General features: G+C 68.7%; 30 protein-coding genes. 18 read left to right on the top strand and 12 right to left on the bottom strand.

The genetic code is table 11. The annotated features are described in order from the left end of the window. Nucleotides 1-1514 (bottom strand): alpha-glucuronidase family glycosyl hydrolase (locus ABIS05_RS26945; RefSeq protein WP_348009746.1); only part of this gene is annotated, 1514 nt, incomplete at its 3' end. 217 nt (nucleotides 1515-1731) lie between these two features. On the opposite strand from ABIS05_RS26945, the gene ABIS05_RS26940 reads away from it, so the two are divergent. From ABIS05_RS26940 to xylB, 4 genes are all read left to right on the top strand, one after another. Beyond that, a complete protein-coding gene (locus tag ABIS05_RS26940) occupies nucleotides 1732-3396 on the top strand; it encodes a glycoside hydrolase family 43 protein (RefSeq protein WP_348009745.1) in 1665 nt (554 codons plus the stop codon). A gap of 64 nt (nucleotides 3397-3460) precedes the next feature. Then, entirely contained in the window at nucleotides 3461-4981 is a 1521-nt protein-coding gene (locus tag ABIS05_RS26935) for an MFS transporter (protein ID WP_348009744.1), read from the top strand. 41 nt (nucleotides 4982-5022) lie between these two features. Then, nucleotides 5023-6339, top strand: coding sequence for a xylose isomerase (gene xylA / locus ABIS05_RS26930; protein ID WP_348009743.1), 1317 nt, complete (start codon nucleotides 5023-5025; stop codon nucleotides 6337-6339). A gap of 169 nt (nucleotides 6340-6508) precedes the next feature. Further along, on the top strand, nucleotides 6509-7972 hold the full coding sequence (xylB, locus tag ABIS05_RS26925) for a xylulokinase (protein WP_348009742.1): 1464 nt from the start codon (nucleotides 6509-6511) through the stop codon (nucleotides 7970-7972). A gap of 18 nt (nucleotides 7973-7990) precedes the next feature. On the opposite strand, the gene ABIS05_RS26920 is transcribed toward xylB, so the two are convergent. From ABIS05_RS26920 to ABIS05_RS26910, 3 genes are read right to left on the bottom strand one after another with little or no spacing between them, the layout of a single operon-like run. Beyond that, entirely contained in the window at nucleotides 7991-9034 is a 1044-nt protein-coding gene (locus tag ABIS05_RS26920) for a PEP-CTERM sorting domain-containing protein (protein ID WP_348009741.1), read from the bottom strand. Between the two features lie 43 nt (nucleotides 9035-9077). Beyond that, complete coding sequence (locus tag ABIS05_RS26915) at nucleotides 9078-10058, bottom strand: tripartite tricarboxylate transporter substrate-binding protein (protein WP_348009740.1); 981 nt, start codon at nucleotides 10056-10058, stop codon at nucleotides 9078-9080. Continuing rightward, nucleotides 10055-10909 carry a class I SAM-dependent methyltransferase gene (locus ABIS05_RS26910; protein WP_348009739.1) on the bottom strand — a complete coding sequence of 285 codons (855 nt, stop codon included), beginning with the start codon at nucleotides 10907-10909 and terminating at the stop codon, nucleotides 10055-10057. The genes ABIS05_RS26915 and ABIS05_RS26910 overlap by 4 nt, the downstream gene beginning before the upstream one ends. Nucleotides 10910-10972: 63 nt before the next feature. On the opposite strand from ABIS05_RS26910, the gene ABIS05_RS26905 reads away from it, so the two are divergent. Then, a complete protein-coding gene (locus ABIS05_RS26905; RefSeq protein ID WP_348009738.1) occupies nucleotides 10973-11884 on the top strand; it encodes a LysR family transcriptional regulator in 912 nt (303 codons plus the stop codon). A gap of 8 nt (nucleotides 11885-11892) precedes the next feature. Here the strand turns inward: ABIS05_RS26905 and ABIS05_RS26900 are convergent, their stop codons facing one another. From ABIS05_RS26900 to ABIS05_RS26885, 4 genes are all read right to left on the bottom strand, one after another. Further along, entirely contained in the window at nucleotides 11893-12216 is a 324-nt protein-coding gene (locus ABIS05_RS26900; protein WP_348009737.1) for a plasmid stabilization protein, read from the bottom strand. Between the two features lie 109 nt (nucleotides 12217-12325). Beyond that, complete coding sequence (locus tag ABIS05_RS26895) at nucleotides 12326-13924, bottom strand: TonB C-terminal domain-containing protein (RefSeq protein WP_348009736.1); 1599 nt, start codon at nucleotides 13922-13924, stop codon at nucleotides 12326-12328. Nucleotides 13925-13998: 74 nt separating this feature from the next. Continuing rightward, on the bottom strand, nucleotides 13999-16590 hold the full coding sequence (locus ABIS05_RS26890; protein WP_348009735.1) for a zinc-dependent metalloprotease: 2592 nt from the start codon (nucleotides 16588-16590) through the stop codon (nucleotides 13999-14001). Between the two features lie 94 nt (nucleotides 16591-16684). Beyond that, a complete protein-coding gene (locus tag ABIS05_RS26885) occupies nucleotides 16685-20470 on the bottom strand; it encodes a glycosyl hydrolase family 8 (protein WP_348009734.1) in 3786 nt (1261 codons plus the stop codon). A 255-nt stretch (nucleotides 20471-20725) separates the two neighbouring features. On the opposite strand from ABIS05_RS26885, the gene araD reads away from it, so the two are divergent. From araD to ABIS05_RS26870, 3 genes are read left to right on the top strand one after another with little or no spacing between them, the layout of a single operon-like run. Beyond that, complete coding sequence (gene araD / locus ABIS05_RS26880) at nucleotides 20726-22450, top strand: L-arabinonate dehydratase (RefSeq protein ID WP_348009733.1); 1725 nt, start codon at nucleotides 20726-20728, stop codon at nucleotides 22448-22450. Nucleotides 22451-22461: 11 nt separating this feature from the next. Continuing rightward, nucleotides 22462-23172, top strand: a complete 711-nt coding sequence (locus tag ABIS05_RS26875) for a ribonuclease activity regulator RraA (RefSeq protein WP_348009732.1) — start codon at nucleotides 22462-22464, stop codon at nucleotides 23170-23172. Nucleotide 23173: 1 nt separating this feature from the next. Further along, the gene (locus tag ABIS05_RS26870; protein ID WP_348009731.1) at nucleotides 23174-24328 is read left to right on the top strand and encodes an ROK family transcriptional regulator; all 1155 of its coding nucleotides are present in this window, start codon (nucleotides 23174-23176) and stop codon (nucleotides 24326-24328) included. Between the two features lie 293 nt (nucleotides 24329-24621). Here the strand turns inward: ABIS05_RS26870 and ABIS05_RS26865 are convergent, their stop codons facing one another. Together ABIS05_RS26865 and ABIS05_RS26860 are read right to left on the bottom strand one after the other, a co-directional pair. Then, nucleotides 24622-25797, bottom strand: a complete 1176-nt coding sequence (locus ABIS05_RS26865; RefSeq protein ID WP_348009730.1) for a hypothetical protein — start codon at nucleotides 25795-25797, stop codon at nucleotides 24622-24624. Nucleotides 25798-26170: 373 nt separating this feature from the next. Next, nucleotides 26171-27007 (bottom strand): hypothetical protein, encoded by an 837-nt coding sequence (locus ABIS05_RS26860; RefSeq protein WP_348009729.1) that lies wholly within the window; start codon nucleotides 27005-27007, stop codon nucleotides 26171-26173. 349 nt (nucleotides 27008-27356) lie between these two features. Between ABIS05_RS26860 and ABIS05_RS26855 the strand changes: the two genes are divergently transcribed. The 3 genes from ABIS05_RS26855 to ABIS05_RS26845 are packed head-to-tail and all read left to right on the top strand — an operon-like array spanning nucleotide 27357 to nucleotide 29502. Next, nucleotides 27357-28418, top strand: coding sequence for an alpha/beta hydrolase (locus tag ABIS05_RS26855; protein WP_348063370.1), 1062 nt, complete (start codon nucleotides 27357-27359; stop codon nucleotides 28416-28418). Then, nucleotides 28415-28984 (top strand): sigma-70 family RNA polymerase sigma factor, encoded by a 570-nt coding sequence (locus tag ABIS05_RS26850; protein ID WP_348009727.1) that lies wholly within the window; start codon nucleotides 28415-28417, stop codon nucleotides 28982-28984. The genes ABIS05_RS26855 and ABIS05_RS26850 overlap by 4 nt, the downstream gene beginning before the upstream one ends. Continuing rightward, complete coding sequence (locus tag ABIS05_RS26845; protein ID WP_348009726.1) at nucleotides 28984-29502, top strand: hypothetical protein; 519 nt, start codon at nucleotides 28984-28986, stop codon at nucleotides 29500-29502. The genes ABIS05_RS26850 and ABIS05_RS26845 overlap by 1 nt, the downstream gene beginning before the upstream one ends. Here ABIS05_RS26845 and garD read toward each other — a convergent pair. Beyond that, nucleotides 29480-31069 (bottom strand): galactarate dehydratase, encoded by a 1590-nt coding sequence (garD, locus tag ABIS05_RS26840; RefSeq protein WP_348009725.1) that lies wholly within the window; start codon nucleotides 31067-31069, stop codon nucleotides 29480-29482. The two genes, ABIS05_RS26845 and garD, sit on opposite strands and share 23 nt — an antisense overlap. Before the next feature lie 109 nt (nucleotides 31070-31178). Between garD and ABIS05_RS26835 the strand changes: the two genes are divergently transcribed. The 5 genes from ABIS05_RS26835 to ABIS05_RS26815 all read left to right on the top strand — a co-directional run bounded on the left by ABIS05_RS26835 (nucleotide 31179) and on the right by ABIS05_RS26815 (nucleotide 36877). Then, the gene (locus ABIS05_RS26835) at nucleotides 31179-31904 is read left to right on the top strand and encodes a FadR/GntR family transcriptional regulator (RefSeq protein WP_348009724.1); all 726 of its coding nucleotides are present in this window, start codon (nucleotides 31179-31181) and stop codon (nucleotides 31902-31904) included. Between the two features lie 147 nt (nucleotides 31905-32051). Then, nucleotides 32052-32963 carry a 5-dehydro-4-deoxyglucarate dehydratase gene (gene kdgD, locus ABIS05_RS26830; protein ID WP_348009723.1) on the top strand — a complete coding sequence of 304 codons (912 nt, stop codon included), beginning with the start codon at nucleotides 32052-32054 and terminating at the stop codon, nucleotides 32961-32963. Nucleotides 32964-32996: 33 nt separating this feature from the next. Beyond that, the gene (locus tag ABIS05_RS26825; protein WP_348009722.1) at nucleotides 32997-33968 is read left to right on the top strand and encodes a tripartite tricarboxylate transporter substrate binding protein; all 972 of its coding nucleotides are present in this window, start codon (nucleotides 32997-32999) and stop codon (nucleotides 33966-33968) included. An 8-nt stretch (nucleotides 33969-33976) separates the two neighbouring features. Then, the gene (gene gudD / locus ABIS05_RS26820; RefSeq protein ID WP_348009721.1) at nucleotides 33977-35308 is read left to right on the top strand and encodes a glucarate dehydratase; all 1332 of its coding nucleotides are present in this window, start codon (nucleotides 33977-33979) and stop codon (nucleotides 35306-35308) included. Between the two features lie 129 nt (nucleotides 35309-35437). Continuing rightward, nucleotides 35438-36877, top strand: a complete 1440-nt coding sequence (locus ABIS05_RS26815; RefSeq protein ID WP_348009720.1) for an aldehyde dehydrogenase family protein — start codon at nucleotides 35438-35440, stop codon at nucleotides 36875-36877. 26 nt (nucleotides 36878-36903) lie between these two features. Here ABIS05_RS26815 and pelA read toward each other — a convergent pair whose 3' ends face one another. Continuing rightward, entirely contained in the window at nucleotides 36904-38223 is a 1320-nt protein-coding gene (gene pelA / locus ABIS05_RS26810; RefSeq protein WP_348009719.1) for a pectate lyase, read from the bottom strand. Between the two features lie 92 nt (nucleotides 38224-38315). Here pelA and ABIS05_RS26805 point away from each other — a divergent pair, with 92 nt between their 5' ends. Both ABIS05_RS26805 and ABIS05_RS26800 read left to right on the top strand, forming a co-directional pair. After that, nucleotides 38316-39728 (top strand): metallophosphoesterase, encoded by a 1413-nt coding sequence (locus ABIS05_RS26805; protein ID WP_348009718.1) that lies wholly within the window; start codon nucleotides 38316-38318, stop codon nucleotides 39726-39728. Nucleotides 39729-39924: 196 nt separating this feature from the next. Next, nucleotides 39925-41355, top strand: a complete 1431-nt coding sequence (locus ABIS05_RS26800; protein WP_348009717.1) for a S41 family peptidase — start codon at nucleotides 39925-39927, stop codon at nucleotides 41353-41355. The last annotated feature ends 426 nt before the right edge of the window (nucleotides 41356-41781 follow it).

Raw genomic sequence — 41781 nt, 5'->3', positions numbered from 1 at the left:
CGGGCGATGGCGTCGCGTGCGGCCGGGCGGGTGGTGAAGGTTTGGGCCACCCAGTCGCGAGCAACGACGGCCGAGGCCAGGTCAGGGTCCCAGGCCATGCGGCCGAAGGCATACCAGTTGGCCTGGTCGAACTGCGAACCGCTCCAGTTGCGGTCCTGGCCGATGTTGGCGACGCCGGCGATGGCTTTCACGACGCGCGACACGGTGGCGCCATGGCCGGTGTCGGCCTGCAGCACCTCCTGGAACAGCGGGCCGAGGTGCACCAGATGCGTCGAGAAACCCAGGTATTCCTTGGTGATCTGCAACTCCAGCGCCAGCGGCGTCTTGGGCATGGCGCCGAACAGCGGGTGGAAAGGCTCGCGCGGCTGGAAGTCGATGGGGCCGTTCTTCACCTGGACGATGACGTTGGCGGCGAACTGGCCGTCCAGCGGCTGGAACTCGGCGTAGGCCTGCTTGGCGCGGTCGCTCGCGTCGGCCGCGTAGACGAAGGCCCGCCACAGCACGACGCCGCCATGCGGCGCCAGCGCCTCGGCCAGCATGTTGGCACCGTCGGCATGGTTGCGGCCGTAGTCCTGGGGGCCGGGCTGGCCCTCGGAGTTGGCCTTGACGAGAAAGCCGCCGAAGTCGGGAATCGTCTGGTAGATCTCATCGGCCTTGGCCTGCCACCAGGCGCGCACGGCCGGGTCCAGCGGGTCGGCCGTCTTCAGGCCGCCCAGGTCGACGGGCGCCGAGAAGCGCGCCGACAGATAGACGCGGATGCCGTAAGGCCGGAACACATCCGCCAGCGCCGCCGCCTTGGCCAGGAAAGGCGCCGTCATCGACTCAGCCTTGGCGTTGACGTTGTTCAGCACCGTGCCGTTGATGCCGAGCGACGCATTGGCGCGGGCGTAATCGACGTAGCGCGCATCGAGGATGTCGGGCAGCTTCCACCAGTCCCACAACGACGCGCCGGCATAGCCGCGCTCGACGTGGCCGTCCAGGTTGTCCCAGTGGTTGAGCAGGCGCAAGGCCACCTGTGGCGCGGAGCGCTGGTCCAGCCGCGTCAGGTCGGCCCCTGTCTGGGCGGCGCGCAGCCAGGCAAAGCTGCCGTAGAGCAGGCCCGCGTCGCTGTTGGCGGCGATGACGGTCACCGCTCGGCCCTGCAGCTTGAGGCTGCGCAGCGCGTAGCCCTCGCGGCCCAGGTCGTCCCAGCGCACGTCGAGGCCGGCCGGCGCCTGGGCACGAGTAGCCAGCAACAGCGCGCCAGGCTTGATGCGCTGCGTGAGCGGGAGCTCACGTCCAATCAACCCTTTCACGCCGCGCTGCAGTTCGGTGAGCGCGGCCTGGGTCGTCGCGGAAGGCGTGGCCGCAAGCACGACGGCGCTCACGGCGGCCTGCGCCCTGGCCTGCCCGGCCAGCGGCCGGTAGCGCAGCCACAGCTCATGGCCGTCCTCGGCCACGGCCCAGGTGGGTAGCAACGCCAGCAGCAACGCCAGCAACGGCGCCATGCCCAGCCGTCTGAAACTTGTCCTCATCTTGTCTCCCCGCCATTCGGCGTGCTTCTTCCACGCAATCCCGGCTTGCGCGAATGTAAATGGTAGCGCTACATTTCGTTCCCGCAAGCCCGTCGGCCGCATGAATTCCGCCAGCTTTCCCTTCGGAGACAAGGTCTTGTAACCCGGGACCCTCTCGCTAGCGCTACCACCGTCCACACGACTGCTCCACGCACACCGCTTTTCTCCAGCCATGACGATGATCGCCAATCCCATCCTGCCGGGCTTCCACGCCGACCCGTCCATCTGCCGCGTTCCTGGTGAGGGCGGTGACGACTACTACATCGCCACCTCCACCTTCGAGTGGTGGCCGGGCGTGCGCATCCACCACTCGCGCGACCTCGTCAACTGGCGCCACCACAGCTATGCCGTCACGCGCACCAGCCAGCTCGACCTGAACGGCCACCCCGATTCGGCCGGCGTCTGGGCGCCCTGCCTGACCTATTCGCATGGCCAGTTCTGGATGATCTACACCGATGTGCGCAGCACCATCGGCGCGTTCAAGGACACGCACAACTACCTCATCACGGCGCCCAGCATCGACGGCCCGTGGAGCGAGCCCATCTACCTGAACAGCTCGGGCTTCGACCCCAGCCTGTTCCACGATGCTGATGGCAAACATTGGTTGATCAACCAGCAGTGGATCCACTGGCCCGGCAAGCACCACTTCAACGGCATCCTGCTGCAGGAGTACGACCACGAGGCCAGGAAGCTCGTCGGCCCGATCAAGAACATCTATGCCGGCACGGAGCTGGGCGTCGTCGAAGGCCCGCACCTCTACCACCGCAATGGCTGGTACTACCTGCTGACGGCCGAGGGCGGTACCTTCTACGAACACGCCGTGACGCTGGCCCGCTCGCGCCAGCTCGACGGACCCTACGAAACCCTGCCCGGCAACCCGCTGCTGACGGCCTGGCAAAAGCCCACCGATGGCCTGCAGCGCAGCGGCCATGCCAGCTGGGTCGAGACGGGCAAGGGCGAATGGTTCATGGCCCACCTCTGCGGCCGCCCGCTGGAGTGGACCGGCCCGAACGCACACCAGAACTTGCCCGAAGGCGGCTATGCCGGCCTGCACTGCCCGCTGGGCCGCGAGACGGCGCTGCAACGCCTGCACTGGCGCGATGACGGCTGGCCGGAGGTCGTCGGTGCAAATGGTCAGGCGGGCCAGCAGCCGAGCATGAGCGTCGCGCTGCCCGACCTGCCGCCGCATCCCTTCCCTGCCGAGCCCCCGCGCGACGACTTCGACTCGACCACCTTCAACGGTCACCTGAACTCGCTGCGCAAGCCCTTCGACGAGAGCTGGGCCTCCCTTACCGCCCGCCCCGGCCACCTGCGCCTGACGGGCCGCGAGTCGCTGATGAGCCTGTTCGATCAGAGCCTGGTCGCGCGCCGCCAGCAGCACTTCAACTGCCGCGTCGAGACGCGTGTCGATTTCGAGCCCGACAGCTTCCACCAGATGGCCGGCCTCGTCGCCTACTACAACACGCGCAACCACGCCTACCTGCACGTCACGCGTGAGCCGGACAGCCACCAGCGCGTCGTCTACCTGACCGTCAACCGCGACGGCGCGATCAGCGGGCCCGCCACGCCCGTGCCGCTGGCCGCCGGCCCGGTGGACCTGGCCGTCGAGTTCAGCCACGACACCTACCAGTTCTCCTTCAGGCAGGATGGCCAGTCCTGGCAGGCCCTCGGCCCGGCGCTGGACGCAGCCATGCTCAGCGACGAGTTCGCGACCCGCTTCATCAACGGCTTTGCCAACAGCTTCGGCTTCACCGGCAATTTCATCGGCATCGCCTGCCAAGATCTGGCCGGCACCCGCACGACCGCCGACTTCGACTACCTGAGCTACGAAGCCAAGGCCTGATCTGATGCCCCCCGAGCGCGCGCCTGCCCGGGCGGCGCCCGTCTAAAAACAGAAGAGGAGACCTATGACCACCCACCAGCCCCTTTCCTTCATGGAGAAGGCGGGTTACAGCTGCGGCGACGCGGCTGCCAACTTCGTCTTCATGACCATGGTGCTGTTCCAGCTGAACTTCTACACGGACGTGTTCGGCCTGTCCGCCAGCACAGCCGCCGCCATCCTGCTGTGGCCGCGGCTGTGGGACGCCATCTTCGACCCCCTCATGGGCGTGATGGCGGACCGCACCAACACGCGCTGGGGCAAGTTCCGCCCCTGGGTGCTTTGGACGACCGTGCCCTGGTGCGTCGTCATGATCCTGGCCTACACCACGCCCGACCCGGCCTGGGGCTGGAGCACCGGCATGGTCATCGCCTACGCGGGCATCACCAACACGCTGCTGATGACGCTGTACTCGATGAACAACATGCCCTACTCCGCTTTAGGCGGCGTCATGACGGGCGACCTCAACGAGCGCACCAAGCTCAACTCCTACCGCTTCGTGTCGGTCAACGTGGCGCAGTTCATCGTCGGCGGCTTCACGCTGCCGCTGGTGGCCAAGTTTGCGCAAGGGCATGACCGCGCCCACGGCTGGCAGGTCACGATGACGATCTGGGCCGCCGTCTGCCTGGTGCTGTTCCTCGTCACCTTCTTCACCACCAAGGAGCGCATCAAGCCCATCGTCGAGACGCACAGCTCGCCGAAGCAGGATTTCTCCGACCTGCTGAAGAACGGCCCGTGGATCGCGCTGGTGCTCTACACCGTCTTCAACTTCGGCATGCTGGCCCTGCGCGGCGGTGCCCACTACAACTACTACCACCACTACGTCGACAAGGGCGCGATGTTCGACTTCGTCGCCGCTTTAGGCCTGACGACACCCGACGCCGCCGGCACGGGCAGCATCGCCGACTCGCTGGGCTACATCGTGCACGGCACGCGCGACCAGCTCGCTAGCTCCAATGCGGCCGACGTGTTCAACAGCATCCTGAACATGGCCGGCTTCGCGACGACCATCGTCGTCATCATGCTGTCGGCGGGGCTGTCGGCGCGCTTCGGCAAGCGCACCGTCGCGACCGTGGCCTTCGGGCTGTCGACGTTGCAGGCCTTGGCCATGTACGTGCTGCCGCCTGACGCCGTCTGGGGCATGCTCGGCCTGCACATGCTCGGCGCCATCTTCTACGCCCCGACCATCGCCGTCATGTGGGCCATGTACGCCGACGCCGCCGACTACTCGGAGTGGCAGACCGGCCGCCGCTTCACCGGCATGGTGTTTGCCACCATCGGCTTCTCGCTGAAGGCAGGCCTGGCCCTCGGGTCGGCCAGCTTCCTGTGGCTGCTGGCGCACTTTTTTGGCTACGACACGCAGCTGCCGGCCGCGCCCAACGCCATCGAGGGCTACCGCGTCATGTCCAGCTTCGTCGTTGGCGCGCTGTTTGCCGGCTGCTTCTTCAGCCTGCTGTTCAACAAGCTGGACAAGCACACGACACTCAAAATGTCCGAAGAGCTTGCCGAACGCCGGCTCAGGGCTGGCGCTGCGCCCAACGCCGTCTAGCCTCATCATCACCACCTCTCCCGCTAGTCAAGGACCTTGCCATGAGCACCGCCTATTCCGATCTCCCCGTCGTTCAATACGAAGGCCCCCAGTCCACCAACCCGCTGGCCTACCGCTGGTATGACGCCAAGCGCGTCGTCATGGGCAAGACCCTGGCCGAGCATCTGCGCCCGGCCGTCTGCTACTGGCACAACTTCTGCTGGAAGGGCGAAGACATCTTCGGCCTGGGCGCCACCGCCCACTCGCGCGACTGGTTCTGCGAAGCCGACCCGGTCAAGGCGGCGCAGATGAAGCTGGAATCCGCCTTCGACCTGTTCGGCAAGCTGGGCCTGCCCTACTGGTGCTTCCATGACCGCGACGTGGCCCCCGAAGGCGCGACGCTGGCCGAGTCCAACCGCATCCTCGACGGCCTGCTCGAAGCCGCCGCCAAGAAGATGCAGGACAAGAACATCGGCCTGCTCTGGGGCACCGCCAACCTGTTCTCCAACCCCCGCTTCATGAGCGGCGCGGCCACCAACCCGGACCCGGAAGTCTTCGCCTACGGCGCGGCGCAGGTCAAGCACGTGCTGGAGTGGACGAACCGCCTGGGTGGCCAGAACTACGTGCTGTGGGGCGGCCGTGAAGGTTACGAAACGCTGCTGAACACCGACCTCAAGCGCGAACTGGCCCAGTACGGCCGCTTCCTCAGCGCCGTTGTCGAGCACAAGCACAAGATCGGCTTCAAGGGCGCCATCCTCATCGAGCCCAAGCCGCAGGAGCCCACCAAGCACCAGTACGACTACGACAGTGCCACGGTCTACGGCTTCCTGAAGACCTACGGCCTGGAGAACGAGGTCAAGGTCAACATCGAAGTCAACCACGCCACGCTGGCCGGCCACAGCTTCGAGCACGAAGTCGCCACCGCCTGCGCCCTGGGCATCTTCGGCTCCATCGACGCCAACCGCGGCGACGAGCAACTGGGCTGGGACACCGACCAGTTCCCCAACAACCACGCCGCGCTGGTGCCGGCCATGCTGGAGATCATCCGCGCGGGTGGCTTCACGACCGGCGGCACCAACTTCGACGCCAAGGTGCGCCGCCAGTCCATCGACCCGACCGACCAGCTCGAAGGCCACATCGGCGGCATGGACACGATGGCCCGTGCCTTCCTGAATGCGGCCGCGCTGTTCGAGAGTGGCCAGCTTGAGAAGGCCGTGGGCGACCGTTACGCAGGCTGGGAAGGCGACCTGGGCAAGAAGATCGCCGGCGGCGCCAGCCTCGACGATCTGGCCACGATCGTGCACGCGCAAGGCATCTCGCCAGTGGCCCGTTCCGGCCGCCAAGAGCGCCTGGAAAACATCGTCAACAACTTCGTCTAAAACTGTTGACCCCTCGCCCAGCTCGCCTCGCTGAACGCGGGCGAGTCTGGTCGATCCCCCGAGGGGATGACGATGCTTGCCGGATTGACCGGCAAGCACATCGTCAGGCGGGCCGGCTTGGGAGCGGCCCGGCGCTCGGCCCAAAACGCAATACAAAATCAAACGCACCATGTTCCTCGGCATCGACCTCGGCACCTCCGAGCTGAAGCTGCTGCTGCTCGACGAGCAGCACCGCATCGTCACCACCACCGGTGTTGCGCTCACCGTGCAGCGCCCGCAACCGCTGTGGAGTGAACAAGACCCCGCCGCCTGGTGGGCCGCGCTCGATGCCGGCATGGCCAAGCTGAAGGAAGAGCACGGCGACGCGCTCGCGCAGGTGCGCGGCATCGGCCTGTCAGGCCAGATGCACGGCGCCGTCACGCTGGACGCCGCCGACCAGGTGCTGCGCCCGGCCATCCTGTGGAACGACGGCCGCAGCGGCCCGCAGTGCGCCGAGATGATGGCCGCCTGCCCCGAGCTGCCGGCCATCACCGGCAACCTGGCCATGCCCGGCTTCACGGCGCCCAAGCTGGCCTGGATGCGCCAGCACGAGCACGAGCTGTTCGCGCGCGTCGCCAAGGTGCTGCTGCCCAAGGACTGGCTGCGTCTGCAGCTGAGCGGCGAGTACGTCAGCGAGATGAGCGACGCCGCCGGCACGCTGTGGCTGGACGTCGGCCGGCGCTGCTGGTCGCCCGAGGCGCTGGCGCTGACCGGCCTGACCGAGGCCCACATGCCCCGGCTTGTCGAAGGCAGCGAAGCCAGCGCCACGCTCAAGCCCGAGCTGGCCGCGCGCTGGGGCTTGCCGGCTGGCATCCCGGTCGCGGGCGGCGGTGGCGACAACGCGGCCAGCGCCGTCGGCATGGGCGTCGTCAAGCCCGGCGACGGCTTTCTGTCACTCGGCACCTCGGGCGTCATCTTCCTGTGCAACCCCGCCTTCAGCCCTAACCCGGCCCGCGCCGTGCATGCCTTCTGCCATGCACTGCCCGACACCTGGCACCAGATGAGCGTCGTGCTCAGCGCCGCCAGCTCGCTGCGCTGGGTCACGCAGTTACTGAACGAGCCCAACGAGGCAACGCTGATCGACAAGGTCGCCGCACTGAGCGACACGCAGCGCCAGCAGGCGCCCATCTTCCTGCCCTACCTCAGCGGTGAACGCACGCCGCACAACAACGCCAACGCCAAGGGCGTGTTCTTCGGCTTGACGCACGAGCATGACGCGGCAGCGCTGGGCTACGCCGTGCTCGAAGGCGTCGGCTTCGCGCTGCTGGACGGCTGGCAGGCGCTGCAAGCCGGCGGCGGCTCGGCCGAGCAGCTGTGGCTCGTCGGCGGCGGCGCGCGCAGCGAGTGGTGGGCCAAGTTGCTCGCCTCGCTGCTGAACGTGCGCCTCGTCAACGGCGTCGGCGCTGAAGCCGGTGGCGCCCTCGGCGCGGCGCGCCTGGCCTGGCTGGCCTGCGGCGGCACGGTGGACGAGGTCTGCCGCACGCCCGACATCGCCCGCGTTGCCGAACCCGACCCCGCGCTGGCTGCCGCTTTGCAGCCGCGCTACGAACGCTTCAAGCGCCTGTTTGAGGCGCTGCGCAGCGAGTTCGTCTAACGCCTTTCTTCACCGCGCTCAAGCGCGGCGGCGCCACGCCAGCAGCCCGAGCAAGCCCGCACCCAGCATCAGCGCGGTGCTGGGTTCGGGAACCGGCATGACGCCGCCCGGGCCGTACAGCGTGCCGGAGCCCGAGGTGATGGTGAAGTCCTTCATCTCGGTGCCCGCGCCATCAAAGAGTTGGATGCCCGTCAGCTTGAGCGAGCTGTAGAAGCTGGCGTCGCCGCCGCTGGGCGTCAGCAGGCCGGCACTGGAGCTGGGCAGGGACGCGGCCCACATGCTCATGCCGAGCTCCTGATCCACGCCCAGCAGAACCGGGATGGACAGCGAGAACGTCGTCTGGCCGGCCAGCGTGAAGCCGGTGGCCGTGCTGCCGGTGAGCGAGATGCCAGGCAACGACGGCTGGTAGACGCCGTTGACGTACATCGTGACGGTGCCGCGCTGGTTCATCAGCCGAAAGACCTGGACGGGCGCCGCCGCTCCGACCGAATAGCTCACCTCGATTTCCGTCTCGCCGCGGCCGATGTTGAACAGCGAACCATCGATGGTGAACGTCGGCACGTAGGTGCCGTTGCCGCTGCCGGGGAACTTCATCACGTCGATCTGCCGCGCCCCCGCCTGCGAGCCGGTAACGGTGCCGCTGTCCGTCGTGCCGCTGTAGGCGGACCCGGCACGCACCCCGAGGTTGCCAAAGCCCGCGCGGGCCTGCGCCTCGCCGGTGAAGGTGCGGATGTCGGGCGACTTGCCCCAGCCCACCGCCAGCGGCGCCGCCGTCTGGATCGCGCCGCCGACGGCGCTGACGGCGCGGCGCTCGCTCGCAACGCCGCAGATCGATCCGTCAGTTGGCAGACTGACCTGCAGCGTGGCGCCGAACATCTTGGTGATGCTGTCCGGCCCAAAGGTGGAGCAGCTGAAGGGCATGCCGGGGATGACGCCGAACGCCGAGTTGCCGCCGGCCGTCATGGCATAGACGTCGAGCCCAGGCGCGGCGGACGCAGCGCCCGACAACACAGAGGCACCAAACAGGGCAGCCATGGCCAGCCGTGACAACATCATTCGCATGGGAACTCCTTGGGGGGATGAGGATCAGGATCGGGCGCGCAGCTCAGTCGGCCCGGATGCCGTGGGCTTGCAGCACCGGCTTCCAGTAACGCTGCTCGGCGCCGATGCGGGCGGTCAGCGCTGCCGGCGAACACGACAAAGGCGTCATGCCGGCCTTGCTGAAGACCGCCTCGATCTCGGGGCGGCCGAGCGCAGTTTGCAGCGCGGCGGCCAGCCCCGCTACTGCATTGCTAGGTGTCCCACCGGGCGCAAACACCGCGAACCATTCCTTCACGACCAGCCCGGGGTGGCCCTGTTCGGCAAAGGTGGGCACCTCGGGCAGATAGGCGCTGCGTGCCGCGCCCGACGTGGCCAGCACCCGCAGCCGGCCGGTGGCGTGATGCTGGCGCAGCAGGCCCTCGGGCAGCACGAGCGCGGCAATCTGCCCGCCGAGCAGGTCGTTCACCGCCGGCGGCCCGCCGGAGTAGGTGACGTGCTGCCAGGCCACGCCCACCTCGCTGAACAGCATGGCTTCGAGTAGATGCGGCAGCGTGCCGGCACCGGGCGAGCCGATGTTGGCCGCCGCCGGGTGGCCGCGCAGCCAGGCGATGAAGTCCGCCAGCGTCGCCACCGCCGAGGGCACGGCCGGGCCGACGGCCAATGCCAGCGGCATCTCACTGGCCAGCGACACCGGCTTCAGATCCACATCAGGGTCGTAAGCCAGGTGCGTGTAGAGGGCGGGGTAGACGGTGGCGATAGCGCCCTGGGCGACCAGCAGCGTCGAGCCGTCTGCGGGCGCGGCCTTCAGCGCGCCCACGCTCAACTGGCCGGCGGCGCCGGGGCGGTTGTCGACGATGACGCGGCGGCCGAGCGCGAGCGCCAGCGGCTCGCTCAAGGCGCGGGCCACGATGTCGGGGATGCTGCCCGCCGGGCCGCTGCACAGCAGCCGCAGCACGCCGTCAGGCGCCGCTTGCAGGGGTTGTGCAGCCGCCAGCGCGGCACCGGCCAGGCCTTGCAACAGGTCGCGTCGCGTCAGTTCGGTCATGGCTTGCGCGCTGCGGTCAGCAGCAGTTCGCTGGGGCTGGCCCAGCCCGTGGGCGTGCTGAAGGCCAGCAGTTGCTCGCGGATATCGGCCCAGGCAGCGCGGGCGCGGTCTTCGCCCAGGCCTGCCAGGATCTGCAAGATCGGGCTGGCCGAGCTGCGGATGAAATGGAGATAGGCGTCGACGGAGGGCATGGGAAAGACCGAATCGATCGCCGTCGTCGCGACATCGCGAAAGCCGGCCTCGTGGAACAGGCCATCGATCTGCCCGGGGCGCGACAGGCTGAACAACCCCCCCGGCGTGGCGGGGTCGCGGGGTGGCAGGCCGGCGTGGCGCAGCGCCGTCGACATCAGCGTGGTGATGCACGGGTTGCGCAGCGGCGCCGAGAACACCACGGTGCAGACGCGCCCGCCGGGGCGCAGCGCGCGGTGCATCTCACGCAGGCCTTGCAGCGGGTCGGGGAAGAGCATCAGCCCGAGCCGACAGACCGCCGCGTCGAATGATGCCGACTCCACCGGCAGCGCCTCGCCGTCGCCCACGCAGCAACGCACCTGCGCGAAGCCGGCACGGCGCGCGCGCTGCTCGGCCAGCGCCACGAGGGCCGGTGACAGATCGACCGCCACGACGGCGCCTGCGGGCCCGACACGCTCGGCCAGGTCCAGCGTCTGGTCGCCCGCGCCGGCCGCCACGTCCAGCACACGCGCGCCGGGCTGCACGCCGGCCATGGCGATCATGGCGTCGGTCGTCTGACGCAGCCATGCGTGGAGGGCCGGCGTATGCTCGTCCCAGCCTTGGGCGGCGGCGTCCCAGTGGGTGCGCGCAGCGGCCTTGAAGTCAGTTCCGGTTGAATTCATGCCTTCAGCCTACGGCTCGGCGCACCATGGCGTAAGCCGCAAATCTGCAGAACGGGAGCCGCAATGGCGCATACCCCCCAAGACTTCGACTGGGACGACCTGAAGCACCTGCTCGCCGTGGCACGCCATGGCAGCACGCTGGCCGCCGGCCGCGCGCTGGGGTTGGACCAATCGACCGTGCAACGACGCCTGACCCAACTGGAGAAGCGCTTCGGCCTGGCCCTCGTTCAACGTGAACCCAGCGGCTACCGACTGACCGAAATCGGCCAGGCGCTGCTGCCCCATGCCGAGCGGGTTGAAGAGGCAGTGGCGCAGTTCAGGCAGCAACTGGCTGCGGCGGCTGCCGAGGTCTCGGGCGTCATCCGCGTGACCTGCCCGGAGCCCATCGTCTACCGCATCACGCAACTTGACCTGCTGCAACGCTTCAACGCGCGCTACCCGGCGCTGCAGGTGCACTTCGTCATGAGCGACAAATACGTCGACCTGGCCGCGGGCGAGGCCGACGTGGCGCTGCGCTCCGGCGACACCGATGACGGCGCGCTGGTGGGCCGCAAGATCGGCAACTCGGTGTGGGCCGTCTACGCCAGCACCACCTACATCGAGCGCCACGGCCGGCCGCACCGCGTGGAGGACCTGGCGCAGCACGCCCTCGTCGGCTTCGACGACACGATGGCCAAGCACCGCATCGCCGCGTGGCTGCGCACGGTGGCGCCGGCCACGTCCCTCGTCGCCCGAGCCAACAGCGTGCTGGGCCTCATCTACTCGGCCAAGGCGGGCGTCGGCGTGGCGCCGCTGCCGATGCCGCTGGGCGACGCCGAACCGGACCTCGTGCAGGTGATCGGCCCGGTGCCCGAACTGACGCGCATCTGGCGCCTGCTGACGACGGCCGAGCTGCGCCACACGCCGCGCGTCGCCGCCTTCTTCGACTTCATCGTCGAAGAGATCGAGACGCTGCGGCCCATCCTCACCGGCTGACCCTCGCGTCAGTGGTGCGCGCGCGCCCGGGCGGCCGCGTTGCGCTTGCGGGTTTCGGCGCCCTTCTTGGCCGACGCCGAGCGCTCGGCCGCCGTGCGCCCGGCAGCCGCCTTGCCGCCCAGGCGGCCGCCCTTGCGCGAGGGCTCGTGGTTCTCCGGCTGGCCTCTGCCTGAGCCGGACTTTTTGCCGCCGCCGGTCTCCTTGTTCACCGTGGCCCAGGCGCGGGCTTCGGCTTCTCCCTTGGGCACGCCGCGATCCTCGTAGCCGGCTTCGATGTGCTCGGCCTGGCGTTTCTGCTTGTCGGTGTAGGTCGACTTGTCACCGCGGGGCATGGCGCTCTCCGGGAGTGGAAAAACGCCACCTTGCTACTGCTGCGTTCGAGCGGTCGTAGGACGGCGCCCTGCTTACGCCCCGCGCCGCCGCTTTGATGGCCTCAGCAACTCAGTAAAGGCGCACGGCGCTGTCGAAGTGCCAGGTGCGGCGGATTTCGACCACGTCGAAGTCGCGCAGCAGCGCCGGCGCAAAGGCCGGGTAGTTCTCCTGGCCGCGCACGATGCGGGTGATGGCCTCGTCGACCGCCGGCACACCGCTGGAGCGCACGAAGGTGATGGCCTCGACCGAGCCGTTACTGCGCACGGCCACCGTGACGATGGCGTCGGTGTGCGGCTGCCTCGTCACCTCCCGCGCCGTGTCGGGCGACAGATTGTTTTCGATCTTGCGCGCCCAGGTCTCGCCGTAGGCCGCCAGCTCCGCATTCGCATCCGTACGGCCGAACAGGCGGCCACGGCGGGAGGGCGCCCAGTCGGGTCGCTTGCGCTCGGCGTCGCGTTGCAGGTCGCGTTGAGCCGCCTCCGCGTCCAGCTGGCGGCCGATGGCGCGCTTGCGGGCTTCGCGTTGCTCATCCTCGGCCTTGGCTTTTTCCTGAGCTTGGGCCTGGGCCGCCGCCAGCCTGGCCGCGTCGATGCGGCCGGCCTCCAGTCGCACCGACTCCGCGCTCGCCGCAGCTTGCCGCCCCGCTTCCTCGCGTGCCTCACGCGCAGCATCCCGGCGCGCCGCCTCGGCTCGCGCGGCGTCCTGGCGGGCGGCCTCCTGCCGGGCTGACTCTTGCGCGGCGGCGGCCTGCCGAACGGCTTCCTGGCGGGCGGCCTCGGCCCGTGCGGCCTCCTGGCGAATCGCGTCCTGCCGCGCGGCCTCCTGGCGCGCCGCCTCCATCTGCTGGATTTGCTGGGCGCGCTGCTGCGCCTGCTGACGGGCGGTGTCGAGCTGGGCCAGCTCCGTCATGCGCTCCCGGTCGGTGGTCACGCGCAGCGAGTCGCTGGCACCACGCAGCCGCTGCAGGGCCGGGCTGGAGGCGGCACCAAAGGCCGCCACGGCGGCGGCGGGCTTGGCCGCATCGAGCTGCGCCAGTTCGGCGCTGCGTTCCTTGTCTGCGGCCGGCCGCTGCACAGCGGCCGGCCGGCGCAGCTTCTCCACAGCCGGGCTGGACGCGCTTGAAAGTGCTGCGACCACCGCGCCCGGCTTGCTGTCCAGCTGCGCCAGCTCGGCAACGCGCTGCTGCACCTCTCGGTCGCTGGTCGGCCTCAGGTTGTCGGCAGGGCGGCGCAGCGACTCGACCACCGGCGTCGACGCGGCACTCAGCGGCGCGATGGCGGGCATGGCCGGCATGACCACGGCCGACGCTGCCGGCACTGCCCAGGCCGCCGGCCGTTCCACGGCCAGCAGCGCCAAGCTGCTCACGGGCGGCGGCGGCTCGGGCGGCTTGCTGGGCTGGGCGTCGGCAACGGCGCGCGATTCGGGCGGCGCGGGGGCGGCCTCGGGCGCCGGCAATGCAACAGCGGCAGGCGCAGCGGGCGCCAGCACGACACGCAGATCGGGCAGCGCCAACTCCGACAGCGCTGCGCGCCCGCCGCCAAAGGTCAGGCTCAGCAGCAGCGCATGAACCAGCAACGAGGCGAGCATCGCCGGCGGCAGCCGCCGGCGGGGCCAGCCGCGCGGCGCAGCAGTCATGTCCACGTCGCTGCCTTCCTGAATGTCCTGCATGCCATCGCGGCGATTGTCGACGCGCGGACGCGCCGGCCCGGGCGCGGGCGCCCCCTCAAAGCCGGGTCTCGGCGTCAGTCCGCGCCCTGCCCCGCCACATGTTCATTGCCGGGCCAGCAGGCCTGCGAAGCCGGGTCTTCTTCGGCCTGGTTGCCGATCAGGCGCAGCAAGGCCGCAGCCGGGTTGGCGGCGGGCGCGAACCGGGGGTCCAGGGCCTTGGCGATGGTGTCGGCCAGGGCCTGCAAATGGGCCCGCCGCGTGCGGTCACCCCGAGCGGCACCGGCAGCGATCAGCCCCTTGAGCTCTACCAGCTCGGCCCGCATGCCGGCTTCGCCGTCGTCCTGGCCCATCAGGTTGATGCCGTTGAGGCGGGCGGCCAGCGTGTCGACATAGTTGCGCTGCAGGCTGCGCCGCGCGGCCGGGATCGGCGCGGCGCCGCCCAGTTCGGTGAACACGCTGCGGCGCAGGTCGGCCAGCAAGTCCTCCAGCCGGTAGGCGCGGGCGCCGAGCTGTGCCTCCTGGGCCATCAGGCGCTGCGTGCGTGACGGGGCCAGCAACTGGCGCAGCAGGCCGCGCTGGTTCATGCCCAGCGTCAGCGCCTGCTCCGACGCGGTCAGGCGTTGCACGATGGCCGGGTCCAGCAGCCACTGCGGCATCGCCAGCCCCTGGTCGGTGAGGAACTTCACCGCCTGCAGCTGGCGCTCGCGCGGTACCGGCACGGCGATGGCGCCGGGCTGGTCGTTGTGCTTGTTCTGCACGTCGTAGCCGCCGACGATGGACGCGACATGGCCAATCTCGCGCGACCACTGCTGCCAGGTCGCGCGGTACAGGCGTTCCAGCAGTTGGTCGTCCTTGCCGTCCTGCGGCACGACGTCGGGCAGCATCTTCATCACGCGCTGCAGGTTGCGCAGGCCCAGGCCGGTGGCCGTCACCGCATCGGCATCGCCCACGGCTTCAGCGTTCTGGCCAAAATCTCCGCCCATGGCCTTGGGCGAGTCGAAGCGCAGCCACGGCGTGGCCTGCTGCTCGCGCGCCCACAGGTTGAGTTGCTGGCGCTCCTCTTCAGGCGTCTTGGCACTCGGGATGGGCGTGTAGCCCCAGCGCGTGGCGAACACGTCGTACGGCCCGATCTTCGGGATCAGCAGCGCTGGGTCGACCTTGTCCTCGGGCTGCGCGACGTAGTTGAAGCGGCTGTAGTCCATCAGCGACGGCGTGTGCCCCATCGCCTTGAGCCACTGCGGGTCGCGCAGCTTGGCCACCGGGTAGAGCGAGCTGCTCTTCATGTTGTGCGGGAAGCCCAGCGAGTGCCCCACCTCGTGCGTCACGACCATGGCCACCAGGTCGCCCATCAGGTCGTCCGGCAGCGGCAGCTTGCGGGCGCGCGGGTCCAGCGGCCCGACCTGCGTGACATACCAGTCCTGCTGCAGCTGCACGATGTTGTGGAACATCACGACGTTGGCGTTCAGGATCTCGCCGCTGCGCGGGTCGGCCAGGTGCGGGCCGTAGGCATTGGCGATGGGCGAAGGCACCCAGCGGATGACGCTGTAGCGCACGTCCTCGGGGTCGAACTCGGGGTCCTCCTCGGCTGTGGGATAGGGCCGGGCCTGCACGGCGTTCTTGAAGCCGGCCGCCTCGAAGGCCGCATTCCACGCCTCGATGCCCTTCTTCACATGAGGCACCAGCGCCGTGGGCGTGGCGCTGTCGATGTACCAGACGATGGGCTTGACCGGCTCGCTGAGCGCCGCGTCGGGGTCCTTCTTCTCCAGGCGCCAGCGGGTGATGAGGCGCTCGCGGCGGGCCTCCTGTAGGCCGTCGCCGAAGTCCGTGCGGCTGATGCTGAAAAAGCCGACGCGGTCGTCATGCAGGCGCGGCTTCATGGGCTGCTGCGGCAACTGCACGATGTTGTAGGCGAGGTTGAGCGACACACTGCGCGAAGGTTGCATCTGCGGCACGATCGGCACGCCGGGCACCGTGGGCGTGGGCACGGGACCGACGGTGTAGGTCTGCACGGCGTCTACCCGAATGCTGCCCGGGAAGGCCTTGGTCTTCTCGACGTAGCTGCGGCTGGCGTCCACCGAACCGCGCACCAGCGTGCGGGCGCTGAAGTCGCCGATCTCCGAGCTGAACAGCCGGGTGACTTCGATCACCGGCGCGCCGCCCTTGCCGAAAGCCTCGACGGGGAACACCGCCAGGATGGCGTCGCGCTGCGATTGACGCACCGCATCGGCCAGCACATTGCCGGGTGCGGTGACGGCGCCGTGGGACACCAACTGCAGCAGCACGCGGTTCTGGTGCAGCACGAAGCGCAGCACGTCCTGGTTGAGCGCGAGGCCCACGTGCTCGAGGCCGGCCGGCACGGCCGTGGCGTTGGCCACCATCAGCAGCGGCTGTTCCAGCAGCGCCTTGGGAATCTCGAAGTACAGCTTGTTCTTGAGGCTGTGGACCGCGAAGAGGCCCCGCTGCGTCTTGGCCTCGGCGGTGATGACCTTGTTGAAGGGCTTGGGCTCGGCCGGGTCTGGCAAGACCACGGGGGGCCGCACGGCCGCTGTGACTGCGGACGCGGCTGACGTTGGAGGCGCAGGCGGTGTCTGAGCGAAGGCCTGGCCGGCGGCCAGGACGAGGGTCATCAGTGCGAGCCGGACTCGGCCGCAGTTGTCGTTGTTCATTGCCATCCCTTGGTTATCGCACCGCGATGTTAGGGATGCCAGCCACCCTCAATGAGTCACCGGCTTGAGATTCTTCACGTCGGGCGCGGCGGCTTCACCAGGCCTTGAACCGCCCCGTGATGTGCAGCATGGCCATGAACTGCAGCAGCCCGTCGTAGTAGCGCCATTGGCCGGTGGGCGGCGCCAGCGCCCAGAGGTCGTCGACGAAGCGCTTGGCCATGGGCTTCTCCACCAACAGCGCCGCGACGGCGTTGCTGGCCATCAGCCCCTTGCTCGGCTCGTCGTTCAGCGGCTTGCCATCCACCGTGTAGAGGTGTGTGTAGGGCTGCTTCTGGGCCGTGAAGAAGCTCAGCAGCCTGGTGCTGAGGCCGGCGGCGGCGGAGTTTTTGCCCCACCAGGCCTGGTCCACGCTCCAGTTCACCGCCGTGCGGAAGGCGTCGTAGCGGAAGTCCTCATGGCCATCCAGCACCTTGGGGCGGCCGTCGAACTCGGCGTAGTCGGGCGTCAGGCCGGTGCTGGGGTGCGCGGCCTTGTTGAAGTAGGCGCGGCTGATGTCGGCGATCTCGCTCCAGCGCTGGCGGTCCTCGGGCTTGGCGGCGCGCCGGGCCCAGATCTCGTAGAAAGCCGGCAGGTGGTAGGACGGGTCGCTGAAGTCTGCGGCCCTGCCCACCGGCACGAAGACGACCTGGCCGTGCTGGGGCGAGAACATCGAGCGGGCGCCCTCCTTCACGCCACCGTTCATCGTCTCCTTGTGCAGCATGGCGGTCAGGATCTCCTGCGCCTGGGCGTTGTAGTCGTAGGACCCATTGCCATTGCCCCAGCGCGCGGCGGCCATCAGCAGCGCGGTGGCGAAATACTCCTCGCCGTCCGAGGCCGGCACAGCGTCCTTGTCGCAGCCGGTGGGCTGGCATTGCCAGCGGAAGTAGCTCTGGCGCGGGCCTGCGGCATAGCGCATGTGCGTCCAGGCCCAGTTCCACAGCGCGTCGAACTCGGCCTTGCGGCCCATCTGCACGGCCACCATCATTCCGTAGGACATGCCTTCGCTGCGCACGTCGGCATTGTTCACATCCAGCACATAGGCCGCCGGGCCATTGGGCGTGGGCGCTGCGGCGAAGACGATGCGCTGGTCCTTGCCGCCCTCGAACAGCGACTTCCAGTAACCGTCCAGCTTGGCGGTGATGTCGGCCTCGCTGATCTCGAGGCGGACCTCGCGCAGCAGGTTTCGGTAGTTGCCGGTCAGCGCCGCGCCGGCCGGCGCCGAGGCACTGATGACGGGCACCAGCTCCAGCTTCTGCAGCACGGCGTTGTCGTCCAGCCGCCAGATCCGGATGACGTGCTTGCCCGCCGGCAGCGTGACCGCATCGGCGCGCAGCACGAACTCGTTGTTCATGACGGCGCGGTACCAGTCCTTCTTCTCCTTGGTATTGGCGTCGTTGGGCGTGGGGGTCAGGTTTAGCGTCAAGGTCTGCGCCGGACGCTCGCCGATGGCGACGGCAATGCGGACGCCGCCGGTCTTGCCCACGTCCAGCGTGGGCAGCATGTGCAGCTGCAGCTGCCAGGTGCCGGGCTGGGCCAGGTCCACGTCGTACTCCAGCCGCACGTCGTCGGCCACCGTCGTGGGCGCGCGGCCCTGCGGCAGCGCCACGACGGCGCCCTGGCCGTGGCCGAGGTTGGGGATGGCCGTCCAGGCCAGGCCCTTGGCGCTGGTGGCGCGGGCGAACTGCGTGGCCTCGATGACGCGCGCGCCGGTCGCCCCAGCGCTCGCCGTGACGGTCAGCTGCCGCGCGACGGCGCTGGCGTCCGCCGTGCCGGCCAACCTCTGCACGGCCGGCATGGTGTTCTTCCTCGGCTCTTGCCAGTTGGTGTAGCCGATGTGGGTCTGCAGCATCATGCCGTCCCACTTGCCGCCCGCGAGGGCGTGGTACTGGTCGCTGATGGCCTGGTCGCGGGCGAAAGCGGCCTCGGCGCGGTCAGCAAAGACGTTGGCGCGCGGGTCGCCGGCCTTGGCGAGCTTGTTGTTCCAGGCGGCCGCGTAGTACAGGCGGTAAAGGTTGGCGAGCGCGATGACCGGGTGCTCGACGAGATGGAAATAGGCGTCACGCTGGTCGGCCGGCAGCGCGGCTTTGACCTGAGCGACGCGCGCCTCCAGGGCGTCCCACTCGGCCACTCGGCGGCCGAAGTCGCCGCCGTCCAGCGCGTCGGCAGTGGCGTTGCCGAGCGGGAAGCTGCCCGGGTCGATCAGCTCGGGCTTGCGCCGCGCCGCGTACTGGCTGTAGCGCGTGACCAGCTCGCCGATCTCCGCCGCCTGGGCAGGGCCAAAGGTCGCCGCCGCCCAGTCCTTCGGGTAGGCCGCCAGCGCGGCCGGCGTCATGCGCTCGGGTGCCCAAGCCATGTCGAGGAAGAAGCTGATGGGGAACTCCATCGGCTTGATGTCGCCGACGTTGACGATCCACAGCGCGTCGGCGCCGTGCGCCTGCGCCAGATTCATCTGCTGCCAGACCTTCTCGATCTGGTTGGTGTTGAGCCACTTGTAGTTGCGCGGCGCGCCGACGTAGTCGAAGTGGTAGTACACGCCGTAGCCACCCTTGCGCTTGGCGGCGGCGCTGTCCGGCAGGCGGCGGATCTGGCCCCAGTTGTCGTCGGCGAACAGCAGCAGCACGTCGTCGGGCACCTTCAGCCCCGCGTCGTAGTAGTCCTGCACCTCCTTGTAGAGGGCCCACATCTGCGGCGTCTTCTCGGCCGGCTGCTTCGTGACGTCGGCAATGATCTGGCGCTGGTCCTTGACGATGGTCTCCAGCAGCGTGGTCGCCGTGCCTTCGCTCATCGGCTCGTCGCCGTCGCCGCGCATGCCCACGGTCACCAGCGTGTCGAAGGCGGTGACGTCAGGCCGGCCCATCATGCGCTGCATGCCGCCGCGCCAGAACTCGCGCAGCTCGGGCGCGTTCTTGGCGTAGTCCCAGGCGCCGCCCTTGGCGCGGGCCCATTCGTCATGGGCGCGGCTCAGCGGTTCATGGTGGGAGGTGCCCATGACGATGCCCATCTCGTCGGCCAGCACCATGTTCTTGGGGTCGTCGGCGTTGAAGGCGCGCGGCGACCACATGGCCGGCCACAGGTAGTTGGCCTTCAGGCGCAGCAGCAGCTCGAAGACGTGTTCGTACATGCCCGCGTTGGCGCCGCCGAACTTCTTCTCGGCCCAGGTGCTGAGCGCCGGCGCCTCGTCGTTGATGAAGATGCCGCGGTACTTGACGACCGGCTGGTCACCGCGCGCGCCGGCGGTCACGAAAATGTCTGACCGCTTGGCGACGGGCACATCTGCCCACCAATGCAAGGGGCTGACACCGATGCGGGCCGACAGGTCGTAGGTGCCGAAGACGGCGCCGCGCCGGTCCGAGCCGATGATGACCAGTGCGCGGTCCACGCCCTTGAAGGGCTTGTCGACGACGACCTGGCGGTAGGCCTCCCACGCGCCTTTGAACCCCTTCAGGTCGGCCGACTTGATCTTGCCGACGGCGACCAGGCCATCCACCAGCGGGCTGCGGCCGAGTTCGCCGACGACGACGACCTCGCGCGGTGCACCGGCCACGCTGCTCAACTGCGCGGCCGGCCGGCCGGACACGGCGCCCAAGTCGGCCGCGAAACTGCGGCCGACGTGCTTCAGCGCCGGGTCAGCGCCGGCCTCGACAATGACGGCCGCCGGCTGGCCGGCGCGCACCAGGCCGAAGCTCTGGCCTGCATCCCGCGCACAGACCGACGCCGGTGTGTCGCAGGCCATCGCGCCCACGCTGGCCACGGCCAGCACCAGCCCAAGGACCAGCCCGAAGGCGCGCTGCCTGCACCGCGACGGCAGCGGCCGGGGCCTGGCTTCTAAAATGAGAGTCATGGAATCAAATGGTTGCGCGATCATTCAGAGTCTACAGAGATGCTTTCTCCCGATTACCCCTGGGAAACCACTAAGTTCATCGCTAGGACAAATCCATATGATAGCGATACCAATTTGGATATCCTTTAACAAAAGAACAGGTCGCCGCCTCAACCTTGACATGACGACTTCCACCCACAGCACGCCCGCCGGCATCCGCCCCGCCGCCCTGCGGGACGCAGCCCTCGGCCGCATCGAGGCCAGGGAACAGGCGCGATGAAGAAAGTCGAAGACCTGCGCAGCGGGCGCTGGTTTGCCAAGGACGACTTCCGCAGCTTCGGCCATCGCAGCCGCGTGCTGCAGATGGGCTACGGGCCGGAAGATTTCATCGGCAAGCCGGTCATCGCCATCGTCAACACCTGGAGCGATGCCAACCAGTGCCACACCCACTTCAAGCAGCGGGTGGAAGACGTCAAGCGCGGCATCCTGCAAGCCGGCGCCTGGCCGCTGGAGCTGCCGGCCATTTCGCTGAGCGAGAGCATGGTCAAGCCGACCTCCATGCTCTACCGCAACTTCCTGGCGATGGAGACGGAGGAGCTGCTGCGCAGCCACCCGGTGGACGGCGCCGTGCTGATGGGCGGCTGCGACAAGACCACGCCGGGCCTGCTGATGGGCGCCATCAGCATGGGCCTGCCCTGCATCTACCTGCCCGCCGGGCCGATGCTGCGCGGCAACTGGCGCGGCCAGGTGCTGGGCAGCGGCAGCGACGCTTTCAAGTACTGGGACGAACGCCGCGCCGGCCGACTCTCTGACAAGTCATGGGCCGAGATGGAAGCCGGCATCGCGCGCAGCCACGGCACCTGCATGACGATGGGCACGGCCGCCACCATGATGGGCATCGCCGAGGCGCTTGGCCTCACGCTGCCGGGCGCCAGCAGCATCCCTGCGCCAGATGCGAATCACCCGCGCATGTCGGCCGAGTGCGGCCGCCGCATCGTGCAGATGGTTTGGGAAGATCTGACGCCGGCGAAGCTGCTCAGCAAAGGAAGTTTCGCCAACGCAATCGCCGTCGCCATGGCCATGGGCTGCAGCACCAACGCCATCATTCACCTGGTGGCCATCAGCCGCCGCGCCGGGCTGCCGGTCACGCTGGACGACTTCGACGCGGCCAGCCGCCATGTCGGCGTCATCGCCAACATCCGGCCCAGCGGCGATGCCTACCTGATGGAAGACTTCTTCTACGCGGGCGGCCTGCCTGCGTTGATGAACGTGATGAGGGACAAGCTGGACCTCACTGCGCTGACCGTCAACGGCCGCACGGTGGCCGAGAACATCACCGGCGCCGAGGTCTTCAATGCCGACGTGATCCGCCCGCTCGACAACCCCATCTACGCCGAGGGCGCGCTCGCCGTGCTGCGCGGCAACCTCGCGCCAAACGGCGTCGTCATCAAGCCCAGCGCCGTCGCGCCCCACCTGCTGCAGCACACCGGCCGCGCGCTGGTGTTTGATGACTACCCGAGCCTGAAGGCCGCCGTCGACAACCCCGAGCTGGACGTGACCGGCGACGACATCCTCGTGCTGCGCAACGCCGGCCCCAAGGGCGCCGGCATGCCGGAGTGGGGCATGCTGCCCATCCCGACCAAGCTGCTGAAACTTGGCGTGACCGACATGCTGCGCCTTTCGGACGCCCGCATGAGCGGCACTAGCTACGGCGGCTGCCTGCTGCACTGCAGCCCCGAGGCCTTCGTCGGCGGCCCGCTGGCGCTGGTGAAGACGGGCGACCGCATCACCGTCGACGTGCCGGGTCGCAGCATTCACCTCGAAGTCAGCGAGGATGAGATGGCCGCCCGCCGCGCCGCCTGGACACCGCCACCCGCCCGCTACGAACGCGGCTACGGCTGGATGTTCGGCCGCCACATCCTGCAAGCCCACGAAGGCTGCGACTTCGACTTCCTTGAAACCAGCTTTGGCGCGCCGGTGCCGGAGCCGGTCATCTATTGAGCCTCAACAACATGAACCCCGACACCCGTAAAAAGCTGATGGGCGTCAGCACCGCCACGCTCTGCACCGCGCTGTTCAAGCGCGGCCTGCGCGGCCAGTTCATCCAGGACGTGCGCCCGCTCAACGCCGGCCTGCCGAACATGGTCGGCCCCGCCTACACGCTGCGCTACATGCCGGCCCGCGAAGACCTGAACGGCATCGCCGTCTTCCAGGACCGCGCCCACCCGCAGCGCAAGGCCGTAGAGGAAATTCCTGCAGGCTCGGTGCTCGTCATCGACAGCCGCAAGGACGCGCGTGCCGCGTCGGCCGGCGGCATCCTCGTCGCGCGGCTGATGGTGCGCGGCGCGGCCGGCGTCGTCACCGATGGCGGCTTCCGCGACAGCCCCGACATCGCCAAATACACGATGCCTGCCTACCACTCGCGCGCCAGCGCCCCCACCAACCTGACGCTGCACCAGGCCATCGCCATCAACGAGCCCATCGGCTGCGGCGACGCGCCGGTGTTTCCCGGCGACGTGATCGTCGGCGATGCCGAGGGCGTCATCGTCATCCCGGCCCACATCGCCGACGACGTCGCTAACGAAGCGGTCGAGATGACCGTCTTCGAGGACTACGTGCAGGAGAAGGTCATGGCCGGCCGCAGCGTGCTGGGCCTGTACCCGCCGACCGACCCCGATGTGGCCGCCGACTACGCCGCCTGGCGTCAATCCAAAGGACGCTGAAATGCTGATGAAAGCCATGCCGATGAAAGCCGAGAGCAGCAGCGGGCAGGCGCAGCTCAAGCGCGCCAACCGCATGGCCTTGATCCGCCAGTTGCGCGTGCAGCCGGGCCAGTCACGGGTGGACCTGGCCCACGCGCTCAACCTGACGAAATCCACTGTCAGCGCGCTCGCGCGTGAGCTGATCGACGAGGGCTGGCTGCTGGAGCGCGAGGTGCTCATCACCGGCGACGTCGGCCGCCGCCCGACGCCGTTGTTCGTCGACCCGACGCGGATGCTGCTGCTGGGCGCTCAGGTGGGCATCGGCCACGTGCGCGTGGTGTTGACCTCGCTGACGGGCGAGGTCCTGTCGGCCAGCAGCGCCACCTACGACACCGACCGGGAGGTCGACGTCTGCATCCTGGCGCTGACCCGCACGCTGCTGGACACGACCGAGGCGCTCGGCGAGACGCAGCGCATCATCGGCATCGGCCTGGGCCTGCCCGGCGGCGTGGACCAGGCCCACAACCAGCTCGTCTTCGCACCTCACCTCGACTGGCACCATGTGCCCTTTGGTGCGCTGCTGCAGGCGGCGCTGCGTGGCACGCCGCTGTCCGGCGTGGCCATCTTCATGCAGAACGATGCCGATGTCGCCGCTCTAGGCGAGACCGAGTTCAACCCTTCGCCCATGGCCGATCCGCTGCTGCTGGTGCTCGTCGGCGAAGGCGTCGGCGCGGGCCTCGTCGTGGGCGGCCGGCTGCTGACCGGCGCGCGCGGCCTGGCCGGCGAGGTCGGCCACATGGTGCTGCAGATCGACGGCCCGCTCTGCTCCTGCGGCCGCCGCGGCTGCGCGGAGGCGCTCATCGGCAGCCGCGCCCTCATGCAGCAGGGCGAGCAAGCACCGACCCCTGCTGCCGTGGCCAAGGCCGGGCGTTACCTGGGCGTGCTGCTGCAGAACCTGGCCGCCGCCTATGACCCGGCCTGCATCGTGCTGGGCGGCGCCGCAGTGGCCTTGGGCGACGCACTGCTGGCGCCGGTGCGCGAGACGCTGCAGCAGTACGCCCAGGCGGCGGGGCTGTCTGAGCCGGCGCTGCGCGTATCCCGCTTCGGGGACGACGCGATCGCCGTCGGCGCTGCGGCGCTGGCGGGCTACCGGCTCACGCAGCCGACGCTGGGTTGAAATGAAAGTGAGCCCCCGCCCGGTCTTTCGCCGCTGAACGCGGGCCAGCCCAGTCGGTCTTGCAGACCGCGCAGCCGGCGGAGCGGCAGCTCTTCGGCAGGCGCGCCAAGTCCACAGGACTTGCCGTGTCCGGCCTCAGCCTCCGGGGGGACGGCGATGCTTGCCGGATCGACCGGCAAGCACATCGCCCACCGGGCCGGCTTGGGGCGGCCCGGCGCTCGGCCCGAAGGCTCTTTCATGCGTCGCGGGTGCCGCGAATGCTGAATGGATAACTGAGGTGGTGAGGCTGCAGCTCAGCGGCCAGCCCGCTTCTTGATCCGCTCGAGGCCCGCCTTGGCCAGGCCCAGCGTGCGCTTCGCGGCATCCTCGATCTGGTCGGGCGCCGGCAGCTTGTCCTGCGCCCATGACGCGGCCTTCTGCACGGTCTGCTGCACCTGCGTCGCGGCTGTGCTCGTCGCGGCCTGCAACTGCTCGGGCGACGGCAGGCGCTCGCGCGTCCAGTCGGCGGCGTCCTTGGCTGACGTGCTCAATTGCTCGGCACCCGACTTGGCACCGTGCCAGGCCTTGCTCGCCACGGTGCCGGCTGCTGCTTGCAGTTCCTCCGGCGACGGCAGGCGCTCGCGCGTCCAGTCGGCGGCCTCCTTGGCCGAATTGCCCACCTGCTGGGCCGCCTTGCCCGCACCCGATCTGGCCATCGAGCTGGCCGTGCCCCACGCCTTGGTGAGCGGTCCGTCCGGCTCTTGTAGCAACAGCGCCAGGCTGGCCGCCAGCGCCGCCTCCTCGGCCTCGGTCAGCGGCCCGCCGGCTTCCAGCAGCCGGCGCAGGAACTCGCCGAGATCGGTGGCGATGGCGGGGTGGTTGCAGTCGGGGTTGGCATGCAAGAAGGCCGACAGCTCGGCCGCCATCTCCTCGACCGAGCCTTGCATGACGCCCGGCTCGATCTGCGCGATGGCCTGCGTGACGAAGGCGGCGTCCAGGCCCCAGTCACCCACCAGGTGCTGCACCAACGCCGCCCGCTCGGCGGGCTCGACGCTGCCATCCACCGCGGCCAGCCGCAGCGCCAGCGGCGCGATGAGGTCGAACAGGGCCAGGCCCAGCGCGTCCAGCGGCGTGTTCAGGAACTTTGGGATCTCGATGATGCGCGAGCCCTTGGTGTCGCCCAGCCAGCGGTACAGGCCGTAGCAGGCGCCGCCGGAGGCCACGGCAGCGAGTGCCACCCAGCCGATGGGCGTGGTGGCCGCACCGATGCCCAACACACCCGACTTCACGAGGGCCGCCCCCGCGCCTGCGGAGCCCAGCACGTCCCACACCTCCCGGGTGCGATTGATCATGCGCAGGGAGGCATAGGCGTTCTCGCCGATGGCCAGCTTGGCCTTGAAGCGCAAGGGTTCGGCGACGACTTGCGCCACGCCTTCGAGGGCGGTTTGGGGTTCGGTTGGGTCCACTGTCGGCGGCTGTTGGGTGTTCATGGCGGCCGAGCATAGAGCCAGAGGGTGAAGGGGCAGCGCGCCTGGAAGGGCTCGTCAAGGCGGCCATGCAGCATTGCTGGGCACCAGTTCAGCTATCTATGGCGCTGCGTTCTGCGATACGTCGCCCAAGGCGTCGTAGCTGAAGCTACACGCGGCGCCGCCGACGCACGGCCGTCAGGTGGTTGGAGGTCGGGTTGAAGGTTCAAGTTAGGGGTTTAGATTCGACCCCGATCCTGCGGGATTTCATCTCCTAGCCGCAGCCCTGGCCAACGCTCAAGACGTTGGGGTTCGCTTTGCTTGCCCCAACCTACCGGGCTGTTTCCTGCAGATCACGTGCGACCAGAGGTTGTACGACGCCGAATCATGAGTTGTATTAGCGCACGGAACTCGAACTGCTTGAACTCGAAGCAGAACCATCTGGCTCACCTTGAAGTGCTTCTGCCAATCCAGAAAGGGCTTCAAGCTTGACCCACCCTTCGGTGGTCAGCGCTTCGATGGCCGTACGAGGTATGGCCGACGTGGTTTTCCCCCCCATTGTCTCACTGGGATCTTGTTCCCATTTCAAGCCGTGGCTTTTTCTGAAGCGCAAAACGATGGCCAACTCCCCAATTTCACTGGGTTCGGGCCTATCCCTTAGCTTGCCGACATCCCCATAGATTTTGATGAAGTCTGCGGGCGACTCTCTTAGCAGCGCGTACTTCTTGGCTGTTGGCTTGTCAGGCGTCCCATGCACGACCTTTTCCGATGCCTTGTTATAGGCATCGCCCGTCGCGCCACCCACTATCGTGCCGGAGCCGCCGCGACCACCAAACTGCGGAAGCAGGCCTGTGGTCTGAATGCTTACCAAATTCGTATGGGAGGTTGAGTGATAGAACCAGCAATCTTCGTCGTCGGAGTCGGAGTCGGAGTCGGAGTACGAGTGCGCGCTTGAGCTTGAACTGGAACTCGCATTTGCCGCCGCGCTGGCTGGCAGCGGCACAAGGCTCGATCCGTCCACTAGCTTTCTCATCAAGAACGGCCGGGCCGGTTTCAGGTTGGTAGCCAACTTCTCTTTGAATTCATCCTGGAGACCGGCCAGGGCTGGGTGTGGGCTGGGTGACGGAATCTTTGCGTCATCCCTGAATGCAACCCAGGAAGCTCTCACATTGAGCCAAGCTGCGCGGGATGGACTCTCTCCATACGCTTTGATGGACGTATCGAGTGCCTGCATCTTTGGGCTGCGGGACGGGAAGACGCCTCTGCTAAGGCGAATCCAGACTTCATACTTTGGTATCAAAGGGGCCTCCTGTAGGGTCGAAAGACGAGATCCGAATGCCGACTGTTGTCGCTTCGAGGCGCCGTCACTTTCCAATGTATGTGTTCTGAATTGGCATCAAACCACCCAGATCGACCTGCTTCATCAAGGTTGAGGAAGGGCTAGGTGGCAGGCGCCCGCATACCGCTCCAGCGCGGAGTTATGGGAAGAAGGTAGGTCGCCTCCGTCGCGCCGGAGACAGGCATTCTTCGCGTCTGACATAGCGACCACCTAACTGTAAGCGGCTGGGAGTGGCACCTTGAATATGGCTTGGTCGATGCGCGAGCATTGCCGCCATGGCTGCAATCGCGACTTGGAAGCAAAGGGCGGCGCGCACGAGCGGGCCAGCCGTGCCGTGGCCGCCGAGATGCGGGCACGCGGCATCCGGCTGCAGGCCTACAACACCGAGGAAAGTGCCGACGACATCGACGCGGTCCGGCAGGCCCTGGGCGAGGCGCGGTGGAGCCTGTGGGGCCGCAGCTATGGCAGCCATCTCGCGCTGGCGACCGCGCGCCGGCACCCGGAGCAGGTCGAGCGCATGGTGCTCATCGGCCCGGAAGGGCCGGACCACACCTGGAAGCTGCCGTCCCGGACGGACACGGTGCTGCAGCGCATTGCCGAGCGCGCCGGCGCCCCCGAGATGCTGGCGCAGTTGCGCGAGGCCACGACCCGCCTCGCACGGGCGCCCCTGCGCCTGGACGTGCCAGACCCGGCCACCGGCCGCAGCGTGGGCCTGGTGATGGGCGCGCTGGACCTGCAGTGGGTGATCGCGCAAGTCATCGGCGATCCACGCGCCCTCGCCACGCTGCCTGCGGCGGCACGGGAGATGGCGGCGGGTGACTTCCGCCGCATCGGCCCGCTGGCCTTGCTCCTGCGCCGCCAGGCCGGCGTGGGATCGGCGATGAAGCACATGATGGACCTGAGCTCGGACGCCAGCGCCGAGCGCCGCGCGCGCATCGAGCGCGAGGCGGCCGGCGCGGTGCTGGGCGACGCGATGAACTGGCCCGGCCGCCACCTGCACGGCGCCTGGCAGGCACAGCCGCTGGCAGAGGCGTTCCGCCAGCCGGTCGCCGTCCCGGTGCCCACGCTGCTGCTGGCGGGCGACCTGGATGCGCGCACGCCCGTGGAGAACGCCCGCGAGATCGCGGCGGCGCTGCCGCGAGCCCATCTGGTTGTGGTGGAGAACGCGGCCCACCAGTTCGACGTGTTCGGCAACCCGCAGATGCGCGGGCTGCTGCGGCGTTTCCTGCGCGGCGAGGGCGACCTGCCGACGCACGTCACACTGCCGCCACTGCGCTTCGAGGGCCTGCCTCCGGCACAACCATGAGCCCCGCCAACAAGCCCACCCACGATCCCCTGGCCGATGAATGGCTGGTGGTGCGCTGCCAGCTCGGCGAGCGCCCGGCGTTTGACGAGCTGATCGCCCGCTGGCAGCAGCCGCTGTGGCGCTACGCACGGCAGCTCGCCGGCAGCGACGCCACTGCGGACGACGTCACCCAGGACGTCTGGCTGCGGGTGCTGCGCGGCATTGCCCGACTGCGTGACGGCGGCAAGCTCAGGCCCTGGCTGTTCGGCATCGCGCACCGGGTGCTGATGGACCGCCTGCGCGAGCAGTACAGGTTGCCGCTGATGTCGGACAACGACGTGGACCTGGAGGCCCTGCCCGTCGACGACGGGGCGCTCGCATTGGAGGCGGAGCTGGCCGCCTTGCAGGATGGCCTGGCCCGCCTGCCCACGCTGGAGTGCGAGGTGCTGACGCTGTTCTACCTGCAGGCGCTGTCGCTGGACGAAGTGTCCCAGGTGCTGACCGTGCCGGTGGGCACGGTGAAGTCCCGCCTGCACCGGGCTCGCCGCCTGCTCAGGCATCAACTTGGCATCCATGGAGAACGATGATGGACACGCCCTCTGTTTCCGCGCTGCTCGACCAAGAGCTTTCGACGCGCTCACGCGTGGGCCATGTGCTGCTGTTGCTGGCGGCGTCCACGATGTCGGCCGTCGTGGGCTCGCTGTGGGCCACCGAGCCGGCGCTGCCGCCCAGGACCGCGGCGGCTTTCGCCGTCATGACCGGCATGGGCCTGTGCTGGGTGGCCTACGCCGCCTGGGTGCTGACGTCGCGCCGGGTGCTGCTGGGCTGGCAGCGGGTGGTGGCGGCGCGCCTGGCGGCGCTGTTCAGCGCGGTGGCGCTGGCCGGCGCGCTGGCCGTGGCCATGTTGGCCGGCATCCCGGCGGCCTGGCCGGCGGCACTGGTGTTCGCCGCGATGCTGGCGCTGGCCGTCGTCGCGCTGGTGCGCGCGCAGCGCCAATACGGGCTGCTGTGCCGGCGACGCGCGGAGCTGGCGCAACGGCTCGCGGGCCGCGCGGCGACGGCGGGACCTAGCGGCAGCCGTCTCAGGTCACCGGCGCCGGATTGAACAGCACCAGGCTGTTGTGCAGCTTCCAGTGCTCGGCCCAGGTCTTCTTGCGGCCGCTGGCCACGTCGAGCAGCAGGCGGAACATCTCCCAGCCCATCTCTTCGATGCTCGCCTCGCCGTCGGCGATGCGGCCGGCGTTGATGTCCATCAAGTCGTGCCAGCGGCGGGCCAGGTCGGTGCGCGTGGCGACCTTGACGACCGGGCATTCGGCCAGGCCGTAGGGCGTGCCCCGGCCGGTCGTGAAGATGTGCAGGTTCATGCCGGCGGCCAACTGCAGCGTGCCGCAGATGAAGTCGCTGGCCGGCGTGGCGGCGTAGACGAGGCCGCGCTGGTCGGGCCGCAGCTTCTCGCCCGGCGAGAGCACATGTGAGATGGCCGAGCTGCCGCTTTTGATGATGGAGCCCATCGCCTTCTCGGCGATGTTGGAGAGGCCGCCGGCCTTGTTGCCGGGCGTCGTGTTGGCCGAGCGATCGACGCGGCCGCGGTCGAGGTAGCGGTCGTACCAGCCGAGTTCGCGAATGATGGCGTCGGCCACCTCCGGCGTGGCGGCGCGGCTGGTGAGCTGCTCGACGGCGTCGCGCACCTCGGTGTTCTCGCTGAACATGATGGTGGCGCCAGCGCGCACCAGCAGGTCGGCGCAGAAGCCGACGGCCGGGTTGGCCGTCACGCCGGAGAAGGCGTCGCTGCCGCCACATTGCACGCCGACGACCAGCTCACTCGCCGGCACCGTCTCACGTTTGCGGGCGTTCAAGCGTGCGAGGTGCGGCTTGGCGCTCTGCACGATGTCGTCGAGCATGGACATGAAGCCGACGTGCACGTCGTCCTGCAGGCAGATCGTCTCGGGGCCGCTCGCCGGGTCGCGCTCATCGGTGATCGGGAAGCTGCCCGGCGGCAGCAGGCGCGCGGGCTGCAGCTTCTCGCAGCCCAGGCTCACCACCATGATCTCGCCGCCGAAGTTGGGGTTCAGCGAGATGTTCTTCAGCGTGCGGATGGGGATGTTGGCGTCGGGCGCATCGATGGCCACACCGCAGCCATAGCTGTGCTCCAGGCCGATGACGTCATCGACGTTCGGGTACACGGGCAGCAGCTCGGCCTTGATGCGCGCCACGGCCTGGGCGACGACACCGGCCACGCACTGCACGGTGGTCGTGATGGCCAGGATATTGCGTGTGCCGACCGAGCCGTCCTTGTTGCGGTAGCCCTCGAAGGTGAAGCCTTCCAGCGGCTCGGCCACGGGCGGCGTCACGGTGGCGATGGGCAGGCCTTCGAGCGCACGCGCGGCGGGCATCTGCAGCAGGCGTTCATGCACCCAGCTGCCGGCGGGAATGGGTTTGAGCGCATAGCCGATGGGCACGGCGTAGCGCAGCACCACCTCGCCCTCGGCGATGTCGCGCAGCGCGACTTTGTGGCCCTGCGGCACCTTGTCGAGCAGCGCCAGGCCGGCGCCGGGGATGCCGTCGGGCAGCACGGTGCCCTGGGCCAAGCCACCGTCGTTGGCGACGATGGCGACGTTGTCCTCGGCGCGCATGCGCAGCGTCAGGGGCGGGCGGGGGGAAACAGCAGTCATGTCAGCGTCGCGGGTTGCTACAGTTCGATGATTGTTGTACGTCGTCTAGTTGTCGTACAACTTACGTCACTTTAGACGGCCAGCTCACGTCAAAAATACGGGAAAACCCTTGAATCAAGCGCCCGCCCGCCGTCGGCCCCGCACGCTGGCCCTCGAACTGGTCGATTCGCTCGGTGATCGCATCCGCACCGGCCAGTTGCAGACCGGTGACAAGCTGCCCACCGAGGCGGCCATCATGGCGGAGTTCGAGGTCAGCCGCACCGTCGTGCGCGAGGCCATCTCCAAGCTGCAGGCGGCCCGGCTGGTCGAGACACGGCACGGCATCGGCACCTTCGTGCTGGGTGCCGGCGACGCGCCATCCTTCAAGATCACGCCGGAGCAGTTCAGCACGCTGCAAGACGTCATCGCCGTGCTGGAACTGCGCATCGGCCTGGAGACCGAGGCCGCCGGGCTGGCCGCGCAGCGCCGCAGCGAAGCCAACCTGACCGCGCTGCGCAAGGCGCTGGATGCGGTCATCGCGGCCGTTGAGGGCGGGCATGACTCGGTCGCGGCGGACTTCCAGTTCCACCTGGAGATTGCCCGCGCCACGCAGAACGACCACTTCGCCGAGCTGATGTCGACGCTGGGCAGCCAGATCATTCCGCGGTCCCGGCTGGAGCCGACGGTCGACATGACGGCAGAACGGTTGGCCTACATGCGGCGCGTGAACGCCGAGCATGAAAGCATCCTCGACGCCATCGCCAGCCAAGACGCCGAATCGGCCCGCGCGGCCATGCGCACCCACCTCAGCAACAGCCGCGAACGCCGCCGCAAGGCGCAAGCGCTGCTGGCCTGAGCCGCCGGTAAAGAAACCGCATTTGCGGGTTTCCCCTAGCCTTTGTGGATTTGACTGAAGTTGTACGATGACCTACAACTTAGACACTCGCCGCCAGCCGGTCGTCGAGCCCCCCGTTACCCCAACACCTCACGGAGACCTCGCCCCATGTCGCCTCAAGAACTCAAAGCCGTCCTCGAAGCCGGCCTGCTGTCCTTCCCGCTGACCGACTTCGACGCGCAGCTCAACTTCGCGCCCAAGCCCTACGCCGAGCGGCTGGAGTGGCTGCAGCCCTACGGCGCCTCGGCGCTGTTCGCGGCGGGCGGCACGGGTGAGTTCTTCTCGCTGGAGCCGGGCGAGTACAGCGACGTCATCAAGGTGGCACTCGACACCTGCCGTGGCCGCACGCCCATCCTGGCCGGCGCTGGTGGCGGCACCCGCGTGGCCATCCAGTACGCACAGGAAGCTGAACGCCTCGGCGCCCAGGGCGTGCTGCTGCTGCCCCACTACCTGACCGAAGCCAGCCAGGACGGCCTGATCGCCCACGTCGAGGCCGTCTGCAAGAGCGTCAAGTTCGGCGTCGTCGTCTACAACCGTGGCGCCTGCAAGCTCACGCCCGCGTCGCTGCAAGTGCTGGCCGACCGCTGCCCCAACCTGATCGGCTTCAAGGACGGCCTGGGCGACATCGAGAAGTTCGTCTCCATCCGCCAGACGCTGGGCGACCGCTTCGCCTACCTGGGCGGCCTGCCCACGGCCGAGCTGTTCGCCGGTGCCTACAAGGCGATGGGCTGCCCGGTCTACTCGTCGGCCGTCTTCAACTTCATCCCGAAAACGGCGATGGAGTTCTACAACGCGCATGCGGCCAATGACACCGCCACCTGCGACCGCCTGATCCGCGACTTCTTCATCCCCTACGTGGCGCTGCGCAACAAGGGCGAGGGCTATGCCGTGTCCATCGTGAAGGCCGGCGCCACGCTGGTGGGCCACACGGCCGGCCCGGTGCGCCCGCCGTTGTCCGACTTGGCTGCGGCCGAGGTGGACCAGCTCGGCGCGCTGATCTCCAAGCTCGGCCCGCAATAGGTTTTTCATCAAACGACAACCCGGAGACAAGCCATGAAAAAACTGCTGACTGCGCTGATCGTCCTGTCACTTGGCGCCACTGCTACCACCGCCGCACTCGCCCAAGCCTGGCCCGCCAAGCCGGTGACCCTGCTGGTGCCCTTCCCGCCCGGCGGCTCCAGCGACTCCATCGCGCGCATGCTGGGCGTCAAGCTGCAGGAGTCGCTCGGCGGCAGCTTCGTCGTCGACAACCGCGGCGGGGCCGGCGGCACCATCGGCACCACGGCCGTCAAGCGCGCGCCGGCAGACGGCTACACCCTCCTCGTCACGTCGCTGGGCCCGCTGGTCATCGGCCCGCACCTGCTGAAGAACCTGGCCTACGACCCGACCAAGGACCTCGACTACATCAGCGTGGCCGTTCAAGCACCGAATGTGCTGGTCGTGCCGGTCGCCTCGGCCCACAAGAGCATGGCCGAGATCATCGCCTACGAGAAGGCCAACCCCGGCAAGATGAGCTTCGCCTCTTCCGGCAATGGCTCAAGCGACCACATCACCGCAGAACTCTTCTGGCAGCAGACGGGCACGAGTGGCCTGCATATCCCGTACAAGGGCGGCGGCCCGGTCATGACCGACTTGCTGGGCAACCAGGTGGACGCCAGCTTCATGAACGTCAACACCGCGCTGCCGCAGATCAAGGCCGGCAAGCTCCGCGCGCTGAGCATCACGAGCGCCAAGCGCTCACCGGTGCTGCCCGAGGTGCCGACGATGGACGAGCTGGGCATCAAGGGCTTGCAGGTCTATTCCTGGCAAGCCGTGGCCGCGCCCAAGGGCCTGCCGGCGGACATCAAGGCCAAGCTGCACGCCGGCATCGTCGCCGCGCTGAACGCGCCCGACATCAAGCCCAAGTTGCTGGAGCAGGGCTTCGAGATCGTCGCCAACACGCCCGAACAGTTCACCGCCTTCCAGCACGCCGAGTTCGAGCGCTGGAAGAAAGTGATTACAGATCGCAAGATCACCGCTGATTGAGTTTCTCCATGAGCAGTTCCACTCCCGTCATCGAAGAACTGCGCGTCATCCCGGTTGCCGGGCGCGACGGCATGCTGCTCAACCTCAGCGGTGCGCACGCGCCTTTCTTCACCCGCAACCTGCTGATCCTGACCGACAGCGCCGGCCACACCGGCGTGGGCGAGGTGCCCGGCGGCGAGAAGATCCGCCAGACGCTGGAAGACGCACGCAGCCTCGTCGTCGGCCAGCCCGTCGGCTCGCACCAGGGCCTGCTGCAGACCGTGCAGAAGGCCTTCGCCGACCGCGACGCCAGCGGCCGCGGCCTGCAGACGTTTGATCTGCGCACCACCATCCACGCGGTGACGGCCATCGAGTCGGCGATGCTGGACCTGCTCGGCCAGCACCTCGGGCTGCCCGTCGCGGCGCTGCTCGGCGAAGGCCAGCAGCGCGATGCGGTGGAAATGCTTGGCTATCTGTTCTACGTCGGTGACCGCACGAAGACCGACCTGCCCTACAACTCGGAGCCCGATGCCGACAACGCCTGGAGCCGCCTGCGCCACGAGGCCGCGTTGACGCCCGAGGCGGTGGTGAAGCTCGCCGAGGCCGCCCGCGAGCGCTACGGTTTCAACGACTTCAAGCTCAAGGGCGGCGTGCTACGCGGTGACGAGGAAGTCGAGGCCATCCGCGCGCTGCACGAGCGCTTCCCCGACGCCCGCGTGACGCTGGACCCCAACGGCGGCTGGCTGCTGAAGGACGCGATCCGCCTGATGCGCGACATGCGCGGTGTCATCGCCTACGCGGAAGACCCCTGCGGCGCCGAAGACGGCTTCTCGGGCCGCGAGGTGATGGCCGAGTTCCGCCGCGCCACCGGCCTGCTCACAGCCACCAACATGGTCGCCACCGACTGGCGCCAGCTGACGCACGCGCTGTCGCTGCAGAGTGTGGACATCCCGCTGGCCGACCCGCACTTCTGGACCATGGCCGGCTCGGTGCGCGTGGCGCAGACCTGCCGCGACTGGGGGCTGACCTGGGGCTCGCACTCCAACAACCACTTCGACATCTCGCTGGCCATGTTCACGCACGTCGGCGCCGCCGCGCCCGGCAAGGTCACGGCCATCGACACGCACTGGATCTGGCAGGACGGCCAGCGCCTGACGAAAGACCCGCTGCAGATCGTCGGCGGCCGCGTCTTGGTGCCGGCCAAGCCCGGCCTCGGCGTCGAGCTCGACATGGCCGAGGTCGAGAAGGCGCACCAGCTCTACAAACAGCACGGCCTGGGTGCCCGCGACGACGCCATCGCGATGCAGTTCCTGATTCCGAACTGGACCTTCAACCCCAAGCGGCCCGCCCTGGACCGTTGACCCGCAAGACAAATCCAACACAGCCACAGAGGCACAGAGAGAGCGGGATGGCGCCTGCAACCGAATTCCTCTGTGTCTCTGTGCCTCTGTGGCTGTGTTCCCTTCTTCCCCAGACCAGGAGCTTCCACCATGCATAAGAACCTCATCGCCGGTGAATGGCTGGACGGCGTCGCCGTCTCGCGCAACATCAACCCGTCCGACACGCGCGACCTGGTCGGCGAATACGCGCAGGCCGACGCGGCGCAGGCCGAGCTGGCCATCACGGCCGCCACCGCCGCCTTCCCGGCCTGGAGCCTCTCCACGCCGCAGCAGCGCTTCGACATCCTCGACGCCATCGGCACCGAGATCCTAGCCCGCCGTGCCGAGCTGGGCGACCTGCTGGCCCGTGAGGAAGGCAAGACGCTGCCCGAGGCCATCGGCGAAGTCGGACGCGCGGGCTACATCTTCAAGTTCTTCGCCGGCGAGGCGCTGCGCCCGGGCGGCGAGGTGATGCCTTCGGTGCGCCCCGGCGTCGGCGTGGAAGTGACGCGCGAAGCCATTGGCGTCGTCGGCCTCATCACGCCGTGGAATTTCCCCATCGCGATTCCCGCCTGGAAGATCGCGCCGGCACTGGCCTACGGCAACTGCGTCGTCTTCAAGCCGGCCGATCTGGTGCCGGGCTCGGCCTGGGCGCTGGCCGAGATCATTTCGCGCAGCGGCCTGCCGCAGGGTGTGTTCAACCTCGTCATGGGCCGCGGCTCGGTGGTTGGCGAGAAGCTGCTGCACGACCCGCGCGTGGCGGCCATCAGCTTCACTGGCTCGGTCGGCACCGGCCAAAAGGTGGCCGCCGCCTGCGTGTCGCGCATGGCCAAGTTCCAGTTGGAGATGGGCGGCAAGAACCCGATGATCGTGCTGGACGACGCCGACCTGGCCGTGGCCGTCAACGCCGCCGTCAACAGCGGCTTCTTCTCGACCGGTCAGCGCTGCACGGCGTCCAGCCGCCTCATCGTCACCGAAGGCATCCACGACCGCTTCATCGCCGCGATGGTCGAAAAGATGAAGACGCTGAAGGTGGACGACGCCCGCAAGGCCGGCACGGACATCGGCCCGGTCGTCGACGCCAGCCAGCTCGGCCAGGACACCGACTACATCGGCATCGCTAAAAGTGAAGGCGGCAAGCTCGCCCAAGGCGGCGAGCACGTCGAGCACAACGCGGGCGGCGCGCCGGGCTTCTACCTGACGCCGGCCCTCATCACCGACACGACGCCGGCCATGCGCATCAACCGCGAGGAGGTGTTCGGCCCCGTGGTGAGCGTGCTGCGCGCCCGCGACTACGAAGAAGCGCTGGCACTGAGCAACGACACGCCGTTCGGCCTGGCCGCCGGCATCGCAACCACCTCGCTGAAGTACGCCACCCACTTCAAGCGCCATGCGCAGGCGGGCATGGTGATGGTCAACCTGCCAACGGCGGGCGTGGACTATCACGTGCCCTTCGGCGGCCGCAAGGGCAGCAGCTACGGCCCGCGCGAGCAAGGCCGCAACGCAGCCGAGTTCTACACGACGGTCAAGACGGCCTACACCCAGGCCTGACGGTCGCCGAACCCTTTGCTCTCAGCTCAAGGTTTGACCCAGCGCGTGGCCCAGGCGTCGTAGGCCGCCAGCGTCTTCACCGGCCAGGTGCCCCACCAGGCATAGCCGTTGCGGCGCTCGGCGCTGATGCCGTTGACGTCATCGTGCAGGCTCTTGTCGCGGTCGCCGAAGACGGGTTTGAGCGTGGCGGGGTCGTAGTAGCGCGCCCACAGCGGGCCGGCACCCGGCTGCACCACCAGCTTGCGGCCGTCCTCCGTCTTCACAAACGCCCGGTCGCTCACCGCAACGGCTCGCAGCGTCGCGACGCCCGCGCGCACGGCTTGCACGACAGCGGGCGACGGGTCTGGCAGGCTCATCAGGAATTCCAGCGCCTTGGCGCTCTCGCCGCTGCTCAGCGCCGGCGGCTCGTAGTTGCGGGCAGACGCCGGCGCCAGCGTCAGCGCGTCGTGCTGCTGCGCCCACAGCGTGAGCTTGCCGTTGACGCGGATCTGCGTGGCAAGCAGCAGCTGCACGGACTTCGCTTCGGCCGCCGCAGCGGCGCTGCGCTGGGCCGCCGGCAACGCGCCGAAGCCCGCCTCTCCCCGCGCGATGGCGCCCATCAGCTCGGTCACCTCCACCTGCGCGTTGTCGTTCATCGTCACGGCGTCGTGGTAGCCGCCCTGCAGCGGCCACACCTGCGGCCAGCCGCCGTTGGGGAACTGCGCGGCCAGCAGATAGGCCACGCCGCGCTGCGCCGCCTGGCGATAGACATCGCCCGCAGCACCCGGGTGCTGCGCAGCCGCCAACGCCAGGAAACGGATCTCGGTGATGGTGGCGTCGTTGTCGATGGTGCCGACATAGCTCCACTTGGCGTCCTGCGCCCGATCGAAGTCGCCCGGCGTCGCCCGCTTGTTGTTGTTGTCGGCCACATAGTCTTGGCCGGGTTGGCGCGGCGCGCGGGCGCGCGGCTGGTTCTTGCCCCAGCCGCCGGCCGGTGTCTGGTAGCTCAAGATGTTGCGCGCCACCAGCAGCGCAGCGTCACTGGCGTACCAGTGCGCAGGCTTGGTCAGCGGCATGCTGCCTTCCGCATGCCCGCCCTCGGGCGGCACCGGCCAGGTCGCCATGCCCTTGCGCTCGGCCGCCAGTGCCGCACGGTCGGCGGCACGTTGAGCATCGGAGCGGGCGAGGTAGGCTGCCCATGCAGCGCGCTCTCCAGCCGGCAGCGCTGCCACACGCTCGGCCGTCAGCGGTTGAGCGGGAGGAATGGTGCCGATCTGAGCGGCATGGACCGTCGACACAATTGCCGACGACGAGAGGGCCAAGGCAAGCAGGGCAAGACGGCTGGCAAGACGGCTCGCAAAGGGCATGGCGGGCAGCGAAGTAGGGATGCCCGGCAATCTACCGGCTGGCACCACCGCGACGACGCTAATCTGTCGCCGCTCACACAGTTGATCGACACATGATTCATTGCGCGCGTTTCCCTTCGCCGTCCTTTGCCGTTCTGACCGGCCTGCTGGCAGCCCTGTTGGCCGTGGCCGGCTGCACCACCCCGTCACCGGCTGCGCCGCCACCTGCCCCCCTCGGCCTGCAGCAGGCCTGGGTGCAGGCGGTGGCCGGCCCCGGCTGGGTGGTGCGCGCGCTGACGGGCGAGGCCTGCCCGACGATGCGCTGGGCCGGCGCCAGCGCCGTCATGCAGGAGCGCAGCGCGCCCGGCGACGAGCCTCAGCCTCCGGGCAAAAAGCAACCGGCCGGCAAGCCGACGAGCTTCACGCTGCGGGCCTGCGAGGCGCCGTTCCCGGCCGACGCAACCAGCGTGCAGGTCGGCGCCATCACGCTGAACGCGCCCAAGGCCGAGCCGCGCCGCATCGTCGTCATCGGCGACACCGGCTGCCGCCTCAAGGCCTCGGGCCGGAACTTCCAGCCCTGCAACGACCCTGCCGGCTGGGCCTTCCCGCGGGTGCTGGCCCGGGCGCTGGTGCTCAAGCCCGACCTCGTCATCCACGTCGGTGACTACCACTACCGCGAAAGCCCCTGCCCGAGCGGCATGGCCGGCTGCGCCCAAAGCCCCTGGGGCTATGGCGACGACACCTGGCAGGCCGACTTCTTCAGGCCGGCCACGGCACTGCTGGCGGCCGCGCCGTGGGTCTTCGTGCGCGGCAACCACGAGGCCTGCTCGCGCGCCGGCCAGGGCTGGCTGCGCTACCTGGATGCCGAGACCGGCCCGGCGCGTGCCTGCGCGCAGGCCGGGCCGGGGTTGAATGACGGCATCAGCGAAGGCGACTTCACCGCGCCTTTCGCCGTGCCGCTGTCGTCGCGCAGCCAGCTCATCGTGTTCGACTCTTCCGAGGTCGGCGACGCCACGCCGCCGGTGGACTCGCCCGCCTGGGCGCGCTGGCGCCAGCAGCTGGATCGCGTCACCGAGCTGGCCAGCCAACGCGCCCAGAGTTTGTTCCTGAGCCACCACCCCAGCCTCGCCTACAGCCCGGGCGCCAGCGGCAAGCCGGGCCCGGCGCGCTCCGGCCTCACGCCGCTGCTGCAGGACGCTTTCGGCGCACGCCTCTTCCCGCCCGGCGTGCAGGCCACCCTGCACGGCCATCTGCACATCCACCAGGTGTTGGGCTTCGCGAGCAACCAGCCGGCCAGTCTCGTCATCGGCAACGGCGGCTCGGCAACTACTGGCCGCATCGACACGCGCGCCGCACTGGCGGCCGAGCCCCTGCCCGGCGCCAGCCTGGAGACCTTCCAGAGCCACGCCGAGTTCGGCTTCACCCTGCTCACCGCCACACCCCAGGGCTGGCTGCTGCGGGCTTTCGACACGCTGGGCCAGCCGCTCACCTCCTGCTCGCTTGCCGGGCAGAAGCTGCGTTGCTGAGCACCCGCTCCATGATTCTCGACAGCGTGTGTGCACAAGGCACGAGACGTAACGCCCGCGTAATCCATCACTGCGACCTCGATTTGAAGGGCTTCTGGCGGGTAAATCGACCTTCGCCTACACACCCCGCCGCTACACTGAACGCACCTGTCAAGCTGTTTTTGACGGGACCACGTTGATGACAGGACTCGCCTTCATGAGCTCCAGATTGAAAGTCGCCGGTTGGGTTGCCCTCGGCGCCGTCGCAGGTGCACTCACCACCATGCAGCTGCAAGCCAACGCGCGCAGTGCCCTGTCCCCCCTGCCCCTGGACGAGATGCAGCAGCTCGCTGCCGTCTTCGGCCTGGTTAAGGCTGAGTACGTCGAGCAGGTCGACGAGAAAAAGCTCATCAACGACGCGATCGGCGGCATGGTGGCCGGGCTGGACCCGCACTCCCAGTTCTTCGACAAGAAGTCCTTCAAGGAATTCCGTGAAGGCACGAGCGGCAAGTTCGTCGGCGTCGGCATCGAGATCGGCATGGAAGACGGCCTGATCAAGATCGTCTCGCCCATCGAAGGCTCACCCGCCTTCCGCGCCGGCCTGAAGAGCGGCGACCTGATCAGCCGCATCGACGACACCGCCGTGCGCGGCCTGTCCATCGATCAAGCCGTCAAGAAGATGCGCGGCGACCCGGCCACCAAGGTCAGCCTCACGATCTACCGCAAGGCCGAGAACCGCAGCTTCCCCATCACCATCGTCCGCGAGGAGATCAAGGTCCAGAGCGTGCGAGCCAAGGTCATGGAGCCCGGCTATGCCTGGCTGCGCGTCAGCCAGTTCCAGGACCGCACCGTCGACGACTTCGCCAAGAAGCTCGAAGAGATCTACAAGCAGGAACCCCACCTGAAGGGCCTGGTGCTGGACCTGCGCAATGACCCGGGCGGCCTGCTCGACGGCGCCGTCGCCGTCTCCGCCGCCTTCCTGCCCAAGGACGTCGAGGTCGTGTCGACCAATGGCCAGATCCCCGAGTCCAAGGCCAGCTACAAGGCCAGCCCCGACGACTACCGCCGCCGCGGCGGTGACGACCCGCTCAAGCGCCTGCCCGCCGCGTTGAAGAATGTGCCGCTGGTGGTGCTGGTGAACGAAGGCTCGGCCAGCGCCAGCGAGATCGTCGCCGGCGCGCTGCAGGATCACCACCGCGCCGTTGTGATGGGCGTGCAGACCTTCGGCAAGGGCTCGGTGCAGACCGTGCGCCAGCTGGGCCCGGACACCGCGATCAAGATCACCACGGCGCGTTACTACACGCCGTCCGGCCGCTCCATCCAGGCCAAGGGCATCGTGCCTGATGTGGCGCTGGACGAAACCGCCGAGGGCAACGTCTTCGCCGCGCTGCGCACCCGCGAAGCCGATCTCGAGAAGCATCTCGCCAACGGCCCCGAGGAAGAGGAAGCCCGCGCCCAGGCCCGCGAAGCGCGCGTCAAGGCCGAGGCCGAGTTCGCCAAGCGCGCCGAGCCGCCCAAGCCGCTGCCCGAGTTCGGCTCGGCCGAAGACTTCCCGCTCGCCCAGGCGCTGAACAAGCTCAAGGGCCAGCCAGTGATTGCCTCGAAGGCGCCGCTGGAGCGCAAGGCTGAGGCCAAGACGGGCGAGTAAGTCGAAGTCGTACTGAGATTTGAGTACGGGCTCCAAGCGGGGCCCGTTTCTTTTGGCGGCTCGGTGGGTTGGGTTGCTTTTGCGTGGAGTCCTTTGCAGCTCGCTGCCGTGTTGCCGGGAGTCCGCCCCGGCGGGCGGGTAACTTTTCTCTGCTGCGCCAGAGCAAAGTCACCAAAAGAGAGGCGCTAAATCCGCACTCCAGCAGCTTGGCGGGTTTGGCACTGGGCCCCGCCCCGAAGCGACCCGCTGCGCTCTCGCTGCTGTCCTTGTCTCTAGCACCATGCATCGCACCGCCGGCCCGCCTAACGCCGGCTGCACGCCGTGCTTACGAGAAAACCTGAAGACAGCGTCGCTCGGGCGACGCGGCATTTGCATTCCTGGTGAGCCCGGCGTGCAGCCGGCGTTAACCGGCGTGAAGGGGCGATG

The sequence above is a fragment of the Roseateles sp. genome (assembly GCF_039929605.1).
GTDB lineage: Bacteria > Pseudomonadota > Gammaproteobacteria > Burkholderiales > Burkholderiaceae_C > Pelomonas.
Note: the sequence above shows the minus strand (reverse complement) of the source record. Positions and strands in the feature narration are given on the sequence as shown.

Coding starts and splice junctions, on each gene's coding strand:
- ABIS05_RS26940 (WP_348009745.1), top strand. CDS start 1,732: ATGATCGCCAATCCCATCCTGCCGGGCTTCCACGCCGACCCGTCCATC.
- ABIS05_RS26935 (WP_348009744.1), top strand. CDS start 3,461: ATGACCACCCACCAGCCCCTTTCCTTCATGGAGAAGGCGGGTTACAGC.
- xylA (WP_348009743.1), top strand. CDS start 5,023: ATGAGCACCGCCTATTCCGATCTCCCCGTCGTTCAATACGAAGGCCCC.
- xylB (WP_348009742.1), top strand. CDS start 6,509: ATGTTCCTCGGCATCGACCTCGGCACCTCCGAGCTGAAGCTGCTGCTG.
- ABIS05_RS26920 (WP_348009741.1), bottom strand. CDS start 9,034: ATGCGAATGATGTTGTCACGGCTGGCCATGGCTGCCCTGTTTGGTGCC.
- ABIS05_RS26915 (WP_348009740.1), bottom strand. CDS start 10,058: ATGACCGAACTGACGCGACGCGACCTGTTGCAAGGCCTGGCCGGTGCC.
- ABIS05_RS26910 (WP_348009739.1), bottom strand. CDS start 10,909: ATGAATTCAACCGGAACTGACTTCAAGGCCGCTGCGCGCACCCACTGG.
- ABIS05_RS26905 (WP_348009738.1), top strand. CDS start 10,973: ATGGCGCATACCCCCCAAGACTTCGACTGGGACGACCTGAAGCACCTG.
- ABIS05_RS26900 (WP_348009737.1), bottom strand. CDS start 12,216: ATGCCCCGCGGTGACAAGTCGACCTACACCGACAAGCAGAAACGCCAG.
- ABIS05_RS26895 (WP_348009736.1), bottom strand. CDS start 13,924: ATGCAGGACATTCAGGAAGGCAGCGACGTGGACATGACTGCTGCGCCG.
- ABIS05_RS26890 (WP_348009735.1), bottom strand. CDS start 16,590: ATGAACAACGACAACTGCGGCCGAGTCCGGCTCGCACTGATGACCCTC.
- ABIS05_RS26885 (WP_348009734.1), bottom strand. CDS start 20,470: ATGACTCTCATTTTAGAAGCCAGGCCCCGGCCGCTGCCGTCGCGGTGC.
- araD (WP_348009733.1), top strand. CDS start 20,726: ATGAAGAAAGTCGAAGACCTGCGCAGCGGGCGCTGGTTTGCCAAGGAC.
- ABIS05_RS26875 (WP_348009732.1), top strand. CDS start 22,462: ATGAACCCCGACACCCGTAAAAAGCTGATGGGCGTCAGCACCGCCACG.
- ABIS05_RS26870 (WP_348009731.1), top strand. CDS start 23,174: ATGCTGATGAAAGCCATGCCGATGAAAGCCGAGAGCAGCAGCGGGCAG.
- ABIS05_RS26865 (WP_348009730.1), bottom strand. CDS start 25,797: ATGAACACCCAACAGCCGCCGACAGTGGACCCAACCGAACCCCAAACC.
- ABIS05_RS26860 (WP_348009729.1), bottom strand. CDS start 27,007: ATGCAGGCACTCGATACGTCCATCAAAGCGTATGGAGAGAGTCCATCC.
- ABIS05_RS26855 (WP_348063370.1), top strand. CDS start 27,357: ATGGCTTGGTCGATGCGCGAGCATTGCCGCCATGGCTGCAATCGCGAC.
- ABIS05_RS26850 (WP_348009727.1), top strand. CDS start 28,415: ATGAGCCCCGCCAACAAGCCCACCCACGATCCCCTGGCCGATGAATGG.
- ABIS05_RS26845 (WP_348009726.1), top strand. CDS start 28,984: ATGGACACGCCCTCTGTTTCCGCGCTGCTCGACCAAGAGCTTTCGACG.
- garD (WP_348009725.1), bottom strand. CDS start 31,069: ATGACTGCTGTTTCCCCCCGCCCGCCCCTGACGCTGCGCATGCGCGCC.
- kdgD (WP_348009723.1), top strand. CDS start 32,052: ATGTCGCCTCAAGAACTCAAAGCCGTCCTCGAAGCCGGCCTGCTGTCC.
- ABIS05_RS26825 (WP_348009722.1), top strand. CDS start 32,997: ATGAAAAAACTGCTGACTGCGCTGATCGTCCTGTCACTTGGCGCCACT.
- gudD (WP_348009721.1), top strand. CDS start 33,977: ATGAGCAGTTCCACTCCCGTCATCGAAGAACTGCGCGTCATCCCGGTT.
- ABIS05_RS26815 (WP_348009720.1), top strand. CDS start 35,438: ATGCATAAGAACCTCATCGCCGGTGAATGGCTGGACGGCGTCGCCGTC.
- pelA (WP_348009719.1), bottom strand. CDS start 38,223: ATGCCCTTTGCGAGCCGTCTTGCCAGCCGTCTTGCCCTGCTTGCCTTG.
- ABIS05_RS26805 (WP_348009718.1), top strand. CDS start 38,316: ATGATTCATTGCGCGCGTTTCCCTTCGCCGTCCTTTGCCGTTCTGACC.
- ABIS05_RS26800 (WP_348009717.1), top strand. CDS start 39,925: ATGAGCTCCAGATTGAAAGTCGCCGGTTGGGTTGCCCTCGGCGCCGTC.